This window comes from Archangium sp. (genome assembly GCF_045802675.1).
Classification (GTDB): Bacteria; Myxococcota; Myxococcia; order Myxococcales; family Myxococcaceae; genus Archangium.
Genome location: NZ_JBJMQO010000075.1, coordinates 1 through 40,641, shown reverse-complemented (window position 1 = coordinate 40,641; position 40,641 = coordinate 1). Strand labels below are relative to the sequence as shown.

Genomic DNA, 40,641 nt, shown 5'->3' with positions numbered 1-40,641 from the left:
CCGGTGTTTCTCCTCGATGAAGTCGACAAGATGTCGACCGATTTCCGAGGCGACCCATCATCAGCGCTGCTCGAAGTCTTGGATCCGGAGCAGAATGCCTCGTTCAACGACCATTATCTGGACTTGGATTACGACCTCTCCAAGGTGATGTTCATTTGCACGGCGAACACCATGCACAACATCCCCGGCCCGCTCCAGGACCGCATGGAGGTCATCCGCATCGCCGGCTACACCGAGCCGGAGAAGCTGAACATCGCGCGGCGCTACCTGATCCCCAAGGAGCAGGAGGCCAACGGCCTGACGGATCTCAAGGTCGACATCACCAACGAGGCCCTGCGCACCATCGTCCACCGCTACACCCGTGAGTCGGGCGTGCGCTCGCTGGAGCGTGAGGTGGGTGGCGTGTTCCGGAAGATCGCGCGCGACATCCTCAAGAATGGCAAGCGCGACATCGTGGTCGACCGCAAGCAGCTGATGAAGTACCTGGGCACCCCGCGCTTCCGCTACGGCGTGGCCGAGCGCGAGGACCAGGTGGGCATCGTCACCGGCCTGGCGTGGACGGAGATGGGAGGAGAGATCCTCACCACCGAGGCCACGATCATGCCGGGCAAGGGCAAGCTCATCATCACCGGCAAGCTGGGCGAGGTGATGCAGGAGTCGGCCCAGGCGGCCATGTCGTACGTGCGCTCGCGCGCCGAGCGGTTCGGAATCGACCGCAAGATGTTCGAGAACTACGACATCCACGTGCACCTGCCCGAGGGCGCCATCCCGAAGGACGGTCCGTCCGCCGGTGTCACCATGTGCACCGCGCTCGTGTCCGCGCTCACCCGCGTCAACGTGCGCCGGGACGTGGCCATGACGGGGGAAATCACCCTGCGCGGCCGGGTGCTGCCCATCGGCGGCCTGAAGGAGAAGACCCTGGCCGCCCACCGCGCGGGCATCAAGACGGTCCTCATCCCGAAGGCCAACAAGAAGGACCTGAAGGACATCCCGAAGAAGATCCGCATGCAGCTGCGCATCGTCCCCGTGGAGTTCGTGGACGACGTGCTGCGCGAGGCGCTGGCCCTCGAGAAGCCCGAGGAGTTCGGCCGCAGGGCGGAATCGTCCAAGACCTCGGATCAGGCGGGTGCTCCGGGCGCCCCGGTCTCGGCTCCGGCGTAGCGGTTGGGCTGATTCGGTGAAGGATTCGCGGGCTCCAGGGGATTCACCCTGGGGCCCGTTGTTTTTTCGTGGGGCAACCAGGGATGCGAGGCACCCTCACCCCGTCCCTCTCCCGGCGGGCGAGGGGAGGGGGCGCATTCAGCAACCCACGTGCCTTGGTGGGCGCGGTACAACCCCTCCCAGTGGCTCCTCCCGTGCGCTCGTCCCGACTCGCCTTGTGGCTCGTCCTGGTCCTCGTGGCCGGAGGCTGTGGCCGGTGCGGCTTCCAGCCCGACCCTGGCGTCAAGGTCGTCGTCCCCGCGATGCCCACCACGCTCGACTGGAGCTACTCGGACCCCACGAGCTGGGCCAACTACCCCGTCATGCTCGCCACCCAGCGCGGGCTCACCTCGCTCGCGCCGGACCACTCCGTCCAGCCCGCGCTCGCCGAGCGTTGGGAGCGCTCCCGCACCGCCAACGGCCAGGAGGTCTACACCTTCCACCTCCGCCAGGACGTGCGCTGGTCCGATGGCCTCACCCCGCTCACCGCCCAGGACTTCGTCATGGGCTGGCACCGCGCCCTCCTGGGCCGCGAGCGCGGAGAAATGTCCGACCTCGCCGGTGCCGGGGAGGTGCTCGAGCTCCAGGAGAAGGGCGCTTCCCCCGAGCAGCTCCAGGCCGCGCTCGCCCGCGTCGGTGTCGAGGCCGTGGACCCGCACACCCTGCGCGTCACCCTGGCCCGGCCTCGCAGCTACTTCCTCGCGCGTCTGGCCAACGTGTACCTCTTCTTCCCCACGCCCTCCGCCGTGCTCACCGGCAAGTCCGAGGAGGCGGTGCGCGATTACTTCGACCGGCCTCGAGATGGGCACCCGCTGGCGCTCGGGCCCTACCGCGTGGAGAGCTGGGACCGCGCCGGCGAGCGCGTGCGGCTCGTCTACAACCCGCACTCCGCCTTCCCGCCGCCGCTCGGCCCCGGCGAGCGTCCCGCCCCCGTGCTCACGCTCCTCAAGTCGGAGATCGGCCCCGCCCTCTACGAGCGCGGCCGGGTGGACTTCGTCTTCGTGGACAGCGCCGTCGCCCTCCAGGGCCGCCGTCCGGACGACCTCCAGCGCGAGCCGCTCCTCTCCACGTATTTCATCGCCTTCAACACCGAGCGCCCGCCGCTCGACCGGCCCGAGGTGCGCCGCGCCATCGCCCGGGCCATCGACCGCGAGGCCCTCATGAAGGGCCTGCTGCCCGCGGTCCGTCCCAGCCACGTCCTCCTGCCTCCGGACCTGCCCGGCGCCGCCACACCCGAGGAAGCCGCGCGCCTGCCCCACTACGAGCCCGAGAAGGCCCGCGCGGAGCTGGCCCAGGTGCCCGGCCTGGACCGTCCGCTGCGGCTCGTCTTCAAGGCGGGAGACTCCTTCGTGCCCGAGGTGGCCATCGCCGAGCGCCTCGCCGCGCAGCTCGCCGCGGTGGGTGTGCGGGTGACGGTGGATGCGCGCTCGGACTTCTCCGCCGAGGTGTCGCGCCGCACCGCCGAGGGCCCTCGCGCCTACGACATGTACATGCGCCGCCTGGGCGCGGACTACGCGCACCCCAACACCTTCTTCACCCTCTTCGAGCGCACCGGCCTGCACCAGACGGGCTGGGAGACGCAGCGGGGCGGCGAGCCGATGGACCGCTTCGAGAAGCTCCTCGACGAGGCCGATGCCGAGCCCGACGAGGCCCGCTCGCGTGCCCTCTACGGCCAGGCCCAGGCGGTGCTGCTCGACGAGCTGGCCGTCATCGCGCCGCTCTACCACCCGGACCGCTACTTCCGGACGCGCGCCTCCCTGCACGGCGTGGACGTGGACCCCTTCAACTTCCTCTCCCTGCGCGAGCTGCGCCTCGGGGAGCCCACCGCCACCGCGGAGGCGCACTGAGCCATGCCTCCCGCGCTCGTCCGACTCGGCCGGCAGTTGGTGCTCGTCCCCATCGTCGCCATCGCGTCCTACTTCCTCATGGCCGCGCTGCCGCTCACCACGGCCGAGGACGCCAAGCGCCAGGTGGCCCCCGAGGTGCTCGCCTCCTACCGGAGGGACCTGGGCCTGGGACAGCCGCTCGGCTTCCTCCGCCCGTGGGAGAAGCTCTTCCGCGGCGAGCGGCTCGGCACCAGCGCCCAGGGCATCACCGGCGACGAGCTGCTGTGGAAGCTCTCCGGCAGCGTGGGCGTGGGACTGGTGGCGCTCGTGCTCGCGCTCGGGTGGGCGCTGGCCTTCGCGCTGCTGCGCGCCCGGTGGAAACGCAGCCGGCTCTCCGTGCTCGGCGACGCGCTGCCGGCCGCGGCCTTCGGTACCCCCGTCTTCATCCCCGCGCTGCTGCTCGCGCCCGCCGTGGTGGAGCGCGGGCACCTGCTGCCCGAATTGAGCGCCGCGCTCGTCATCTCCGTGTGGCCCGGCATCTTCCTCGGCACGCTGGTGGCGGACGCGCTCGAGACGGAGCTGGCCCGAGACTACGTGCGCACCGCTCGCGGCAAGGGCCTGTCCCCGCGCGCCGTGCTGTGGCGCCACGTGCTGCCCAACGTCCTGCCCGCGCTCCTGGACGCCGTGGGCCCCGTGGCCACCGCGCTGCTCGCGGGCTCCTTCGCCGCCGAGCGCGTCTTCGGCCTGCCGTACTTCGGCCAGCTCTACGTCCTCGCCGTGCTCCAGAAGCAGGTGGCCGTCGTCGTGGTGGCCACCACCGTCTTCGCCTCGCTGCTCGTCGCCGTGGGGCTCGCGGTGGAGCTGGTGCGGCTCCTCGTGGACCCGCGCGCGAGGGAGGCCCGCTCATGAGCGCCCGCCGCATCCCGAAACGCGCCTGGGTGGGCCTCGTGCTGCTCGTGGGCCTGGGCCTCACCAGCTGGCTCGCCGCCCGCGTCTTCCCCGAGGCGCTCGCCGCCACCTGCCCCCTGGGCACCGACCCCACCCACCCGGACCGCACGGTGTGCGAGCTGGCGTTCGGGGGCCTCTGGGTCTCCCTGGCCATCGGCCTGGCAGCCGGGGCGCTGTCCACCGTGCTGGGGCTCGGGGTGGCCATGGTGGCGCGGGCCGCGGGTGGCACGCTGGAGCACCAGGTGCTGCGCCTGGTGGACGCCGTCTTCGCGCTGCCGGACGTGCTCGTCGTCATGGTGCTGCAGCTCGCCGGACAGTCGATGCTGGACGCGGGCCACGCGGGCGGCCTGGGCCCCTTTGGCCTCATGGTGGTGTCCCTGGCCCTGGTGGGCTGGGCGGGCCCGGCGCGCATGTTCCGCAACCGCCTGGCCACGCTGGAGGGCCAGGAGTTCATCGCCGCCTCGCGCGCCCTGGGCGCCGGCCGCTGGCACCTGCTGCGCGTGCACCTCTGGCCCGCGCTGCGCCCCTTCGTGCTCGCCGTCTTCCTCAGCCGCCTGCCGACCGCCATCCTCACCGAGTCCACCGTGAGCTTCTTCGGCATCGCCCGCATGGAGCCCATGTCGCTCGGCCGCTACCTCGGCACCAGCTACGCGGCCCTCATCTACGAGGGCGGCGCGCGCGTGGTGCTGCCCGCGTGGGGCCTGCTGGTGCTGCTCGTGCTCGGCGCCTCGCTGTCCTCCCAGGCACTCGGGGCCGGGACGCGCCGTACCTGAGGGAGGCGGCGGCTCGCACTCCAGGTCGTTGCGACTGTGGAATTTCGAGCACGGGTGTGCCCGTTGCCACCACACGAATCCCCCTCTTGCCCAAGGGTTGCCATGTCCATCATCAACGAGGAGCTTCCCATCGCCACGGGTCATGCCCGCTCGAAGACCCGGGAAGACGACAACCTGAAGCTGGAGCCCGTGAAGGGCTCGGTCCTCATCGTCGAGGACGATCCGGTGCACCGCGAGCTGCTGGTGGAACTGGTGTCGCAGTGGGGTTACGAGCCGTTGCCAGTGGGCAGCGCCGAGGAGGCCGAGTTCGCCGTGCGCAACAAGCGCATGGACGCGGCCATCGTGGACGTCTTCCTGCCCGGGCGCAGCGGCACCAACCTCATGGCCCGCCTGCGCGAGAAGTTCCCCCAGTCGGTGCTGATCGGCGTGAGCGCGATGAGCGACGCGTCCATGGCCCGCAAGTGCAAGGGGCTGGGCGCGGACCTGTTCATCGGCAAGCCGCTCCAGCCCGAGAAGCTCGCCCAGGCGCTGCAGTCGCGGCACACCAGCTGGCACTAGCCGGACCCGGGGCCGAGCGGGTACGAATCGGTTGCGCCGAGGGGTCGAAGCGCCGAGACTTCCCTCTGTGCAGACACTTGCTCCCGGCCTTCTCGTGGCCATGCCACAACTGACGGACTCGAACTTCCGGCGCTCGGTCATTCTCATGCTCGAGCACGGGGAGTCCGGCTCGATGGGGCTGATCATCAACCGGGGCGCCTCGCTGACGTTGGGGGATCTGGCGAAGAACCAGTCCCTCACCATCGCCCCCGAGCGGCAGCAGCAGCCCGTCTTCATGGGCGGCCCCGTGGAGAATCACCGCGGCTTCGTCCTCCACGACAACGAGGGTGTGACGGAGAAGCACGAGGTGGTGCCCGGGCTCTTCCTCAGCCTCACCCTGGACACGCTGGGCCCGCTGCTCAAGAACCCGAGCGGCCACCTGCGCTTCTGCCTGGGCTATGCCGGCTGGGGCGCCGGGCAACTGGAGAGCGAGCTGGCCTCCGGCTCCTGGCTCTACGCCGAGGCCTCCGCCCGGCCCGTGCTCGAGAGCGACCCCGGGATGCTCTGGGACCACACGTTGAAGAGCATGGGCGTGGACCCGGCCATGCTCCTGAAGGGGAAGGGACTGAACTGATGCTCGATCCGAACGCCATCCGTGAGCGGATTCTTGGCGCGCTGCCCGGCTCGGAGGTGGAGGTGCGCGACACCACCGGCACCGGAGACCACTTCGAGGCCCGCGTGGTAAGCCCCGGCTTCGCGGGCAAATCCATGGTGGAGCAGCACCAATTGGTGTACGCGCCGCTGCAGGACTGGCTCAAGACTGGCGAGCTGCATGCGCTCGCCCTGAAGACCTATTCGCCCGAGCAGTGGAAGAAGCTCGGGTCTCGCTGACGAGGTAGCCGAACGATGATGACCCAGGAACTGAAGGCCCGTTTCGACAACGACATCCGCAGCCACAAGATCGTGCTCTTCATGAAGGGCAACGCGATGTTCCCGCAGTGCGGCTTCTCCGCGCGCGCGCTGCAGATCCTCCAGCAGCACGGGGACGTGCACACGGTGGACGTGCTGGCCGATCCCGAGGTGCGCCAGGGCATCAAGGAGTACAGCAACTGGCCGACGATTCCCCAGGTGTTCATCAACGGGAAGTTCGTGGGCGGCTCGGACATCCTGATGGAGCTGGAAGAGCGCGGCGAGCTGGCGGACATGGTTGCCGGCAAGCCCGCCTGAGTCCCCGGTAGACGAGGAAGCCTTCGAGGGCGTTCCGCGGAGTGTGCACAGCCTCCGCGGGACGTGTCAGGCTTCCGGCAACGACGTGTCCACGGCAACCCCCCACATCCCTCCTGAAGAGACGGCGGCGGCGCCCGAGCCGGAGGCGCTTGCCCCGGAGCCCGTGGGGCCGCTCGGCGTCGTCGCCGCAGTGCCCTCCGAGGATTTGGGCCCAGCGCACAAGGCGCCCACGCTCAAGGAGCGGGTGAAGGACTTCCGGTCCCGCCATGCGAAGTGGGAGCTGGCGCTCTTCTTCTTCGCGAGCTTCGCCTACGACATCGCCACCCTGCCGCGCATCGACAACCGTTTCGCGCTCACCAAGCAGGGCGTGTACCTGGGCGTGCTGGCGCTGCTGCTGGTGGCGGAGCTGCGCTGGACGTGGCGCGAGGAGCCTCCGCGCTGGCTCGCCCGCGTGTGGCGCTTCCGCGAGGACGCGCTGCACTTCTTCCTCGGCGGCCTGCTCAGCCCCTACACGCTCTTCTATTTCAAGAGCGCCTCCGGGCTGACGGCGTTCGCGTTCCTCGCGGGAGTGTTCGGGCTGATGGTGGCCAACGAGCTGCCGCGCTTCCGCGCCCTGGGGCCCGTGGTGCGCGTGGGGCTCTTCAGCTTCTGCGTCACCTCGTACTTCGCCTACCTGCTGCCGGTGGCGCTCGGCTACTACAGCGGGACGTTGTTCATGGCCGCGGTGGCCGTGTCCGTCGAGGCCACCCTCGTGCTCACCCTGCTGGTGCGTTGGTGGAGCGGCAACCGGCGGCGCGCGCTGCGGCACGTGGCGCTGCCAGGGCTCGGCGTGCAGGGGCTGCTGCTCGGGCTGTACCTGCTCAAGGCCATTCCGCCCGTGCCCCTGTCCATGCTCTCCAGCGGCATCTACCACGGCGTCGAGGTGGTGAAGGGTCCCCGGGGCAAGGACTACCGGCTGCTCCACGAGCGCTCCGAGTGGCGGCTGTGGGAGCACGGGGACCAGGACTTCCGCGCGCGGCCGGGCGACAAGGTCTACTTCTTCGCCAGCGTCTTCGCGCCCACGAGCTTCAAGCTCCAGCACGAGGGAGACCGGGGCACGCGGCTCGTCATCCGCTGGTACTACGAGGACCCGGAGAAGGGCTGGACGGAGTACCACGCCTACGACGACCTCTACCTGGAGCAGGGCGGGCGCGAGCGCGGTTACCGGACGTTCGCGTACGTGACCAACCCCAGGCCCGGCGACTGGCGCGTCGCCATGGAGACGGAGGACGGACGGGAGATTGGCCGCCTGTCCTTCACCGTCACGCCCGACGACTCCCCCGCGCCCCGCCAGTTCAAGGTGGACGCGGGGTAGGGCCGCCCGGTACGGCGGTGGTCAGGCCGCTTTGCGGCGCGCGCCCTGGCGGGCGGAGGCGTATTGCTGGAGCGCATCGGCGGCGCGGCGGTGGCCTCCGGCGTCGCGCAGCTCCTTCTGGAATCCGGCGAGGCGCTGGCGGTAGCCCGGGTCCGTGTCGAGGCGCTCGACGATGTCGCGCAGGGCCTTCGGGTCCAGGGCGTCGCGGGGCGAGAGCGTGTGCCCCAGCCCGAGCTCGCTCACGCGCGAGGCATTGAGGGGCTGATCTCCGAACTGTGGGAAGACGGCCAGCGGCACGCCGTGCCAGAGGCCCTCCATGGTGGAGTTCATGCCGCCGTGGGTGACGAAGACGCGGGCGCGCGCGAGCACGTCGAGCTGGGGCACGCGCTGGCGCACGAGGATGTTGGAGGGAATCGGGCCGAGCGTGGCCGGGTCCGTGCCCTTGCCGCAGGCCATCACCACCTGCCAGCGGGTGTCGCGGAAGGCCTCGAAGCAGGCCTTGTAGAAGTCGGGCCGCTGGTTCATGGGCGTGGTGCCCAGCGAGATGAGCAGCACGGGTTTGCCGTCGAGCTGCTCCAGCGGGAAGTCTCCCCGGTCGTTGCGTGGCAGCACCGACGGGCCGATGAACAGGAAGCGCTCGTCGAAGTTGCCGGCATCCGGCTGGTACGTCCGCGGAACGGGGATGAGGTTCAGGTCCTCGACGGACTGGAACGCCGTGCCGAGCCCCACGCGCGGCACACCCTGGCGCCAATGGAGCACCTCGGAGGTCCACATCAACTCCAGGATGCTCAGCAGGGCCCGGGGGGGAGGCAGGCTCTTCATGGTCTTGCGCATCTCGCGCTTGAGCGTCGGGGAGTGGCTCAGCGCGAAGCTCGTATGGAAGATGGCCTTCGGCAGCTCCAGCATCCCGGCGATGGCGCGGCCCCACATGGCCATTGGATCGTAGACGATGCAGTCGGCCCGCTCCGCGCGGGCCTGCTCCGCCATCCGGGGCGTCTGCAGCATGCCCTGACGCATCAGGCCGAGCAGCCGTGGCATCACCTTCCCGAGCACTGGTCCGTTCGCGCCCCCGGCCATGGAGGCGGGGAGGGTGAGGCGATCATCGAGCAGCCGGAGCGAGGCCCCGGTGTGGCGGACCACCTCCTCGAACTCGCGCGTCACGTGAACGACGACCTCGTCTCCCCGTGAAACGAGCTCCTGGAAGAGGGGCAGCATCGGATTGACGTGGCCGTGAGCGGGGGCCGGATAGAAGAGGAATTTCATGCCCGCACCCTACGCCTCGGGCTGAATCATGGCATCAGCGGGTCCATGCTCCAGGCGACTCGCTCGCCTCCCGCTCCGGCGGACGCTGTGTAGACTCGCCGCCCCCCACTCCCTGGAGACACCCCCGTGCGGATCGCTTCCCCCTGGAGCCAGTATTCGGAGCTGCTCTCGACCGACCATGCCCTGCTGGATTCGCTCGGCACGGTGGCCGTGTACCCGGCGGGCACCTTCCTCATCACCCAGGGCGCGCGGCCCGAGGCGCTGCTGCTGCTGCTCGTGGGCCGCGCCGCCATCTCCCTGCAACGCGAGACCGGCCCCGTCGAGGTGGACCAGGTCGGCAACGGGGACATCCTGGGGGAGATGTCCTTCCTCGGAGATTCGCAGGCGAGTGCCTCGGTGGTGACGCGCTCGGAGTGCCGGGTGCTGCGCATCCCCCGCGAGGCGTTGCATCAGCGGGCGGTGACTGATCCGGGTTTCGCGGCGCGGTTGTACCGGGGCATGGCACGGGTGCTCGCCGAGCGCCTGCGCGAGCGCAACACGCGGCTCTTCGCCGAGGAGCCCTCGGCGGTGGACTACGCGGCGGCCTGGACGGACACGATCGCGGCGCTGCGCTCCATTCAATTGCCGCCGGTGGTGGAGCGCTATGTCGCGGCCTACGAGCAGGTGGGGCACCGCAGTGCCTTCCTGTGGCGCTGGTGCTGGCGCGGCGTGGACGAGACGACGCTGCCGGCGGTCCAGGCCGAGTGGAGGGAGCACCTGCTGTCCACCAAGCTGCTGGCCATCATCCTCAACGTGCTGCTGGATGACCTGGCGGATCAGCGTGGCTCGGAGGCGCTCCTGGAGACGGCGCTGTCCATTCCCTTCCATCCCCAGGGGAAGGAGGCGCCAGCGCCCCGGGTGCCCGAGGAGGACCGGCGCTACTTCGCCCTCATCGCGGAGCTGTGGCACGCCCTCGAGGAGCGCGTGCAGGCGCTTCCGCACCACGCCGTCTACCGCCCGCTCTACATCTTCGACTACCAGCAGGTCTTCAACAGCATGCGCTACTCGGTGCTCACGCGGAACCGGCCGGCGCTGCACAACCTGGCGGAGAACCGGGCGTACTCGCCGCACAACATGAACATGATGGTGTTCGCCACATTGGATTTGATGACGGCGCCCGTGCGCACCGAGGAGCTGGGGGCCATCCGCGAGGCCATCTGGTACGCGCAGAGCATGGGGCAGATCGCCAACATGACGGCCACCTGGCGCCGCGAGGTGGCGGCGCGCGACTTCGCCAGCCGGGTGTTCGTCCAGGCACTCGACGCCGGAGTGCTGACGGCCGGGGAGCTCCAGACGCTGCCCCCGGAGGACATCACCGCGCGCATCGAGTCCTCGGGCATGGAGCAACGGCTGCTGGCCGAGTGGCGCGAGCAGCGCCAGCGATTGGACGTCCTGATGAACCGGGTGCGCTCCTTCGACATGGCCCGGTTGGTGAGGGGCGTGGACACGCTGCTCGGCATGCACCTGGCCGCCCGGGGGCTCATCTAGTGGCGTGTCCGACACGTTTTTCGACATGAAGCAAGCCCAACGGCAGCTTCGGGTAGCTGGAGGGCGGCCGCTTCGCTGGCACGTCGCGGAGCCACGGATGGTGGCCGTGCTCAGGAAGTGGTTCGACCTGAATGACCTTCAAGCAGTCGAGGTCGTCTACACCCAGCCCGTGCTGCCGTGAGGGACGCCACGCATGAGTGAATCCTATGGGGCTGGAGCTTATTGGGGACGCCGGCCAGAGTCGGCCGAGGCGTGCGCTCGGCGCGCGGAGACTTTCTTCCGCCTCCTCGCGGAGTGTCACCCGAGCTATGCCCACTGGTACGAGAAGAGCAACTCCACCCGGAAGGCGCTGCAGCTCGGCTTCGAGCCCACGCGCGAGTCCTTCGAGAGGTTCTTCGGGCGGGAGAAGTACCAGAGCGGGAATGACGGGTTTCACTTCGGAGCCTGGACGGGCCATGTAGAGCAGGACCAGGGCGGTGCGGTCACGTTCCGCTGTGGATCGAAGGCCGAGTTTTCGGCCAACGTGGTGCGCGTCCAATTCCCATACGAGGAATTGGGCCACGAGCGCATGCTCAGCGCGCCGGTGCTCGCGGGCGTCATGCGCGCCATGGCCGTGGCCTGGGAGCCGGACTGGGCGCTCGCGACGGCGGATGGACTGTGGGAGCAACTCTCGGGCGGCAGCCGGATCGGCTGCTTCCTCGGGTGGATGACGTACTTCTCGGGCGAGCGTGGGGAGGTGCCTGCGCTGCCCGCGCCTGTGCGGGTGGAGCCGGTAGGTGACAAGGGCACGCTCGTCATCCTCACGCCCGAACGGCTCACCTCGAGCAATCCCGAGCACGTGGCCCTTGCCTGGCGCGTCCAGATGCTGCTCGAGGAACGAGGGCTGCTCAAGCCAGTGGTCGAGCCTCCGCCTGTCGTGCGCCCATGAGAGAGGGCCGCTTGGCCGAAGAGTCGCAAGAGCTGCTTCGCAGAGAGAGGTTTTGAATTCGTGGCCCGGGTTTTCGTCGCTCCTGCTTCCATGATGCGCTCCCTCCTGCTGGCACTCCTGGTGCTCGTGGGCCTGCCCGGGCTCGCGAGCGCCCAGACCGTCACGCCGTACACTCCCCGGATCGCGGGACAGCCCATGACCTGCATGTCCCCCGAGGGCGTGCCGGTGGCCTTCGTGCCGAACACCTCGCTCGCGGATGTGGGCCTGTGGTTCCCCGCCTGGCCCAATGTTCCGGCGCACGTCGAGTACAACCCCCGCCTGCTGGTGCAACTGCCACCCGAGGCGCAACTCTTCTGGTTCTGGCACACGTGCGCGCACGGGGTGGGGAACGCCTCCAGCGAGGAGGGCGCGGACTGTGGGGCCATCGGGTCCATGATGAGACTGGGGCTCGTGACAGGCGACCAGGTGCTCGCGCTCCAATCCTGGTTCGTGAACGAGCCGGTCCGGGTGCCCTGGGGACATCGGCCCGGGCTCGCGCGCGTGCGGTTGCTGCCCGGGTGCTACTCCCAGGCAGGCGGGGCCGTCGGGGTGTCCGGGTCGAACGGACAGACCTTGCTCACCGGACAGACGAGGCTCCCGTCCGCCCCGAGCGAGGAGTACCCGGGCGTGAAGCGCTGGCGCTTCTGCAGCCACATCCCCGGCGTGTCCGCACCCACCTCGAGCGGCCACGTCACCCAGGGCTCCTGTGACAGGGAGCGGTCGAGGCTCCAGCGGGAGGACGCCAATTACGTTGTCACGGATTGCGTCCTCACCGCGGTGGAGCGCTGTACGGCGCGGGAGCGTTAGCGCTTCTCGCTCCAGAGCTGCTTCATCCAGTCCTCGACGTCCCTCGACTGACGGGGGATGTCCTCGGACAGCACCCGGCAGCCCGTCTTCGTCACCAGGACGTCGTCCTCGATGCGCACGCCGATGCCCCGGTACTTCGCCGGCACCGTCAGGTCGTCCTTCTGGAAGTACAGGCCCGGCTCCACCGTCAGCACCATGCCCGCCTTCAGCTTGCCGTACTTGTAGGCCTCCTGCCGCGCCTGCGCGCAGTCATGCACGTCCAGGCCCAGCATGTGGCTGACGTTGTGCAACGAATAGCGCTTGTAGAACTGGTGCTCGTCCTTGAGCGCCTCCTCCGGCTTCGCCTCGAGGATGCCCAGCTCGTGGAGGCCCTCGGCCAGCACGCGCATGGCCACGCGGTTGGGCTCCATGAAGTCATTGCCCGGCTTCACCGCGTCGATGGCCCGGTCCTGCGCCTCGAGCACCAGCTCGTAGATTTCGCGCTGCTCCTTGGAGAACTTCCCGGAGATGGGCAGCGTACGGGTGATGTCCGCCGTGTAGAGGCTGTTGCCCTCCACGCCCGCGTCCAACAGCAGCAGCTCGCCCTTCTTCAGCTCGCCGTCGTTGCGCGTCCAGTGCAGCACGCACGCGTGGTGGCCCGCGGCGGCGATGGTGCCGTAGCCCACGTCGTTGCCCTCCACCCGCGCGCGCAGGTTGAAGACACCCTCCACCTCGCGCTCGCTCCGGGCCGCCTTCAGCCGGCGGATGACGTCCTCGAAGCCCCGGTGCGTGGAGTCGATGGCCGCCTCCAGCTCGCGCACCTCCTGCTTGTCCTTGAGCAGCCGCATCTCGGACAGGGCCGTGGCCAGCTGCTTGTCCCGCTCGGTGTGCTCGGGCACCGCGCCGTCCACCTTCGCCGAGTGGCCCCGCAGCACGCGCGTGGGCACCACCGCCGCGCCACTCAGGCCCTCCAGGAAGGGCTGCAGCTCCGGCAGGCCGCGCGCCTCGTGCACACCGAAGCGCGCCTGGCTCTCCTTCACGCCCAGCCGCGGGCCCACCCACAGCTCGCCCTTCACCCGGTCCGTGAAGAACGTCGAGTCGCTCCGGCCCGGGTTCGGCTCCACGAAGAGGATGTCCGTGTGGCCGCCACCCTGGTTCGGCCGAAGCACGAGCACGCAGTCGGGCTCCATGTTGCCCGTCAGGTAGTAGAAGTCCGTGCCCGGCCGGAAGCGGTAGTAGGTGTCGTTGGCGCGCACCTTCTCGTGGCCGGTGGGGATGATGAGCGTCTCGCCCGGGAAGAGCTGGGAGAGGGCGCGGCGGCGGGCCTCGAAGGACTCCGCGTACTTCATCTTCGGCGGCGGCTTGCCTACCTGGGGCTTCCACCCCTGCATCATGAAGTCGAGCAGCGCTGGGGGCGGCACCGTGTCGTGGCTGGCGGGCTTCGCCTTCGCCTCCGACTCGGGCGCCACGAGGGACTGCTGCTCGGGGGCCGTGTCCTGCTGCGGCGCGTTCACTGCGACGGCTGACTGGACCTTGGTTTTCGTCGTCTTCGCCATGGGGCCGGACTCTTGAACAACCCCCGCGGCCCCTTCAAGTCCGATGCGCCACGTCCTGTGCGCAGTGTCCTACCGTCGTCCAGGCCGGGCCCCGCGCCGTGAATCGTGCTATCCCTTGTTCATCCGCCTTCCCTTCCATCCTGGGAATCGCGGCCCTGTGGCAATGAGCGACGAAGAGCAGACAGCGGTTCTCGACGAGCGAGGCCGGGGCCGGCCCGCCGGCGCCTCCATGGGCTCGTGGGAAGACCTCGGCCGCACCCCCATCACCCTCCCGGGCATCCCCATCGGCGCGCGGCGCTCGCTCGAGCCAGGCATGTGGGTGACGGGCCGCTACCACATCCAGGAGCTGCTGGGTGAGGGCGGCATGGGCCGCATCTGGCTCGCCGAGGACGTGCAGGAGCATCGCCGCGTCGCGCTGAAGGAGATGCAGGTGCCCGCGGGGCTGCCGCCCGGCAAGGTCGAGGAGCTCGTGCTGATGTTCCGCCACGAGTTCTTCGCGATGAAGCGGCTCCAGCACCCGGGCACCCTCAAGGTCTTCGACTGCGGAATGACGGAGTCGGGCAACCGCTTCATCACCATGGAGGTGGTGGGGGGGCAGGATTTGAGCCGGCTCGCGCGCGAGCAGGTGCTCGACACCCGGACGCTCTACCGCATCCTCATCCAGATGGCGCAGGTGCTCGGCTTCATCCACTCGCGCCTGCACGTGCACTGCGACATCAAGGCCAGCAACGTGCGCATCACCGAGACGGGTGCGGTGAAGCTGATGGACTTCGGGGTGATGCACCAGCTGGGCACGCCCAACTCCGGCCGGCTCAAGGGCACCCTGGAGTACCTCGCCCCCGAGTGGCAGCGCGGCGCGAGCATCGACGGGCGCGCGGACCTCTACTCGCTGGGGGTGATGGCCTTCTTCCTCGCCACGCGCCAGCTGCCCTTCAAGGGCGCCAACGCGGCGGCCCTGCTCGCGGCCCACCTCTCCGAGCCCGTGCCGCGCCCCTCCAGCCTCGCCCCGGTGGATCCGATCCTCGAGGATCTCATCCTCGTGCTGCTGGCCAAGGATCCGCGCGAGCGCTTCCAGGACGCCTCCGAGCTGCTGGAGGCGCTGTGTCATGCCAGCGGCGAGCCCCTGCCGGAGGAGCCCCTGGCGGCGCGCGCCAGCTACCTGCACGTCCCGGAGGTGGTGGGGCGCGAGGAGGAGCTGGAGACGCTCCTGGGGGCGATTCAGGAGGCCGGCCGGGGCCAGTCGCGCGCGGTGCTGCTGGGGGCTCCCGCGGGCGTGGGCAAGTCGCGCCTGCTGCGCGAGCTCGAGCTGCGGGCCCAGCTCGCTGGCATTCCCTTCGGGCTGGGCTGGTGCCGCGCCGAGGGTCTGGCACCCCTGGCCCCCATCACCCAGGCGCTGCGGGCGCTGGTGCCGCACACGCCGCCGGAGCTGCTCGCGCGGCTGGGGCCGCTGCTGGGCAAGCTGATGCCGGCGCTCGCTTCCGGGCCGGCGCCCCTCTTCCCGGACGCGGGCTCGGAGAAGATGGCCGTCTTCGGCGCCCTCACCGAGTGGCTCCAGACGCTGGGGCGCCAGTTCACCTTCGTGCTCTGTGTCGAGGACCTGCACTGGGCGGACTCCGCGTCCCTGGAGGTGCTCAACGTCATCATCCGCGCGCTGCACGGCACGTACGCCCTGGTGGTGGGCGCCTTCCGCTCCAATGAGCTGAACCGGCTGAGCCTCGCCTTCGCGACGGTGGACGAGGGGCTCACCTCGCGCCTGGAGCTCGCGCCCCTGATGGCCCGGCACCTGGACGCGCTGGTGCATCTGGCGCTGCCCGGCCTGGAGGTGCCCGCGGGCTTCGTGGCCCGGTTGCACGCCACCACGGGCGGCAACGCCTTCTTCGCCACCGAGTGCCTGCGCCTGCTGGTGGAGGAGGGGGCCTTGCGGCGCGTGGGCGGCCGCTGGAGCGTGGAGGTCGACCTGGAGTCGTATCCGCTGCCGGCGAGCATCCGCGAGGCGGTGCTGGCCCGGCTGGCCACGCTGCCCGAGGAGCGGGTGGCGCTGTTGCGGCGGCTGGCTCCGGCGGGACGCAGCCTGGAGCTGCCGCTGGTGCGCGCCCTGGCGGAGCTTCCCGAGGCGGAGCTGTTCCAGGCGCTCGATGAATTCGTGGAGCGGCAGTTCCTCGTGCTCGTCGAGGGTTGCTGCATCTTCACCCACGACACCGTGCACGAGTCGCTCCACGAGAGCACCCCGGAGACGGAGCGGCGGGCCCATCACGGCCGCATCGCGGAGATCCTCCAGCGGCTCGGGGGCAACCGGCCGGGCGTGGCTCGGGCGGTGGGCTACCACTTCTCCCGCTCGGACGAGCCGCAGCGTGCTGTGGTTCCGCTGCTGCGCGCCGGACAGGCCTCCATCGAGGCCAAGGCCCTGCTGGATGCCACGCTGGTGCTGAAGGAGGCCGCCGCGCTGCTGGAGGCCGGGCCCCGCACGCCCGAGCGCGTGGAGCAGCTCATCCGCACCTGGGTGACGCTCATCGAGATCGGCTACGTGAGCGATCCGCCTACCTCGCTGCTCTACGCGGAGAAGCTCTTCGCGCACTGGGCGGCCACGGTGGACGTCGGCGAGGGCCGCGCGGAGGCGTTGGCGCGGCTGGCGGCGGCGTGCGCGGCTCCCGAGGCAGAGCGGCCCGAGCAGCTGCGGCGGGTCATCCGGGAGATTCCGATCGACGCGCGGATGGCTCCCGCGGACGTCTTCTGGAAGCAGGCAGAGCTGCAGATATTGCAGAGCATCGCGCTGGCCATCATGGGGCGCACGGCGGAGTTCCACACCCTGCTGGAGCGCGTGCAGGCCGAGCATCCGCTCGAGTCTCCCTACCGGGCGGGTGCGCTCATCGCTCGGGGAGGGCTCAGCGCGCACACGGGCCGCTTCGCGGGGTTGCTGGAGGCGCAGCGCGCGGAGGTGGAGCGGCTGCGCGCCTTCCGCGACGCGGTGGAGCATCCGCCCCGGCGCCTGGCATGGGCGCTCGGCATGGGCTGCTACTTCCTGAACATGAACCTGGCCCTGCGCGGCGAGCCGCTCGACGCCGTGGCCATCCGGGACGGGTTCGACGTGGCGGATACGTACGGCTTCACCGACATCCGCATCTACCAGCTGCAATCGCAGATCGTCCGCGCCTCGTTCATCGGCGATGCGTCCGCCTTCGTCCCGCCCTTCACCGAGAAGCAGGAGCTCATCCGGCGCCTGGGCCACCCGCGCCTGCCCGAGCGCAACCTCGCCATCTACACGCCGCCCTATTATCTGGAGCGCGGCGAGCACGAGCTGGTGGCCGCGGTGGTGGCCCGCGGCGAGCAGCTCTCCCAGGTGTTGCCCGGGGACCGCTGGCTGAAGCTGTACGTGCGGGTGTACTCGGCCTGCCGGGATGTGCTCTTCGAGGACGCGGCCGCCGCGCGCGAGTCGCTGCCGAGCGCGTTGGAGGCCGCGCGCGCGGGAGACTTCCGGATGGAGACGCTGGTGCGTGTCTACCAGTCGCGCTTCGAGCTGGCGCAGGGCCGTCCGGAGGCCGCACGCGAGGCCGCGGAGGCGGCACTGCGGCGAGCCGTGGATCCAGTGCTCGCCAACCCCTTCGACGAGATTCTTGCCCGCCGCGCGCTGGCGCCGCTGGTGCCGGTGGAGGAGGGGGAGGCACACCTGGCGCGGGCGCTCTCGCTGGCCGAGGTCACGGGCAACGTGTTGCAGGTGGGGTGGGTGAACCTGGCGCTCGCGGAGCGGTGGCTGGAGCGCGCGCCTGGCCAGGCGGCCGAGGCGCTCGAGACGGCGGAGCGGGCCTTCACCGCCGCGAAGGCCGGCGCGCTGCTGCCCCGGGTGGCGGCCCTCCGTTCGGTGCTGCGGCCCGAGGTACTACGCCGGGCGAGCGGTGTCCTCGCGTAGCAGGGCGAGCTGGCCGAGGAGGACGGGGACGGCCGTCTCCACCCGGAGGATGCGGGGCCCGAGCGAGAAGGGGCGGAAGCCGTGGGCTTCCAGCAACTCGGTCTCGAAGGGAACCCAGCCACCGTCAGGCCCGACGGCGAGCACCACCCGGGGTGCGGTGCTCACGCCCGCCCGGGTGAGCGGCTGTTGCGCGGGCGGGTGGGGGAGGAGCCGGAGGGCGTCGGTGCCGAAGACGGTGTCCAGCTCGTCCTCGACGAAGGGGCGGAAGCGCTCACGCACGAGCACCTCGGGGAGCCGCGTGTCGCGTGCCTGCTCGAGCCCCTGGAGGAGGAGCTCCTCGACGAACTCGGGGGCGAGCACCTTGGAGTCGAAGTAGCTCTTCTCCACGCGGGCGGCGTTGACGAGCACCACGCGGTCCACACCGAGCTGGGCCGCGGCGGGCAGCACGCGCTTGAGGGCCTTGGGGCGGGGGATGGCGAGCAGCAGGTCCACGCCCGCGCGAGGCGGAGGCGGGTCGGTGAGGGAGACGCGCAGGTGCAGCAGTCCAGGGGTGTTCTCCAGCACCTCTCCGGTGCCCACGAGTCCCCCGAGCCTGCCGACGCGGAGGGTTTCCCCGGGCTCGGCGCGGAGCACCTCGCGGGCGTGCTGGGCGCGGCGGCCGGTCATCCGCACGGTGCCGTCGGGGAGGAAGTCGGAGTCCTGGAGGAGGAGGAGGTTCACGGGCGCTCTTATGCGTGTTCCTGCTAGAGGCCGATCGGCCACTGTACCGTCGCCAATTCCTGAGCCACCTGACCTGCAAAGGCTGGCTCTACCGAAGTGGAACTTCTGGTGACTCCTGGACGGACATGGTTCTAGTTCGAAGCGCGGGCGGTCTTGTCGGCTTATCGCGTGGGCGAGCCCACCTTGCCCGGAGTCTCCGAGGGCAGGGAGTCCATCAGCTTCTCCCGCTCCTTCTGGGAGGCCTCTAGCTTCTTCACGGCATCGTGGGCCTTGTCGAGGAGCTCGGCGGGAGAGGGGACCTGAGCTGTCTCCTGGGCTCCCGGGGGACCCGCCGAGGCCTTGCTGGCCACGGGCGCGGTGCCGGCCTCTGGCGCGGAAGGCGCGGGCTCCGCGCCACCGAGCGGGCCGCTCACGGTGAGCAGGCCCACCTGGGCGTCCACGGACGCGGCGCGGGAGCGGTACCGCTCGGGGACCTCACGGGCCGAGCCCACGATGTGGACCGTCCCCTTCGCGTCCTCGTAGCGGTACATGCCCGCCGATTCGGCGAAGACGTGCTGCTCCTCGGGAGGAGTGGGGAAGCCCTCGCCCTCGAAGCCCAGGCGGAACGCGTGTCCGTCCACGGTCTCGAAGTCGACGGCCTTCCCGTCGGAGGTGTAGCGCGGTGCGGCGCCCTCCTTCACCCAGGCGAAGCGGAGGGAGGGTTCCCGGAGCTCGATGGGTTTGGTGACGAGGGCCTCGGCCTTCGCGCCCTTGAGGCGCACGCCGTGCTCGTAGAGCGTGGCCACCTCCACGTCCTTCCAGGGGCCCTTGTAGGAGGCCGGATGCGGATCGATCACGAGCACCCGCTTTCCGTCCGGAGAGACGAACCGGAGCTGCGCCGTCGTCGCGATGCACGTGGTCCACCGCCACATCACGCTCGGGTCATCTCCCGGCGGCGTCACCGTCGAGGTGCTCGTGCACCGGGAGCCCTTCGCATCGCGGAGGCCGGTCTGTTGGATCTCCGCCCTGCCATCGGCGGAGCGCGCGGACCACGTCAGCTCGGGAATCGCGTTCTCGGCGGTGGGCGGGGGCTCGGCGGTTTGGGGCTCACCGGAAGCCACGGGAGCCTCCGGCTGTGTGCCGGGCGCTTCCGGGCCGGTGGGCTGCGTACCGGGTGTCTCCTCGGGGCCAGGCGGAGGCTCGATCACGACAGCCGGCTCGGGCTGGGCCTGCTGCTGACAGCCACTCGCGAGCAGCACCACCACCGCCAGACTCCTCAATCGCATGCATCCCTCGCGGCTCTGGAACCCGAAGCGCCAGAGTACACGAGTCCCGGAGGAGCCAGGCGACCGGGAGGAGGCGGATGCCCTCGGGAAGCCCGGTGGAATCCAGCCTCGTCGAAGCATCACCGGGCGGCTACAACTCCACCGGGAGTGAGGCCAGCTCCCGGCTGAGGGGAACCCGCGGCGTCCAGGTGGGCGTGGTGTCCTTCGCGGGGCGCACGTTGGGTAGAGCGGGTGCGGTCTGAAGCCCACCAGCCGGGCATCCGGCCGCCCGGCTCGCGGCTTCATGCGGGCGGCCCTTGCCGGCCCCCCCGGGGGACCGTTAAAGCGGCGGGGTGCGTTCCCTCTGTCTCCGCTGCCTGCGTCCCCAAGCCACGTGCTACTGCGCGCGCGTGCCCCAGGTGGACTCGCGCACGCGGGTCGTCTTCCTCCAGCATCCCCGTGAGCGGCGGGTGGCCATCGGCACGGCCCGCATGGCGCACCTGTCGCTGCCCAACTCCGAGCTCTACGTGGGCGTGGACTTCTCCGGCCATGCGCGGCTCGAGCAGCTCGCGGCCCGTCCCGAGCGCGTCGCCGTGCTCTTCCCCGGCGAGGAGGCCATCTCCCTGGAGGAGGCGCGCGAGCACCCCCCCGAGACGCTCATCGTGGTGGACGGTACCTGGCCCCTGGCGCGCAAGCTGGTGAAGACGAACCCGCTGCTCGCGGGGCTGCCGCGCATCGGCTTCGTCCCGCGCCGCCCGAGCAACTACCGCATCCGCGCCGAGCCGGCCGAGCACTGCGTCTCCACCATCGAGGCGGTGGTGGAGGTGCTGGGGGCGCTCGAGGGCAACCCGGCGCACTTCGACACCATGCTGCGCGCCTTCGAGTTCATGGTGGACACGCAGCTCGACTGCCAGGAGAACCGGACGGATCCGCCGCGCCGGCGCATCTACAAGTCCGCGTGGCAGCCGCCGTTGGAGCTGCGCGCCATCGCCGGGAGCTTCGAGCACCTGGTGCTGCTCTACGCCGAGGCCAACGCGCACCCCTCGGAGCAGAACATCCCCTCGGAGCTGGTGCACCTGGTGGCGATGCGCCCGTCCACGGGCGAGCGCTTCGAGGCCATCCTCGCCCCGCGCCAGCCGATGGCGCGCAGCACGTCGCTGCACGTGGAGCTGCCGGAGGAGGTGCTGCTGGCGGGCGAGTCGTTGGAGTCGGGCCTGGCGCGCTTCCGGGCCTTCCTGCGCCCGGAGGACAAGTTCGCGGTGTGGACGACGTTCGCCCTGGATTTGCTGCGGCGGGATGGCTTCCCGGTGCCCGAGGCGGTGAACGTGCGGCTCGCGTGCGCGCGGGCGCTCAAACACAAGACGGGCGGGGTGGAGCAGGGAGCGGAGCAGCTCGGTGCGCGGGTGGCCGAGCCCTGGGCCGGGGGCCGCGCGGGCCGGCGCATCGTGGCGCTCGAGGCGGTGGTGCGGGCCCTGGAGGAGCGGGGCCGGGCCACGGAGCCCCCGCCCCGCGAACGTCTGGCGTCGTAGCCAGGGCCGCCGGGCGGAGGGCGTGGGCCCCCGCGTCACCCGTGGGCGCGCGGGGGCGGGTGCTTCACGTCACGACGGATCCGGCTTGGGCGTCTTGGGGCCGCTGGCGGGCAGCTTCGGCTTCGCGATGTAGCTCTTGGGCAGCTCACCGGTGAGCGAGTCGAGGAAGGTGACGATGGACTTCGCGTCCTCGTCGGAGATCTGCCGGCCGAACTGGTGCTGGGCCATGAGCTTCACGGCCGTGGGCAGCTCCTTCACCGAGCCGTCGTGGAACCACGGGCCCGTCTTGGTGACGTTGCGCAGGGTGGGGACGCGGAAGATCATCCGGTCCGCCTCGTTCTTCGTCACGTCGAAGCGGCCCTGGTCCTTGGACGGGAAGGGCACCACCAGGCCGAGCTTCTGCAGCGAGCCGCCGATGGCCGGGCCGTTGTGGCACGTCTGGCAGCCCTGGCCGAGGAACTTCTCCAGGCCGGCCTTCTCCGCCTCGCTCAGCGCGTTCTCGTCACCGGCGAGGTACTTGTCGAAGCGCGAGGGCGTGACGAGCTGGCGCTCGAACGCGCCGATGGCCTTGGCCAGGTTGTCGTACGTCACCGGGTCCGCCTCGCCCGGGAAGGCCTTCTGGAAGGCCGTGACGTAGCCGGGGATGGACTTCACCGTCTCGACGACGCGCTCGGCGCTGGGCATCGCCATCTCGACGGGGTTGAGGATGGGGCCCTTGGCCTGCTCCTCGAGGTTGGCGGCGCGGCCGTCCCAGAACTGCAGGATGTGGCCACCGGCGTTGTACACGGTGGGCGAGTTGCGGCCGCCCAGCTGCTTCTTGTGGCCCGTGGAGAAGGGCTTGCCGTCCACGCCGAACTTGTTCAGGTCGTGGCAGGAATTGCAGGACACGTCCTGGTTCTTCGACAGGCGGGTGTCGAAGTACAGCATGCGCCCCAGCTCCACCTTCTCGGAGGTGATGGGGTTCTTCGCGTCCTCGAAGCGGGTGGGCAGCACCTTGAACGCGTTGAGCAGCGCGCGGTCGATGACGGCCTTCTGCACGGCGGCCGGAGCGGGCTTCGCCGTCTGGGCGAGGGCCATGGCGCCCACGGTGGTGGCCACCAGGACGAGGGGACGAACGAGGGTCTTCAGTTTCATGAGTCTGCTCTTTGCTTCGCGGCCGGGAACCTTGACGGCTCCAGTGGGGGGTGGGTGGCCGGAAGCAGGGGTGAAATTAGCAGTCTCGGAAGCGGGGCGGGAGACACGCTGGGGCATTGTGCCCCGGGCTCGCCAGCCCTCGACGGCGGAGCGCCGCGTCCCTCGGCCACGGAGGCGGGGACGCGGCACGCAGAGTGATTAGTCGCCGTACACCACGACGCAGTACTTCGCGTACAGCCCGAGGATGTTCTCGAACTTGTTGTCGATGTGGGTGATGCGGGTGATGTTGGCCTTGCGCGCGATCTCGTTGGCGCTGGCGTCACCCGTGGTGATGATGCCGAGGATGGACGTCACGCAGCTCTCGCCGTTCTTGCTGCCAAGCTTGGTCTGCTCGTTGATGAACTCGCTGCTGGCGGTGGACGCATAGAGCGTCGCGGTGCCGATGACGGGGCGACCCAGGAACGCCACGCCCGCGCAGCCCGACAGGCCGGTGGCGCCAAACGAGAGGACAGCAACGACGGACAATTTGCTCAGCAGGTGCATGTTTCCTCGCTTCGACTCACTGCGTTGGAGACGACGGGGCGCATCTAGCCCACGCGCCGAGTAGAAGTAAATACTCTGTCAGCGTCAGGTGCGCTGGCCGGAGCGCAGCGCGGCGCCGTTGATGGGCACCGGGCGCGCGCGCCACGTGGTGGCGTTGGAGGGGCGCTCCCCCCGTACCAGCTTTCCCACACGGGCAATCGCGTAGCACACCGCGAGCAGCGCGAGGCCCACGCCCAGGGTGGGCAGCAGGCCCAGCGTGGGGCCCACGCGCCCGGCGAGCCCCGCCGTCCCGGCCCAGCCGTACACCACCGGCAGGTGCAGCACGTAGATCCAGAGCGAGCTGCGGCCCAGGGGCGCCAGCAGGCGGGAGAGCACCTGGGGCACGAGGTTGACGGCGCCGAGCACCAGCAGGCCCTGTCCCACGCGCCAGGCCACCAGCCACGCGCTGGTGGGGCTCCAGTCCGAGGGCAGCCGCCAGGTGAGCAGCATCAGCGCGGCGCCGAACGCCACGAGGGCCAGTCCCTGGGGCCAGCCGGCCCGAAGCGCCCGCAGCAGGTGGGCCACGAGCGCCCCTGCGAAGAAGAAGCCCGCCCACGGGAAGAGGGGGAAGCGCGAGCCCGGCATGCCCACCACCTGCCTCAGCTCCACGGGCGCGCCGTGGGTGGCGCTCCACATCCAGGTGCTCGCCAGGGGGATGCCCACGGCCAGCACGGCGAGCACCACGGCCCGCGTCCAGGTGCCGCGCGCGAGCACCAGCACCGCCGCGCCCACCAGCAGGCTCACGCCAATGCATTGCAGCGCATCGAAGGCGAAGACGAGCGAGCGCAGCTCCTCGCCCCAGCCGAGCGCATGGGCGGTGTCCCAGCCCGGCCAGTGCACCAGGTAGCCGAGGAAGAGCAGCAGCAGGGCGCGCCGGACCCGGCGGCCGAAGGACTGGCCCGCGCTCTCCGGCGCGTTGCCGAGCGCCGCCACCACCGCGAAGCCAGCCACCAGCAGGAAGAGGGGCGCGGTGATGCCGCGCATTTCCCAGTAGCGCTGCACCCACGGGTGGCCGCGCAGCTCCGGGGAGAGCAGCGCGTCCAGAGTGTGCCCCAGCACCATCGCCACCACGGCCAATCCTCGTGCGCCGTCCAGTCCGGGGTGGCGGGAGGAGGGCTTGCGGAGATCGAAGAGCGAGGTGCCGGGACGTGTCACGGATTCCAAGCATACGTGCAAGCGGGCCGCGAGTCTCGAAAACGGACGCCAGGGGTGGTGTCATGGTGCGTCATGACCGAGCGTGAAACCCTCCTGGCCCTGCTGTGTCTGTCGTTGCTCGCGCCGCTGTCCGCCCGGGGAGAGGTGACCGAGATTCCCTCCCGGGACGACTGGTTCGGCCCGGACAAGGCGCTGCACTTCAGCGTCAGCGCGGGGCTGGCCGGCGTGGGGTATGCCGGCGGGGCGCTGCTCTTCGAGGCCCCCGAGGCGCGGTGGCTCACCGGGGCGGGCGTGGCACTCGGGGCGGGGGTGGCCAAGGAGCTCTACGACGCCGGGCGCGGGAGCTTCTTCTCCGCGAAGGACCTGACCTGGGACGTGCTGGGGACGGCCACGGGGCTCGGCCTGTCGTGGGCCGTCGACCGGCTCTTCTTCTCTCGGGGGGACGTGGCCTGGACGCCTGCCTCCCGGGGAGGCGGAGCAGGGCTGCCTGGAGGGCCGCGGCCCACCCTGGCCCTCCGCCTGAACGCGTCGGGTCATCCCCAAGGTACGCCGGGTAGTGGTAGGAACGTCCCCTTCGTGTTGCTCCTCTCGGGAGGTTGGTAGATGTCGCGGAATCGGTTCTGGCTCGGCGTGGGGCTGGTGTCCCTGGGCGCCTTCTCTTCCTCCTGCAAAAAGGAGTCTCCTCCGCCCGTGCCCCAGCCCGCGGCCGTGGCTGCTGCACCGGCGTCCGCCGCGCCCGCCGAGGCCGCTCCCGCCGAGGCCGTTCCCGCCGCGGAGCCCGCGAAGCCGAAGATGAGCTACGAGAAGCTCGTCTCCTTCTTCCGCCTGCCTGCCGCCGCCGCCGCCGCCGCCGCGAAGGCCGCCGTGAAGCCGGAGGACACCGAGGCGCGCGTCAAGCTGGGCCACATGCTCTTCTTCGAGAACCGCCTCTCGAAGAACCACGACATCTCCTGCAACAGCTGCCATGACCTGGCGACCTTCGGCGTGGATGGCAAGGCCACCTCCGAGGGACACAAGGGTCAGAAGGGCACCCGCAACGCGCCCACCGTCTTCCACGCCGCGGGCCACATCGCCCAGTTCTGGGACGGCCGCGCCGCCACGCTCGAGGAGCAGGCCTCGGGGCCGATGATGAACCCGCTGGAGATGGCCATGCCGGGCGAGAAGCGCGTGCTGGCCACGCTCAACTCCATTCCGGAGTACGTGAAGGCCTTCAAGGCGGCCTACCCCGGCGACAAGAAGCCGGTGAGCGTGACCAACGCCGCGCGCTCCATCGCCGCCTTCGAGCGCAAGCTGATGACGACCTCGCGCTTCGACAAGTTCCTCGCGGGGGACGAGTCGGCCCTCACCGAGCAGGAGCGGCGCGGGCTGGAGCTCTTCGCGGGCGCGGGCTGCACCACGTGCCACAACGGGCCGGCGGTGGGCGGCACCTCGTTCCAGAAGCTGGGCCTCATCGAGGAGTACCCCACCGAGGACAAGGGCCGTTTCGCGGTGACGAAGAACGAGGAGGACCTGCACAAGTTCCGCGTCCCCACGCTGCGCAACGTGGAGAAGACGGGCCCCTGGTTCCACGACGGCTCGGTGAAGGAGCTGCCCCAGGCGGTGCGCCTGATGGCGAAGCACCAGCTGGGCATGAGCTTCTCGGACGCCGAGGTGGGTGACCTCGTGGCCTTCCTCAAGAGCCTCACGGGTGAGCTGCCCGGGCCCGAGGTGACCGCGCCTCCCGCGCTCCCGCCGAGCTCGCGCACCACGCCGAAGCCGGATCCGACGTAAAGGCTCGCCTCCCAGTCCGGGGGGCGCTAGGAAGCGCGAGCATGAGAATGCTCTTCCACGCCCACTCCGGGCTGCGCTACCTGGTGCTCCTCATGGGGCTGATCTCCCTCGTCTTCTTCGCCTACGGGCTCGCCACGAAGCGGCCCGTGGACAAGCGGGTGCGAATCATCGGCTCGAGCTTCGTGGGCATGCTCGACCTCCAGGTCCTCCTGGGCATCTGTCTGGCCTTCACGTGGCCGGTGGTGGATGGGCGCATCTGGACCCATATGGTGACGATGCTGCTGGCGGCGGGTCTCGCCCACGCGCTGCTGGTGGTGAACCGCAAGCGCCCCAACCCCGGCTATGCGTTGCCGCTCGCCGCGGTGGTGGGGGCGCTGGTGCTCGTCGCCATCGGCGTCGTCGTGGTGCTCAACCGGAACCTCTTCGCCACCACCCACCTCCCCGGGTGAGTCAGCGCTGGGCGGACCTCGGCCCGGCCGGGCGTTCCGCTCCGCTCAGTGGGTCGGGCAGCTCGCGTCGGTGGTGACCTCGAAGTCGTCGAGGAAGGCGCGCATCTCCACGGTGGGGCTGCCACAGCCTCCGTTCGAGGAGGCCACGACCTGCAGGGTGATGTTGTTCAGGCCGCCGCTCCGCTCGGGCGGGAGGCAGATCGTGTGCTGCTCCCAGCCGGTAGTGCTCGGGATGAGGCTGACGTTCATCGGGGTGCCCGACATCCGTGCGTACGTGAGCGTGTTCGCGTTCAGCCAGACCTTGAGGGCTGGGCCCCCGGTCGCGTCCGCGAGCGGCACGTTCACCGGCGCCCTCACGGAGGCGTACCCGCAGAACTCGGCGGTGCTGAGCTTGAGCGCCTGCGCGCCCCCGTGGACCTCGGCCGGGTTCCGGGTGAAGGTGGCGGTCGAGACGTCATACGCCGAGAGCTCCCAGGGAATGATGGCCGCGGACGGCTCGATTTCCGCGCCCGGGTCGCTCATCGCCTTCTCCCCCGCGCACGCCGGGTCCGTCACCACCTCCACGTTGTCGAGGTAGAAGTCGTAGGGAGACGAGGTGTAGCAGCTCGGGCCGGCGTTCGCCGCGTAGACGTACAGTTCCTGCACGGTGCCCGCGACCGCGTCGGAGAGGCAGAGTGTGGTCGAACGCGGCGTGCCGTCGCCCTGCACGACTCCCACCGTCCGGCCATCGAGCTGCACGAACGCCGTCTTCCCGGCGGTGAGCTGGCTGTCGAAGCGGAGTGCGGCACCCTCGGCGAGGGGAATCGAGAGCAGGGTCTTGGCGGAGCCGTCCGAGCAGGTCCATTCACTGTGGACGTGGAACGCGGCGGTGCCGTCGAACGGACCGGTCTGTAGCCCACCGGTCGCGCTCCCGGTGAGGCCGAGCGTCCAGCCGGTGTCCCCGTCCGTGAACGCTCCGTTGACCAGGGTCCCCAGCGGCGGGCAGGCCGGATCGGGAGACACGTCGACACGATCGATGCTGGCGGTGACGATGGACGAGGCGCAGAAGCTCCGGGTCGAGGGGCTCAGCTCGAGAGCGCGCGTGCCTCCGAGGGCCGCCTCGCCGAGGCAGATCCTCGTGGTGGAGTTCCCCTTGGTCAGGTCCTGGATGTAGTGGCGCTTGCCGCCAAACCCGACCGCCAGACTCGGGTACGGCCAGGGGCAGGTGGCGGCATTGCATGTCGCGTTCGCGGTGACGGAGAGCGCGAGCCGGTCAGCGGCGGAGGCCGGGGGCATGGTGACCCGCTGGGTGACCGCACCGAGGTCCGTGCAGATCGCGTCGTGTCCGAAGAAGGCCAGGGTCGAGGAGGGGAGGACCTGCGCACCGCCCGAGGCCGCCCACGCATCGGCCGGAGTGCGATCGAAGCTCGGGTCTCGAATCACGCCCACCCACGCGCAGCCGGAGCCGGAGTCGGCATGGCCGGCCGCGCACGCGCATGTCGCGGTGCCGGTCTCATCGCCGCAGGCCTGGTGTGCCCCGGGGCAGGCGGGCGTGCTCGCGCAGCTCGCGGTGCAGACGCCGTCGTGGTCGTTGTCCTGCAGGCCCGCGGCGCACGCGCCACAGGTGGCCCCCGCGTAGCCGCCGCTGCAGGAGCACACCGGCTGGCCCGAGGTGTCCGAGCAGGTGCCCCGGCCGTTGCACGTCGAGGTCTCGCACACTGGCGCGCACGCGCCGTCATGGTCGTTGTCCTGAAAGCCGGCCGCGCAGCTTCCGCAGCCGGGGCCCGTGTACCCGGTCGCGCAGCTGCAGCTCGCCGCGCCCGTCGAGTCGGCACAGGTCCCGTGTCCGTGGCAGCTGCTGTCCGTGCAGGCCGGAGCGCAGACGCCGTCGCCGTCGTGATCCTGGAGCCCCGCCGCGCACGCATCGCAGGAGGCATCGGCCGCCGAGGCACAGCCGGAGTCTTCGTGCTGGGTCCTACAAGCGACGGGAATGGAGGCGAGGAGCAGGGCGAAGACGAGATGGACGCGAGACACTCAGGCTCCTGCGCGCGGATGTGAGCCGGCGAGTCTAGGGAGCGCGGAGCTTTCGAGTAAAGGAGCCGCCCCGGAGGCGATGGAGCGGTCTGGGGGCATCCAGCTGCCGGTGCCGCCGCGCCAGCGTTCGGGGATGACAGTGGAGAGACCTGGGTAGGCCATGCGCGGCAAATGCTGCGCGCGAGGAATGCGCGGGACGCAAATGCTGCGCTCCTGACACTTCGCGCGAAGGGCTCCGCTCTCTCGGAGGAGAGCCCGTCCGCTTGCTGGCCCCCTGGTTGCAGTGCGGCGCGTGCATCCGAGCGAGGGGCTCGGAAACCTTCCGAAGAGGGGCACGCCGCGATGCGTACAGACGTCCCTGGCCGACGCCGGATGCGAGCACTGGCCGTCGCCGCCCTGCCGATGCTGGCCCTGCTCGTGTCGCTGCCCGCCGCGGCGCGGGGAGTGGCCGAGGGCTCCCAGCTCTTCTCCCAGCGCTGCGCCACCTGCCACACCGTGGGCCAGGGAGACCGGGTGGGCCCGGATCTGATGGGGGTGCTGAAGCGCCGCGAGGAGTCCTGGGTCACCACGTTCCTCGAGAGCCCGGGCGCGGCGATCGACAGCGGCGACCCGGTGGCGAATGAGCTGGTGAAGAAGTTCAACAACATCCGGATGCCGGACCAGCAGCTCACCGACGACGAGCGCAAGGGCCTGTTCGCGTTCTTCCGGGATTGTGCCGAGAAGGGCAGCTGCCAGCCGGGGGCCACGGGGCCGAAGCTGGCCTCGGACGCCACGCCCGAGGAGATAGAGCACGGCCGGCAGCTCTTCGAGGGCCGGGTGGCGCTGGCCAACGGGGGCCCGGCCTGCATCGGCTGCCACAACGTGCGCGACATCGGCGTGGTGGGCGGCGGCACGCTGGCGAGAGACCTGACGTTCTCCTTCGCGCGGCTGGGCGAGCGGAAGATGACGCCCGCGCTCAAGCAGATGGACTTCCCGCTGATGAAGGAACTGTACGGGAAGGCGCCGCTGACGGACGCGGAGCAGTACGACGTGAAGGCGTACCTGGCGCAGGTCTCTCGAGACGGCACGCCGCCGCGCAAGGACCGGGACTTCTTCTACCTGGGCTTCGTGGGGTTGGGCGTCGCGCTGGGTTTCATCGGCATCGTCCTGGGCGGCCGCGGCCGCTCGAAGGACGGAGAGCGAGGCGACACGTGAACGACACGTTCCTCTACGATTCCCTGCCGTATCTGGTGCTGGTGCTCGCCGTGGGCGTGCCGGCGTGGCTGCGCAACCGTGCGCGTCTGTCCGCCTGGGTGATGGGGTGGGTGGAGCGCGAGGGCACCGGCTCGGCGGCCGTGTCCCTGGTGGTGGGTGGCCTCGTGATGCTGCTGTGGCACGCGGCCTGTTTCCTCCTGCCGAACGCGGTGGGGCTCTTCATCCGCTCGCCCCTCCGCCTCTTCTTCCTGGAGGTGGTGGGGCTCATCGGAGGGATGATGCTGGCGTGGGGCCTGGTGGCGAGCATCACCCGCCGCTTCTCCAGCCGCGAGCCCGGTGCCCGCGTGTGGCTGCCCTTCCAGGTGCTGCTGCTCGCCGAGGTGCTCAACGGCCTCTCCATCGCCGTGGGGTACCGCTGGGCCTCGGCCTGGTACGTGAGCGTGGTGGTGCCGTACCTGCGCTCGCTGGTGACGCTACAGCCGGACGCGACGCTCGTGGCCCAGCTGCCGCTCACCGTGCGCATGCACCTCTTCGGCGTGCTCGCGCTGCTGCTGGCCTGGCCTCTCACCCGCTGGCTGGCCTCGGCTCGGTCCGCGCCCACCCTCGTGTCCTCCCGGGAGGAGACCGCCGGCCAAGGCGGGATTGTCACCCCATGATTCTCTCGACTCGCGCCTCGCTCCTCTCCGGTGTGCTGGCCGCGCTCGCGATGAGCGGCTGTGACACCACGCCGGTGAACAACAACCAGAACTACATGCCCGAGCAGCCCATCGCGTTCTCCCACGCGGTGCACGCCGGCCACTACGAGATTGATTGCCAGTATTGCCACGTGGGCGCGGAGAAGAGCCGGCACGCGGGCATTCCCCACGCGGGCGTGTGCATGAACTGCCACACGCAGGTGAAGACGGACTCGCCGGAGATTCAAAAGCTCACCCAGGCGGTGAAGGACAACCGGCCCATTGAATGGGTGAGGGTGCACCGGCTGCCGGACCACGCGTACTTCAACCACGCGAACCACGTCACCGCCGGGCTCGAGTGCCAGAAGTGCCACGGCCCGGTGCAGGAGATGGTTCGGCTGGAGCAGGCCGAGCCGATGACGATGGGCTGGTGCCTGGACTGCCACCGCAAGACGCAGGACTCGCGGGCCCAGGCGCCGGTGCCGCCGCTGGCATCCGGTGTGCTCATGGCCACCGCGTCGGGGACGCCGAAGGCCAGCGCGCCCGTCACTCCGGCGCCTCGCATCCTGAATCCTCCCACCGACTGCTCCGGCTGCCACCGCTGAGGAAACGCGCACCATGTCCGAGACGACACCCAAGTACTGGCAGAGCCTGGCCGCGCGAGCCGGGGACCCGGCGCTGCTCGAGCAATCCCGCAACGAATTCGCCGAGGAGCTCCCCGTCGGCGTGGCGGCCCAGCCGCCGGACGCGAGCTCGCGCCGTGACTTCTTCAAGGTGATGGGCCTGAGCGCCGCGGCGGCCATGGTGGCCTGCCAGCGCGCCCCGGTGCAGAAGGCGGTGCCCTTCCTGGTGAAGCCGGACGAGCTCACCCCGGGCCTGGCCCTCTGGTACGCGACCACGTGCGGCGCGTGCAGCGCCCATTGCGGCGTGCTGCTGAAGACGCGCGACGGCCGCCCCATCAAGGTCGAGGGCAACGAGGAGCACCCGGTGTCCCGTGGCGGCGTGTGCGCCGTGGGCCAGGCCTCCGTGTTGTCCCTCTATGACGCCAATCGCTCGCGCTGGCCGTCCGTGGGCGGCACCCGGGCCGCGTGGGCGGACCTGGACAAGGCGGTGACCGAGGGATTGAAGAAGGTGGCGGGGGAGGGGAAGGCGATTCGACTCGTCCTCCCGTGGGTGCTGGGCCCCACCGCCGAGGCCGCCGTGGCGCGCTTCCTGTCTGCCTTCCCCACCGCGCGCACGGTGCGCTTCGACGCCACGGGTGAGCTGGAGGCCATCGCCGAGGCGTACCTCCTCACGCACGGCACTCGCGTGGTGCCGGACTACCGCTTCGACAACGCGAAGGTCATCGCCAGCTTCGGCGCGGACTTCCTGGGCACCTGGGTGTCTCCGGTGGCCTTCACGCGCCAGTACACCGCGGCCCGCGATGCGTCGGGCAAGCGTGAGATGGCGCGGCACTGGCAGCTCGAGCCGCTGATGACGCTCACGGGCGCGAGCGCCGACAAGCGCGTGCCGGTGGCGCCCTCGGACGTGGTGCCGGCGCTGGCGGCGCTGGTGGAGCGGCTGGCGGAGAAGGCGGGCCGCACCGTGGAGGGCCTCGCGGGAGTGGCCGCGACGCAGGTGCCCGCGGACATGCTGGAGACGCTGGCCGGTGAGCTGTGGGCCGCGAAGGAGAAGGCCCTGGTGGTGTGCGGGGGTGACGAGCCCGCCGCGCAGGTGCTGGCCGCCGTGGCCAACGAGCTGCTCGGCAACGCGGGCACCACCGTGTCCGTCTCTGGCGGCGTGTCGCTGGACGCGGAGGCGATGACCTTTGGCGAGCTGCTCGCGGAGCTGGAGGCGAAGCAGGTGGGCGCCGTCCTCTTCCACGGCGTCAATCCGGCCTACGCGCACCCGAAGGGCGAGGCGCTGGCGGAACTGCTGAAGGACGTGGCGGTGACGGTGGCCACGAGCGACCGGCTCGACGAGACGGCCTCGCTGGTGCGCTTCCACGCGCCGGACCACACCCCGCTGGAGTCCTGGGGGGATGCCGAGCCGCGGCGCGGCGTGCTGAGTCTGCGCCAGCCGGTGGTGGCCCCGCTGCACGAGACGCGCGCCACGGTGGAGTCCCTGCTGAAGTGGGCCGGGGCCGAGCAGTCGCACTACGATTTCCTGCGTGCCCGCTGGGAGGTGGAAATCTTCCCGCGCGCGAATGTGGCCACCGGCTTCCAGGCCTTCTGGGACGAGGTGGTGCGCCAGGGCGTGGTGGTGGTGCTGCCCCAGCCGGCGGCCACCGAGGCGCCCGCGTTCCGCCCCGAGAGCGTGGCGGCCGTGCTGGCGGGCCCGGTCCCGGCGACGGGCGAGCTCGAACTGGTTCTGTATCAAAAGGTGGGCTTGAGGGACGGCGCGCTGGCCAACAACGGCTGGCTGCACGAGATGCCGGATCCGATCTCCAAGGCCACCTGGGGCAACTACCTCTGCGTGGCACCCTCCACCGCTTCGAAGCTGGGCATCAGCGACGGGCAGGTGGTGGAGGTGAGCACGGGAGGGAAGACGCTCGCGGTGCCGGCGCTGGTGCAGCCGGGCACGCATCCGCGGGCGCTGGGCCTCGCCATGGGTTACGGCCGGACGAAGGTGGGACGTCTCGGGAACGAAGTGGGGAAGAACGCCTTCGGCCTGGCCTCTTTGACGAATGGGAAGGTGCGCCGCGCGGCGCTCGGGGTGCGGTATCAGGTGACCCCTGCGCGAAAGCCGCTGGCGCTCTCCCAGACACACGCCTCGATGGAGGGTCGCGGGCTGGTGCGCGAGGCCGAGCTGGCGGAGTTCCTCGCCAACCCGGGCGCGGGCAACGAGAAGGAAGAGGGCCACGGCGGCCATCCGCTCTCCATCTGGTCCGGCCACGAGTACAAGGGCCACAAGTGGGCGCTGGCGGTGGACCTGAGCGCGTGCACGGGCTGCTCGGCGTGCGTGGTGTCCTGCCAGGCGGAGAACAACATCCCCATCGTGGGCGAGGACGAGGCGCGCCGGCAGCGCGAGCTGCACTGGATGCGCATCGACCGGTACTACGAGGGCGAGCCGGACGCGCCCCGCGTGGTGCACCAGCCGATGATGTGCCAGCACTGCGAGAACGCCCCGTGCGAGACGGTGTGCCCGGTGCTCGCCACGGTGCACTCGAGCGAGGGCCTCAACCAGCAGGTCTACAACCGCTGCGTGGGCACGCGGTACTGCGCCAACAACTGCCCCACCAAGGTCCGCCGCTTCAACTGGTTCGACTACGAGCACGACGAGCCCATCGAGCGGATGGTGCTCAACCCGGACGTGGTGGTGCGCTCGCGCGGCGTGATGGAGAAGTGCTCCATGTGCGTGCAGCGCATCCAGGAGGGCAAGGCCCTGGCGAAGCGCGAGGGGCGCGAGCTGCGTGACGGAGACATCCGCACCGCGTGCCAGCAGAGCTGCCCGGCCAATGCCATCCACTTCGGCGACATCAACGACCCGGACAGTGACGTGGCGAAGTTGGCGAAGAGCGGGCGTGCCTACCGGCTGCTGGAGGACATCAACATCGGGCCGGCCGTGACGTACCTCACCAGGATTCGCAACACCGGAAACGGGAGCGCGGAATGAGCAACCAGCACACTTCCACCCTCCGGGTGCCGCTCGTCAGCGAGGAGCGCACCCTCGGCCAACTCACCGAGGAGATCTGCTCTCCGATGGAGCGCAAGCCCTCGGGCAAGTGGTGGGTGGCCTTCGCCCTGGCCGTCGCCACGCTCGCGGTGGGCGTCGGCATGGTCTCCTACGAGGTCGCCACCGGTATTGGCGTATGGGGCCTCAACAAGACGATCGGCTGGGCCTTCGACATCACCAACTTCGTGTTCTGGGTGGGCATCGGCCATGCGGGCACGCTCATCTCCGCCATCCTCTTCCTCTTCCGGCAGAAGTGGCGCACGAGCATCAACCGCGCCGCCGAGGCCATGACGCTCTTCGCTGTCATGTGCGCGGCCCTCTTCCCCGTCATCCACATGGGCCGGCCGTGGAATGCCTTCTGGGTGCTGCCGTACCCCAACAGCCGCGGCAGCCTCTGGGTGAACTTCCGCTCGCCGCTGCTCTGGGACGTGTTCGCCATCAGCACGTACTTCACCATCTCGGCGGTGTTCTGGTACTTCGGCCTCATCCCCGACCTGGCCACCGTGCGAGACCGTGCCAGGGGCCTGAAGAAGACTGTCTTCAAGGCGCTGTCGTTCGGGTGGAGCGGCTCGTCGCGCACCTGGCACCGTTACGAGACGGTGTACCTGCTGCTCGCGGGCCTGGCGACGCCGCTGGTGATCAGCGTGCACACCATCGTGTCCTTCGACTTCGCCACCTCGGTCATCCCCGGCTGGCACACCACCATCTTCCCGCCGTACTTCGTCGCCGGCGCGGTGTTCAGCGGCTTCGCCATGGTGCTGACGCTGATGATCATCACCCGCGAGGTGCTCGGCTTCCAGCACCTGATTACCATCCGCCACCTCGAGAACATGACGAAGGTCATCATCGTCACGGGGGGCATCGTATCGCTGGCGTACGGGACGGAGTTCTTCATCGCCTGGTACTCGGGCAACCCGTACGAGAAGTTCACGTTCATGAACCGCGCCTTCGGTCCGTACGCGTGGGCCTACTGGACGATGGTGACGTGCAACGTGGTGTCGCCGCACCTGTTCTGGTTCAAGAAGGTGCGCACGTCGCCCGCGGCCATCTTCGTGCTGTCGCTGGTCATCAACGTGGGCATGTGGTTCGAGCGCTTCGTCATCATCGTGACGTCGCTGCACCGCGACTTCCTGCCCTCGAGCTGGTCCATGTACACGCCCACGGTCGTCGAGGTGGGCACCTTCGTGGGCACCTTCGGCCTCTTCTTCACGCTGTTCCTGCTGTTCACCCGGGTGCTGCCCATCATCTCCATCGGCGAGGTGAAGAGCGTGGCGAGCTTCGCCCGCGGGGGCCACTCCCCGGCGCACGCCACCCACCCGGCCCGCGGCGCCGAGACTCCGCACGAGCACCCGGCCGAGGAGCCTCAGCCCATGCCCGCGCCGGCCCTGGCGGCGGTGGCGGTGGCGGTGCGAAAGGACATCCCGGTATGAGCCCGTCCCCTTCCGTCCTGGTCAGCTACTTCGACAGCGAGGAGCGCATCCTCGACGCCACCCGGGCCGCTCGCGAGGCCGGGTACGCGGTGCACGACGTCTACACGCCCTACGCCATCCACGGCATGGACGAGGCCATGGGGTTGAAGGCCTCGCGCCTCACCTGGGTGTGCTTCGGGGCGGGGCTGTTGGGCACCACGTCGGCGCTGTCGCTCGAGTACTACACGTCCGTGGTGAGCTGGCCGCTCAACGTGGGCGGCAAGCCGTTCAACTCGTTCCCCGCCTTCATCCCCGTGGCCTTCGAGCTCACCGTGCTCTTCGCGGGCCTCTTCACCGTGGCGGCCTTCCTGCTGCGCACGAAGAGCTTCCCCGGCAGCGCGCGCGAGGCCCTGCCCCGGGTGACGGATGACCGCTTCGTGCTGGCCCTGCGCGCGGACGAGTCGGACGCGAAGGTGAGAGACCTCCTCCAGCGCCACGGCGCGCTCGAGGTGGAGCAGATGGAGGTGGCGTCGTGAAGCGGCTCCTCGTCGGTACCGGCGTGCTCGCCGCGGCCCTGCTGCCAGGCTGCGAGCGGGACGTCTCCCAGCCCAACCTCGAGTACGCGCCGGACATGTACAGCTCCGTGCCGTACGACAGCTTCGCGCCCAACCCCAACACGCGCGATGGCAAGACGCTGATGACGCCCGCGCCGGGCAGCCTTCCCCGGGGCTACTCGCCGGTGCACTATGCCCCCGGCCCCCAGGAGGCCGCCCGCGCCTCGGTGGACCTGAAGAATCCCTTCGAGGCCTCGGAGCCCGTGCTCGCGCGAGGCAAGGTGGCCTTCAACCGTTATTGCTCGCACTGCCACGGCTCGGGTGGGCTTGGGGACGGCCTGGTGGCCGCGCGCTTCCCCCGGCCTCCGTCGCTGCTGGCCGAGCACGCCCGTGGGCTCGCCGACGGGCAGCTCTTCCACATCGTTACCCATGGACAGGGATTGATGCCGGCTCACGGCTCGCAGGTGGCCCAGGAGGACCGCTGGAAGATCGTCCACTACATCCGGTCTCTGCAGTCTCCGGCGCGGACCGCGCGGAAGGACACGCCATGAGCTCCTCGGGAATCGTCGTCGGCCCCAACCTCCGCCGGGCCAGCATGGCCGTGGCGGTATTGGGCCTGCTCGGACTGGCGGCGGGCATGGCCCTGGAGCCCACCCGGGGCTTCTCCAGCCTGCTGACCAGTGGCTTCTTCTTCCTCACGTTGGCGCTGGGCGGCGCGGTGTTCCTCGCGCTCAACTCCGTGGCCAACGCGGGCTGGTACACCGTCTTCAAGCGCATCCCCGAGGCCTTCGCCTCCTACGTGCCGGTGGGCGCGGTGACGCTGCTGCTGGTGCTCGCGGGCCTGCCCTCGCTGTATCTGTGGGCGCGCCCCGGGGTGATGGAGTCGGACCACCTGCTGCACCAGAAGGCCGCCTTCCTCAACACGCCGGGCTTCGCCCTCCGCATGGGGGTGATGCTGGGCCTGTGGGTCTTCTTCACCTGGCGGCTGCGGAGGAACTCACTGGCCCAGGACGCCGGGTCCTCACCCGAGCCCACGAAGCGCAACGTGGCCACCTCGGCGCTCTTCCTGGTGGTGTTCGCGCTCTCGTTCTGCCTGGCCAGCTTCGACTGGCTGATGAGCCTGGAGCCGCACTGGTTCAGCACCATCTACGGGCTCTACAACATCGCCGGCATGCTGGAGTCGAGCGTGGCCGCCATCACCGTGGCCGTCATCCTGCTGAAGCGCTCGGGGGTGCTGCGGGAGGTCAATACCAGCCACCTGCATGACCTGGGCAAGCTGATGTTTGGCTTCGCCACGCTGTGGGCCTACCTGTGGTTCTCGCAATTCCTGCTCATCTGGTACGCGAACATCCCCGAGGAGACCGTCTACTTCGTTCAGCGGATGCACCACGGGTGGCAGGGGCCGTTCTATCTGAACGTCGTGCTCAACTGGGCGCTGCCCTTCGTGCTGCTCCTGCCCAGGCCGGCCAAGCGCAACCCGCTGCACCTGTGCTTCGTCGCCGGCATCATGCTGGCGGGGCGGTGGTTGGATCTGCACCTGATGATCGCCCCTTCCAACATGCCCGAGTACACCGGCATCAGCGTGTGGGACGTGGCGGGCCTGCTGGGGCTCGGAGCGCTATTCGTGGTGACGGTGACGCGCACGGTGGCCTCGGTGCCGTTGATTGCACGCAACGACCCGTACCTCGCCGAGAGCCTGCACCACCACACCTGAGCGCGTGTGGGCTCCCTCTCCCTCCAGGGGAGCGCCATGGGCCGGGGTCACCGCCTCCTCGCGGTGGCCTTGGCCCGTTGTTTTTCCCGGCGGGGGTCCTGTCCTTACAGTGCCACGACGACGAGCGGTGCCGCCGCGAGCCGCACCGCCTCCACCCATGGCCCCCAGCGCCTGCCTTCCAGCACTCCGCCCAGGCCCCCCATCGAGGCGAGGAACCACACCCCGAACGCGAGCCGCGCGTTCCGCGGCAACGCGGGGCTCCGGACCAGGAACAGCACCGTGACGAGCAACGTCAACACGCCCACGATGCTCACGTAGAGCGCCACCCGGCGCGAGGGACTCACGTCGTACCGCTCCCGGCCCGGGAGGACTTTCGCGGCTGGTGCGTCCTCTCCCGGCGCGTGCCATTCGGGCGGCATGAGCCAGAGCTTGAGCTTGTCGATTGCCCTCGGAGCCTTCCACGTGCGCTCCGCGAGCTCACGGAAGGGGACGAGCATGGCCTCGAGCGGATTGAACGTGCGCACCGGTTTCACCGTGCCGTAGGTGATGCGCTCCGCCTCGGGCTCGAACGTGCCGAACATCCGGTCCCAGATGATCAGGATGCCGCCGTGGTTCTTGTCCAGGTAGCGGCCGTTGCACGCGTGGTGCACGCGGTGGTGCGAGGGCGTGACGAGCACCCACTCGAGCGGCCCCAGCCGGTGGATGAGCTCGGTGTGCACCCAGAATTGATAGAGCGTGTTGAGGGCCACCGCCGTGGCGAACATGGCCGGGGGAAAGCCCAGCAGGGCCAGCGGCAGGTAGAAGACGCGCGAGACGAGCGGTTGCACGGGCCCCTGACGCAGTGCCACCGACAGGTTGTAGTGCTCGCTCTGGTGGTGCGGCGCGTGCGCGGCCCAGGCCAGGTTCATCCGGTGCGACGTACGGTGAAACCAGTAGTAGGCGAAGTCCACACCCAGCATCAACGCCACCCATGCGAGCGCCGAGGACGCGGGGACGTCGAAGAGCCGGTGTACGTAGAGGGCCGTATAGGCGCCGGCCAGCAGGCCCACGGCCGCCGCGGTGAAGACCGTCTGCGCCGCGCCCAGCGAGAGGTTCGCGAACACATCCGGGGCCTGGAACACGCGCCGGCCCTGCAGCCGTCCGCACAGCCACTCGATGCCCATCAGCAGGAAGAAGAGGGGGATGGACAGCGTGATGAGACTCATGCGTCGAGTCTGGCACGATTCGCCGGGCTCCGATCGCCACGCTGCTCTCGATGGATCAGGGCTGTGGTGTCGTCGTGCCGAGCAGCCCGGTCTCGGTATAGGCCGACCTCAGCTGGAGGCCCTGGCCCGGGTCCATGACGAGCTGGTTCTCCCAGGGCCGCCAGTCGGCCTCGAGGTCCGGCATCCGTCCGACGACCATGCCGGCCATGGCCTGGCCCGTGAGGGTGACATTGTCCCTCAGGGAGCTGTACCGCACCGGCACCTGGGCCAGATAGCCCGGCAGCCAGCGCGAGATGCACGACTGGGGCTCGAGCACGAGCGACTCGGACCAATTCCTCTCATCGTCCATGTACTGATAGGTCAACCGCTCGTCCGTCTTGTTGCACGTCCGGACGATCCGGTAGGCCTGCTGCAGGTTGTTGTGGACGGCGGTGTCCAGCAGCGTCCGCTCCAGGAACTTCAGGGCGTTGTTCTGGAAGTTCTGCAGCTCGTCATTGCGCTGCGCGAGCTGCTGCACCTGCTGCAGCGTCTTCTGATTCCTCTCCTGGAGCTCCCGCGCTTCCGCTTCGGACCGCCGCGCCTGATTCGAGGCAACGCCCAGCTCGAGCTGGAGCCGCTGGTTGTCCTGCTCGCCCGTCTGGCTGTGGCTCCGCAGGCGCTGGTTCTCCTCCTGGAGCTGCCCCAGGTGGAGCAGCGCGAACCCCAGACCCACGAGCAGCAGTGCCGACAGTGCGCCCAGGGGGATGAGCCACGCGGAACGCCTCGCGCGCGGCGTGGGGGCGGGGGCGGGCGTGGGGGCGGGTGCCACGGGTTGCACCGGGGCCGGCCGGGGCTCCTCGGGGAGGGGGGCCTCGGGAGCGGGACTCACCTCCAGGGCCCGCTCGAGCGCCGCCCGGAAGGCCGCGCAGTCCTGGAATCGCTCGGCGGGGTCCACTGCCAGTGCCTTGCGGATGCACTGGCAGAGCGCCTCGGGGAGCTCGGGCACCACCTGCTCGGGCGGGGGGTACTGGCCCTCGGTGATGCGCTTCATCAGCTCGAAGTCGGTGGCCGCGTCGAAGGCTATCCGCCCGGTGGCGGCCTCGTAGAGGATGGCGCCCAGGGCGAAGAGGTCCGTGCGGGCATCCACCTCCGCCGCCCCGCGGATCTGCTCCGGGCTCATGTAGGGCCGCGTCCCCAGCAGCACGCCCGTCCGGGTGCGGTACTTCTGGCCTGGCTCCTCCTGGGCCACCTTGGCGATGCCGAAGTCCGTCACCTTGGGGTGCATCCGCCCCCGGGGCCCGGGGGCCAGGAGGATGTTGCTCGGCGTCAGGTCGCGGTGGACCACCCGGTGGCCATGGGCCGCCTCCATGGCGTCCAGCACGGGCAGGAAGACCTCCCGGAGCGTGTCCAGGCCGAGCCTCCCGTGGGGACTCTGGCCGCAGAGCTCCCAGAGGGTGCCGCCCTCCACGTACTCCATCACCAGGCCGGGCACCGGGCTGACGACGATGTCCGTCACCTGGGCGATGTGGGGATGGCGCAGCAGCGCCTGGAGGCGGCCCTCGGTGGTGAAGCGGTGGCGGGCCTCGGGGCTGTGGAAGATGCGGGGATCCGGCACCTTGAGCGCATGCAGGCTCTGCAGCCCCAGGTGGCGCACCAGGTAGATGGTGGCCATGCCGCCCTCGGCGAGCGGGCGCACCACCTCGTAGCGGTTGTCCAGGAGCTCCCCGGGCTCGAGCAGCCCCTTGTCATGGCCCATGTGCAAGACCCTCTGGGTCGCCGAGTCTACAGGTGGGG

Annotated in this window: 36 protein-coding genes; 26 read left to right on the top strand and 10 right to left on the bottom strand. The window is 70.2% G+C overall.

The annotated features are described in order from the left end of the window. The 9 genes from ACJ8AN_RS20275 to ACJ8AN_RS20235 form a co-directional block, all read left to right on the top strand. Positions 1-1,161: S16 family serine protease (locus tag ACJ8AN_RS20275; RefSeq protein WP_407757051.1), on the top strand; the 1,161-nt coding region annotated here is incomplete at its 5' end. A gap of 302 nt (positions 1,162-1,463) precedes the next feature. Beyond that, a complete protein-coding gene (locus ACJ8AN_RS20270) occupies positions 1,464-3,047 on the top strand; it encodes a peptide ABC transporter substrate-binding protein (RefSeq protein ID WP_407757053.1) in 1,584 nt (527 codons plus the stop codon). A 3-nt stretch (positions 3,048-3,050) separates the two neighbouring features. Next, positions 3,051-3,935: an ABC transporter permease subunit gene (locus ACJ8AN_RS20265; RefSeq protein WP_407757050.1), complete on the top strand. Its 885-nt coding sequence runs from the start codon at positions 3,051-3,053 to the stop codon at positions 3,933-3,935. Beyond that, positions 3,932-4,747 (top strand): ABC transporter permease, encoded by an 816-nt coding sequence (locus tag ACJ8AN_RS20260; RefSeq protein WP_407757049.1) that lies wholly within the window; start codon positions 3,932-3,934, stop codon positions 4,745-4,747. Before ACJ8AN_RS20265 ends, ACJ8AN_RS20260 begins: the two co-directional genes overlap by 4 nt. Before the next feature lie 102 nt (positions 4,748-4,849). Further along, the gene (locus ACJ8AN_RS20255) at positions 4,850-5,305 is read left to right on the top strand and encodes a response regulator (RefSeq protein WP_407757048.1); all 456 of its coding nucleotides are present in this window, start codon (positions 4,850-4,852) and stop codon (positions 5,303-5,305) included. 67 nt (positions 5,306-5,372) lie between these two features. After that, positions 5,373-5,918 (top strand): YqgE/AlgH family protein, encoded by a 546-nt coding sequence (locus tag ACJ8AN_RS20250; RefSeq protein WP_407757047.1) that lies wholly within the window; start codon positions 5,373-5,375, stop codon positions 5,916-5,918. After that, positions 5,918-6,175, top strand: coding sequence for a BolA family protein (locus ACJ8AN_RS20245; RefSeq protein ID WP_407757046.1), 258 nt, complete (start codon positions 5,918-5,920; stop codon positions 6,173-6,175). Before ACJ8AN_RS20250 ends, ACJ8AN_RS20245 begins: the two co-directional genes overlap by 1 nt. Before the next feature lie 18 nt (positions 6,176-6,193). Continuing rightward, on the top strand, positions 6,194-6,511 hold the full coding sequence (gene grxD / locus ACJ8AN_RS20240; RefSeq protein ID WP_407757052.1) for a Grx4 family monothiol glutaredoxin: 318 nt from the start codon (positions 6,194-6,196) through the stop codon (positions 6,509-6,511). Positions 6,512-6,596: 85 nt separating this feature from the next. Then, positions 6,597-7,865 carry a DUF2914 domain-containing protein gene (locus tag ACJ8AN_RS20235; protein ID WP_407757045.1) on the top strand — a complete coding sequence of 423 codons (1,269 nt, stop codon included), beginning with the start codon at positions 6,597-6,599 and terminating at the stop codon, positions 7,863-7,865. Positions 7,866-7,886: 21 nt separating this feature from the next. On the opposite strand, the gene ACJ8AN_RS20230 is transcribed toward ACJ8AN_RS20235, so the two are convergent. After that, entirely contained in the window at positions 7,887-9,128 is a 1,242-nt protein-coding gene (locus tag ACJ8AN_RS20230; protein WP_407757044.1) for a macrolide family glycosyltransferase, read from the bottom strand. A 126-nt stretch (positions 9,129-9,254) separates the two neighbouring features. Here ACJ8AN_RS20230 and ACJ8AN_RS20225 point away from each other — a divergent pair, with 126 nt between their 5' ends. The 4 genes from ACJ8AN_RS20225 (at position 9,255) to ACJ8AN_RS20210 (ending at position 12,429) form a co-directional block, all read left to right on the top strand. Continuing rightward, positions 9,255-10,655, top strand: coding sequence for a cyclic nucleotide-binding domain-containing protein (locus tag ACJ8AN_RS20225; RefSeq protein WP_407757043.1), 1,401 nt, complete (start codon positions 9,255-9,257; stop codon positions 10,653-10,655). A gap of 25 nt (positions 10,656-10,680) precedes the next feature. After that, a complete protein-coding gene (locus tag ACJ8AN_RS20220) occupies positions 10,681-10,836 on the top strand; it encodes a hypothetical protein (RefSeq protein ID WP_407757042.1) in 156 nt (51 codons plus the stop codon). A 12-nt stretch (positions 10,837-10,848) separates the two neighbouring features. Continuing rightward, positions 10,849-11,583, top strand: coding sequence for an immunity 52 family protein (locus ACJ8AN_RS20215; RefSeq protein WP_407757041.1), 735 nt, complete (start codon positions 10,849-10,851; stop codon positions 11,581-11,583). A gap of 90 nt (positions 11,584-11,673) precedes the next feature. Next, positions 11,674-12,429, top strand: coding sequence for a hypothetical protein (locus ACJ8AN_RS20210; protein WP_407757040.1), 756 nt, complete (start codon positions 11,674-11,676; stop codon positions 12,427-12,429). Here ACJ8AN_RS20210 and ACJ8AN_RS20205 read toward each other — a convergent pair. After that, complete coding sequence (locus tag ACJ8AN_RS20205) at positions 12,426-13,964, bottom strand: aminopeptidase P family protein (RefSeq protein WP_407757039.1); 1,539 nt, start codon at positions 13,962-13,964, stop codon at positions 12,426-12,428. The genes ACJ8AN_RS20210 and ACJ8AN_RS20205 overlap by 4 nt on opposite strands. A 163-nt stretch (positions 13,965-14,127) precedes the next feature. Between ACJ8AN_RS20205 and ACJ8AN_RS20200 the strand changes: the two genes are divergently transcribed. After that, complete coding sequence (locus tag ACJ8AN_RS20200) at positions 14,128-17,868, top strand: serine/threonine-protein kinase PknK (RefSeq protein ID WP_407757038.1); 3,741 nt, start codon at positions 14,128-14,130, stop codon at positions 17,866-17,868. Here the strand turns inward: ACJ8AN_RS20200 and ACJ8AN_RS20195 are convergent. Together ACJ8AN_RS20195 and ACJ8AN_RS20190 are read right to left on the bottom strand one after the other, a co-directional pair. Next, the gene (locus tag ACJ8AN_RS20195; protein WP_407757037.1) at positions 17,839-18,588 is read right to left on the bottom strand and encodes a 16S rRNA (uracil(1498)-N(3))-methyltransferase; all 750 of its coding nucleotides are present in this window, start codon (positions 18,586-18,588) and stop codon (positions 17,839-17,841) included. The genes ACJ8AN_RS20200 and ACJ8AN_RS20195 overlap by 30 nt on opposite strands. Positions 18,589-18,749: 161 nt before the next feature. After that, positions 18,750-19,853, bottom strand: a complete 1,104-nt coding sequence (locus ACJ8AN_RS20190; protein WP_407757036.1) for a hypothetical protein — start codon at positions 19,851-19,853, stop codon at positions 18,750-18,752. Positions 19,854-20,185: 332 nt separating this feature from the next. Between ACJ8AN_RS20190 and ACJ8AN_RS20185 the strand changes: the two genes are divergently transcribed. Further along, positions 20,186-21,361, top strand: a complete 1,176-nt coding sequence (locus ACJ8AN_RS20185) for a tRNA-uridine aminocarboxypropyltransferase (protein WP_407757035.1) — start codon at positions 20,186-20,188, stop codon at positions 21,359-21,361. 69 nt (positions 21,362-21,430) lie between these two features. Here the strand turns inward: ACJ8AN_RS20185 and ACJ8AN_RS20180 are convergent, their stop codons facing one another. From ACJ8AN_RS20180 to ACJ8AN_RS20170, 3 genes are all read right to left on the bottom strand, one after another. Beyond that, the gene (locus ACJ8AN_RS20180) at positions 21,431-22,495 is read right to left on the bottom strand and encodes a cytochrome-c peroxidase (RefSeq protein WP_407757034.1); all 1,065 of its coding nucleotides are present in this window, start codon (positions 22,493-22,495) and stop codon (positions 21,431-21,433) included. A gap of 198 nt (positions 22,496-22,693) precedes the next feature. Continuing rightward, on the bottom strand, positions 22,694-23,038 hold the full coding sequence (locus tag ACJ8AN_RS20175; RefSeq protein ID WP_407757033.1) for a TRL-like family protein: 345 nt from the start codon (positions 23,036-23,038) through the stop codon (positions 22,694-22,696). Positions 23,039-23,122: 84 nt separating this feature from the next. Then, positions 23,123-24,232, bottom strand: a complete 1,110-nt coding sequence (locus ACJ8AN_RS20170) for an acyltransferase family protein (protein ID WP_407757032.1) — start codon at positions 24,230-24,232, stop codon at positions 23,123-23,125. Between the two features lie 72 nt (positions 24,233-24,304). Here ACJ8AN_RS20170 and ACJ8AN_RS20165 point away from each other — a divergent pair, with 72 nt between their 5' ends. From ACJ8AN_RS20165 to ACJ8AN_RS20155, 3 genes are read left to right on the top strand one after another with little or no spacing between them, the layout of a single operon-like run. After that, the gene (locus ACJ8AN_RS20165) at positions 24,305-24,835 is read left to right on the top strand and encodes a YfiM family protein (protein WP_407757031.1); all 531 of its coding nucleotides are present in this window, start codon (positions 24,305-24,307) and stop codon (positions 24,833-24,835) included. Further along, positions 24,836-26,002 (top strand): cytochrome-c peroxidase, encoded by a 1,167-nt coding sequence (locus ACJ8AN_RS20160; RefSeq protein ID WP_407757030.1) that lies wholly within the window; start codon positions 24,836-24,838, stop codon positions 26,000-26,002. It abuts the gene before it with no gap. Between the two features lie 41 nt (positions 26,003-26,043). Then, entirely contained in the window at positions 26,044-26,451 is a 408-nt protein-coding gene (locus tag ACJ8AN_RS20155) for a hypothetical protein (RefSeq protein WP_407757029.1), read from the top strand. Between the two features lie 45 nt (positions 26,452-26,496). Here the strand turns inward: ACJ8AN_RS20155 and ACJ8AN_RS20150 are convergent, their stop codons facing one another. Continuing rightward, entirely contained in the window at positions 26,497-28,464 is a 1,968-nt protein-coding gene (locus ACJ8AN_RS20150; RefSeq protein ID WP_407757028.1) for a hypothetical protein, read from the bottom strand. 372 nt (positions 28,465-28,836) lie between these two features. Here ACJ8AN_RS20150 and ACJ8AN_RS20145 point away from each other — a divergent pair, with 372 nt between their 5' ends. From ACJ8AN_RS20145 to ACJ8AN_RS20110, 8 genes are read left to right on the top strand one after another with little or no spacing between them, the layout of a single operon-like run. Beyond that, the gene (locus tag ACJ8AN_RS20145; RefSeq protein ID WP_407757027.1) at positions 28,837-29,658 is read left to right on the top strand and encodes a c-type cytochrome; all 822 of its coding nucleotides are present in this window, start codon (positions 28,837-28,839) and stop codon (positions 29,656-29,658) included. Continuing rightward, positions 29,655-30,314 (top strand): respiratory nitrate reductase subunit gamma, encoded by a 660-nt coding sequence (locus ACJ8AN_RS20140; RefSeq protein WP_407757026.1) that lies wholly within the window; start codon positions 29,655-29,657, stop codon positions 30,312-30,314. Before ACJ8AN_RS20145 ends, ACJ8AN_RS20140 begins: the two co-directional genes overlap by 4 nt. Next, a complete protein-coding gene (locus tag ACJ8AN_RS20135; RefSeq protein WP_407757025.1) occupies positions 30,311-30,937 on the top strand; it encodes a cytochrome c3 family protein in 627 nt (208 codons plus the stop codon). Before ACJ8AN_RS20140 ends, ACJ8AN_RS20135 begins: the two co-directional genes overlap by 4 nt. Positions 30,938-30,950: 13 nt before the next feature. Further along, complete coding sequence (locus ACJ8AN_RS20130) at positions 30,951-33,926, top strand: TAT-variant-translocated molybdopterin oxidoreductase (RefSeq protein WP_407757024.1); 2,976 nt, start codon at positions 30,951-30,953, stop codon at positions 33,924-33,926. Next, positions 33,923-35,416 (top strand): NrfD/PsrC family molybdoenzyme membrane anchor subunit, encoded by a 1,494-nt coding sequence (nrfD, locus tag ACJ8AN_RS20125; protein WP_407757023.1) that lies wholly within the window; start codon positions 33,923-33,925, stop codon positions 35,414-35,416. The genes ACJ8AN_RS20130 and nrfD overlap by 4 nt, the downstream gene beginning before the upstream one ends. Further along, a complete protein-coding gene (locus ACJ8AN_RS20120; protein ID WP_407757022.1) occupies positions 35,413-35,931 on the top strand; it encodes a DUF3341 domain-containing protein in 519 nt (172 codons plus the stop codon). The genes nrfD and ACJ8AN_RS20120 overlap by 4 nt, the downstream gene beginning before the upstream one ends. Continuing rightward, positions 35,928-36,500, top strand: a complete 573-nt coding sequence (locus ACJ8AN_RS20115) for a c-type cytochrome (RefSeq protein ID WP_407757021.1) — start codon at positions 35,928-35,930, stop codon at positions 36,498-36,500. The genes ACJ8AN_RS20120 and ACJ8AN_RS20115 overlap by 4 nt, the downstream gene beginning before the upstream one ends. After that, positions 36,497-37,663: a hypothetical protein gene (locus tag ACJ8AN_RS20110; protein WP_407757020.1), complete on the top strand. Its 1,167-nt coding sequence runs from the start codon at positions 36,497-36,499 to the stop codon at positions 37,661-37,663. Before ACJ8AN_RS20115 ends, ACJ8AN_RS20110 begins: the two co-directional genes overlap by 4 nt. 104 nt (positions 37,664-37,767) lie before the next feature. On the opposite strand, the gene ACJ8AN_RS20105 is transcribed toward ACJ8AN_RS20110, so the two are convergent. Both ACJ8AN_RS20105 and ACJ8AN_RS20100 read right to left on the bottom strand, forming a co-directional pair. Continuing rightward, positions 37,768-38,868, bottom strand: a complete 1,101-nt coding sequence (locus tag ACJ8AN_RS20105; RefSeq protein ID WP_407757019.1) for a sterol desaturase family protein — start codon at positions 38,866-38,868, stop codon at positions 37,768-37,770. 55 nt (positions 38,869-38,923) lie between these two features. Further along, a complete protein-coding gene (locus ACJ8AN_RS20100; RefSeq protein ID WP_407757018.1) occupies positions 38,924-40,603 on the bottom strand; it encodes a serine/threonine protein kinase in 1,680 nt (559 codons plus the stop codon). Positions 40,604-40,641 lie beyond the last annotated feature (38 nt).

Excerpts from the sequence above, each read along its gene's own strand:
- ACJ8AN_RS20270 (WP_407757053.1), top strand. The coding sequence starts at position 1,464 with ATGCCCACCACGCTCGACTGGAGCTACTCGGACCCCACGAGCTGGGCC.
- ACJ8AN_RS20265 (WP_407757050.1), top strand. The coding sequence starts at position 3,051 with ATGCCTCCCGCGCTCGTCCGACTCGGCCGGCAGTTGGTGCTCGTCCCC.
- ACJ8AN_RS20260 (WP_407757049.1), top strand. The coding sequence starts at position 3,932 with ATGAGCGCCCGCCGCATCCCGAAACGCGCCTGGGTGGGCCTCGTGCTG.
- ACJ8AN_RS20255 (WP_407757048.1), top strand. The coding sequence starts at position 4,850 with ATGTCCATCATCAACGAGGAGCTTCCCATCGCCACGGGTCATGCCCGC.
- ACJ8AN_RS20245 (WP_407757046.1), top strand. The coding sequence starts at position 5,918 with ATGCTCGATCCGAACGCCATCCGTGAGCGGATTCTTGGCGCGCTGCCC.
- grxD (WP_407757052.1), top strand. The coding sequence starts at position 6,194 with ATGACCCAGGAACTGAAGGCCCGTTTCGACAACGACATCCGCAGCCAC.
- ACJ8AN_RS20230 (WP_407757044.1), bottom strand. The coding sequence starts at position 9,128 with ATGAAATTCCTCTTCTATCCGGCCCCCGCTCACGGCCACGTCAATCCG.
- ACJ8AN_RS20220 (WP_407757042.1), top strand. The coding sequence starts at position 10,681 with ATGAAGCAAGCCCAACGGCAGCTTCGGGTAGCTGGAGGGCGGCCGCTT.
- ACJ8AN_RS20215 (WP_407757041.1), top strand. The coding sequence starts at position 10,849 with ATGAGTGAATCCTATGGGGCTGGAGCTTATTGGGGACGCCGGCCAGAG.
- ACJ8AN_RS20210 (WP_407757040.1), top strand. The coding sequence starts at position 11,674 with ATGATGCGCTCCCTCCTGCTGGCACTCCTGGTGCTCGTGGGCCTGCCC.
- ACJ8AN_RS20205 (WP_407757039.1), bottom strand. The coding sequence starts at position 13,964 with ATGGCGAAGACGACGAAAACCAAGGTCCAGTCAGCCGTCGCAGTGAAC.
- ACJ8AN_RS20200 (WP_407757038.1), top strand. The coding sequence starts at position 14,128 with ATGAGCGACGAAGAGCAGACAGCGGTTCTCGACGAGCGAGGCCGGGGC.
- ACJ8AN_RS20190 (WP_407757036.1), bottom strand. The coding sequence starts at position 19,853 with ATGCGATTGAGGAGTCTGGCGGTGGTGGTGCTGCTCGCGAGTGGCTGT.
- ACJ8AN_RS20180 (WP_407757034.1), bottom strand. The coding sequence starts at position 22,495 with ATGAAACTGAAGACCCTCGTTCGTCCCCTCGTCCTGGTGGCCACCACC.
- ACJ8AN_RS20175 (WP_407757033.1), bottom strand. The coding sequence starts at position 23,038 with ATGCACCTGCTGAGCAAATTGTCCGTCGTTGCTGTCCTCTCGTTTGGC.
- ACJ8AN_RS20165 (WP_407757031.1), top strand. The coding sequence starts at position 24,305 with ATGACCGAGCGTGAAACCCTCCTGGCCCTGCTGTGTCTGTCGTTGCTC.
- ACJ8AN_RS20160 (WP_407757030.1), top strand. The coding sequence starts at position 24,836 with ATGTCGCGGAATCGGTTCTGGCTCGGCGTGGGGCTGGTGTCCCTGGGC.
- ACJ8AN_RS20155 (WP_407757029.1), top strand. The coding sequence starts at position 26,044 with ATGAGAATGCTCTTCCACGCCCACTCCGGGCTGCGCTACCTGGTGCTC.
- ACJ8AN_RS20145 (WP_407757027.1), top strand. The coding sequence starts at position 28,837 with ATGCGAGCACTGGCCGTCGCCGCCCTGCCGATGCTGGCCCTGCTCGTG.
- ACJ8AN_RS20135 (WP_407757025.1), top strand. The coding sequence starts at position 30,311 with ATGATTCTCTCGACTCGCGCCTCGCTCCTCTCCGGTGTGCTGGCCGCG.
- ACJ8AN_RS20130 (WP_407757024.1), top strand. The coding sequence starts at position 30,951 with ATGTCCGAGACGACACCCAAGTACTGGCAGAGCCTGGCCGCGCGAGCC.
- nrfD (WP_407757023.1), top strand. The coding sequence starts at position 33,923 with ATGAGCAACCAGCACACTTCCACCCTCCGGGTGCCGCTCGTCAGCGAG.
- ACJ8AN_RS20120 (WP_407757022.1), top strand. The coding sequence starts at position 35,413 with ATGAGCCCGTCCCCTTCCGTCCTGGTCAGCTACTTCGACAGCGAGGAG.
- ACJ8AN_RS20110 (WP_407757020.1), top strand. The coding sequence starts at position 36,497 with ATGAGCTCCTCGGGAATCGTCGTCGGCCCCAACCTCCGCCGGGCCAGC.
- ACJ8AN_RS20105 (WP_407757019.1), bottom strand. The coding sequence starts at position 38,868 with ATGAGTCTCATCACGCTGTCCATCCCCCTCTTCTTCCTGCTGATGGGC.
- ACJ8AN_RS20100 (WP_407757018.1), bottom strand. The coding sequence starts at position 40,603 with ATGGGCCATGACAAGGGGCTGCTCGAGCCCGGGGAGCTCCTGGACAAC.